Genomic DNA, 57,671 nt, shown 5'->3' with positions numbered 1-57,671 from the left:
CCTTTGCATGAGCATCCCTCCACAAGATTGAGCTCCCGTATGTCTCTCACGGCCAATACTTTCTTGTGCAGACTATCTGGACTAAGATCCGTGCTGGATATGACCCCTCTCATGGAACCCCTGCTTCTCAAGCGCTTGACTATCGCCCGTGTGTCCACGCCCTCCATTGAAACTACAGAGTGTTCCTTCAGGAAATGATTCAGATCGCTTCTACGGTCCGGCCAGACAGCCGGCGTGTATTCCTTCACCACGAAACCCTCAACATATGTGGATGAGGACTCTTGGTCTTCATCCCTCACTCCGTAGTTACCAATTTGGGGATACGACATTATGACTATCTGGCCTTTGTAGGAAGGATCTGTGAGAATCTCCTGGTAGCCCGCCATCGAGGTATTGAAGACTACCTCGCCTCCGGTCTCGCCACTTGCTCCAAGGGATCTCCCGAAATAGTGAGAACCGTCTTCGAGAACGAGAAGGGCAGGCTCAAAAAAATACCTCCCCGCCTTTTGCGGGAAGGTTTTTTCCTCTTCTACCACTCCACCCCCTTTCTAGCCTCACCGGACTAGTTTGAAGGGTCTAAGTTATCCCAACTCTCCAAGCCTTTGTATCAGACGGGCCGGCAGTTGTCAAGCGAATTCTTTCGAGAAGACAAAATACCAGGCCCGGTGCCAGGCGTGACACATTGACATCTTGGCCTGCAAGATAGGATTTCGTCATTTCGGGCGAAACCGGCCAACCTAGCCCTCCGGAGTAGGCAAAAGTTCATACGTGCCACCATACCGGCGGAGAAGGTGATAAAGGATTTCGAGAAATGGATAGGCAGAAGTATCAAGAAGATTGATACGTCCACGAGGGCCGGAACGAAACTGGAATAGAACTGTCATAGTGTCAAGCACCGAGCAAAGACCTTAAGTTTGTTTCTTATAAGCTTTGATCATCTCGGAAACAAGAATGCCATCAATTTTCATGCCCTCGATATTACATTCTTTGATTTCAACTCCAGACATATCAACCTTATTGAACTTGCTATCACAGAGCATCATTTCTTCGAATGTTATTGGGCGTTGTCTCTCTTGCTTACCATCTTCATCTGGTGCAGGACCAATATGTATGAATTTAACACCTCCCATATTAATACAATCAAGCGTTCCATCGCTCATATTTATGTTATGAAATGTCACTTTGCTCATATTGATGTCGTCAAAGTTTGTGTCGGAAAGATTGATATTGTGAAAATGAGAGTTCGACATATTCAGGTTATCAAATTTACATTCTGGTATCGTGCCATCTCTAACATCAAGAAAGTCTTTAGGCGACTGAATTTTCATTCAATTCACCTCCTTTCTAGTTGTCTTTGCAATTACCGGTAAAGAAAAAACTAAAGCTATTAATGAACTTAATCCTATGAATTTCTGTCAATTAATCTGGGATTCTTCTTCATTGATTATAACATTGTTTATGCCGATCCGCATAACACCCCAAACACTGTGTCGATTGCCGTATAAGACGCCTGCGAAAGTTGTGGAAGAATAGGATACCTCATCAACTATATCTATATAGCATATATCCCTATCCCTCCGCCACCCAAAAAAAGCGGTAAAAGAGTCGGATCCATGCATGCGGTGTCCAATTTGGGCTGGGGACGGTGCCACTTTACATTTAGGTAGCAACCATAAAGCGTAACTTTCTCATTTTCCGCCTAACCTGGTTCTAGTAGTTCTTGCTCTTTGAGAACCTGATTTCTGTGTCGGAACCGTCTGGTAAAAAGAACCCGGGCCATGTTTTCGGCTCCCTGTGTGCTCCACCGAGCTCCAACATCCATCCGGCGATTCAACTCTCGCATCTCTCTCTCCAGAGGCGACGTGGTGGTGAACTTAAAGCTCTCGTCTCCACTATATGCAAATATCTCCTTCCGAGCATTCTTAAGATATGTGGCAGACTTTCGGAACCCATGCTCCCCTAACATCCGAGTAAAGCGATCGTAAGCTAAGGAACCTTCTTGCCACAAGATCTCTCTCAGTTCCCTTGCAGCAGCAACAGTGTTGCGCCATCTGATACCATCCATAGACAAAATGATCCGAAGGTCATTGGGAAGATGCCAGCGACACCGTTGAACCTTCTGTGCACAGCCAGAGAGGTTCAGGAACCCATCGTGAACAAGACGCTGAGGATTCAACTGCTTCAACACCTTCTTCAATGGTTTAGGCCCTCCCAGAGAGAGAAAAAGAAGATCTTTCTTCAATGTGGGCCTACCATAGAGCAAAGGACCACGCTCAACAGAAATGGCCATATGGACTTCTTCCCCTCTGGTCCTCTTACCCGCTTTCACCTTAGTGTCGTCTACCATACAGTGCTCTACTGTCTCTGGCAAAGATCGAGCCTTCTCCTCGCTCCCCTTCCTGAAGATCCGTCGTCGGATCGTTTCACACGAGACCCGGACCCCGATAAGTCTTGAGAGGATTGCTCCAGAACGACCATACGGAAGCTGTGTTGCCAGATCAATCATCTTCTCCTCGACTTCTGGAAGAAAGCGAAGAGTTGAAGGGATCCCCAGTCTGAGTGCATAAGGACGAAACACCCTCTGGCATCTACGACAGGAGACCTGAGCTAAACGGATCTGATACGTCCCCCTGGAGGTCCTGATCTTACGACTTCGCCAGCCTCTCCGAATGAAGGACTTATGGCTACACCGAGGACAGACAAGAGGACCAGCCCTCGCCTCTTTATTCCACGGACGCCCCAGATCCTCTCTGAGCCAGTTCTTTTGAAGGATATAGATCAGATTCTCAAAGAGCGAAGCACAAATACTATCTGAAAGGCTTACACAGGTATCAAAGAGATCATTGACGTCAGCTACATTAGGTGCTACATTGTTTTCTGGACGAACTTCTGTTTGTCCGGGAAGCATCTGAACCTCCTGAGTTTGGTGTTCTCCTTTCTCAGGTTAGACAGATGCTTCTCTTACGTCAACACCAAAAGTTACGCATATTGTATACTACCTACATTTAAGATTGCTGATTTAAGATTGAAGATTGCCGGAATAGGGATTGAGTATAAGGTCTGGAGCGCAAACAGATTGCTCTCCCGGATGGGCAAAGTGGGCGCTTTGCGTGCGACAGGCAGGATCTTTGACTTGACATTTGACATCTTGGGCAGTGCGGCAACTGCCATAAGTCTGTAGGTGTCTTCCCCGCTTCGCGGGATTACCATGCTTGGAAACAATCTAATTGCACACTGCTCTGTGTTGGAGTAATATGGGCAAGAAAAGTCTTGCTAAGGAGAAAAACCATGGCCAAAACCGGGAGGAAGAAGACTGAAGAAAAAGAAGAAGACTGGTTTATCGAAAGAGATGCCAGGCAGACGTTGTTTGAGATGTTCAAGGAAATGAAGGAAAAAGTGGTACTCGAGGTTTTCACCAAGAAGGGGGAGAACGATCCGTACAATGATGTGACAGTGAAGTTTACCAGGGATCTGGCAAAACTGAGCAGCAAGATACAGGTAAATTTGAATTCAGTAGCCGACGCAAAATCAAAGAAGTACGACGTTGCAAGCTCGCCCACTGTGCTCATCAACCCCGAACAATACCGGATTCGATATACGGGCGCGCCGGCAGGTGAAGAGGGAAGGTCATTTATCGAGACAATTATGCTGGTGTCCCGTAGACAGAGCGGTCTTTCGAAAGCCTCAAAGGAAATTCTATCCAAGCTAAGTGAGAAAAGGAATGTGCAGGTTTTTGTAACCCTGGCATGCCCGTACTGCCCAGGCCAGGTTTTGAACGCCTTCAGGGCCGCCATTGAAAAACCGGACCTTGTATCTGGTGAGTGTGTTGATTCGAACGAAAATGTTGACCTCGCCAAGAAGTACAATGTGGGGTCGGTTCCACATACAGTAATAAATGGTAAGACTATGGGCCTTGGATTTGAGCCTGAAGAAAGATTCATTTCTGAGCTGGTCACACTGGAACCAGTAGAAGAGTGGGCACCTTCTGTTGACGAAGAAATGGTTGAAGCAGATGTGGTGATAGTCGGTGCCGGACCAGCAGGATTGACAGCCGGCATCTACGCAGAGAGAAGCGGGCTTAATGCAGTTGTCCTGGAGAAGGAAACCATCGGCGGACAGGTCCTGGTAACGCCATCAGTGGAGAACTATCCTGGTTTTGATAATATCGCGGGAAAGAAGCTGATGGAGATGATCAGCGCCCATGCCCAGAACTATGTGAATGTTCGAGAGGGTGAAGAGGTGAGGGAGATCAAAATCGGAAAGAACATAGAGGCGATCACTAACCGGGCCCGCTATGTGGCAAAAGCGCTCATTCTGGCGACCGGGGCCCGATATAGAAAACTGAAGGCACGCGGCGAGGATAGGTTTTTTGGACATGGCGTCAGTTACTGCGCCATGTGCGACGGCAACCTCTACAAAGGAAGGGACGTGATTGTGGTCGGTGGCGGCAATACCGCGCTGACCGACGCACTCTATCTCAAGAGCCTCCGTGCAAACGTCAGGATAGTCCACAGAAGAGACCAGTTCAGGGCGGAGAAATACCTTCAGGAATCTGTGAAGAAAGAGAACATCCCGGTTATCTGGGACTCCGCCGTCGAGGAGATCCTTGGCAAAGACAAACTCGATGGCGTGAAACTGAAAAACACGAAAGACAACACTACACAGGAGGCAAAGACTGACGGTCTCTTCGTGTCAATCGGTGAGGTCCCCAACATACAATTGGCTACGGAAGTGGGCATAGAGTTGTCGGATTCGGGCTTCATAAAAGTGGACCGAAAAGGCAAGACCAACATCCCTCGGATATATGCCGCAGGAGATGTGACTGGAGCAGTAAGGCAAATCGTCACTGCTGTGGGCGAAGGCGCAGCGGCAGCTATGTCAGCATTTGAGGGTATCTCCAGCCCCTACTGGACGCGGAAGGCCAACGACTAGCAAAACGAAACTAGGAAATTCCCGACCCCCATCCGCTCCCATTCGAAATTCCACACGACACGTCGGCATAACAAAAGTTCAGAAGTTCATACCTGCTTGCCCCGTTTCTCGCGAAGCGAGACACACGGGGCCTGCCCGCCTGGCTCGTTCCACGGGCGCTCGTCTCACGAGCCCTCGTTTCACGAGGTGTAAGGTGCTTGACATTGTTGGCCGAAGACCTAGAATTGTGGATGCCAGAGTGTAGCAACGAATGCAATAGGAAAAGGAGGTCAAAATATGCTGCGGATCTTGTTTGTTATTGCAGTGGTGGTCGCCGTAGCTTGCTGCCAGGCTGGTCAAGAGACTGAGCATCAGAAAGCGAAAGAGGAGGTTGGCAAGGTTATGTCAATCGAGATTAAGAGCAGTGCATTTGAAGAAGGTGGGATTATTCCCAGAAAGCACACCTGTGATGGAGAAGATGTTTCACCGGCTCTGTCCTGGTCAGGGGTGCCGGACGGCACCAGGGGTCTTGCTCTAATCTGCGATGACCCCGACGCACCAATGGGGATCTGGGTTCACTGGGTGATATATGGCATACCTGCAGATACGACTGACTTGCCAGAGGCTGTGCCGGCCGAAAGGACAGTTCTGGAGAGTGTGAAGCAGGGAATCACAGACTTCAGAAGAATTGGCTACGGCGGCCCATGTCCGCCCAAAGGCGCGCCACACAGGTACTTTTTCAAGCTCTATGCCCTTGATACAGACCTTGCTCTTGATTCAGGTATAACAAAAAAAGAGCTCCTCGCAGCCATGGAAGGGCACATCCTCGCTCAGGGACAGCTAATGGGAAGGTACGGGAGATAGACACTTAAACTACTGATTTCAAATTGCAGATTGCAAAAATCAAAGTCAAACGGAAAAGGGCCATGCCATCCTTAGATGGCACGAGTCATTTTTCGTCCTGAGACAAGTCTTGAGCAGTAGGCGAAGGACGGAGTCGAAGGATCTGCTGTCCCTCCGTACTAAGATGCGCAATGTAGGGGCCGGTCTGTCCTCCGAAGCCATGCGTTAGCTTGCACTCCGTAGTCAGGCAAGGCGAAGGAGGGTCTCCGCGCCCTCTTCGTTTGGGCAGGGAGACCCTGCCCCTACAAATGCGGGAGCTCTGGGTAACAGCTAGAAGATTCTTAGTATAAGATTAAGGATTCCGCCCACGGCAACAGCGGACGTGACCATGATCACAGCCGATTTGGCCATATCCTTTATGCCCAATTCTTTGATCAAGATGATGAATGTCGCCACACATGGGAAATACATGGTTAGAACCACGCTTGCCACGATGAGTTGACGCAAGTTAAGTCCCAGGGGCGAAAGCATTCCCACCGCAACATCTTTTCTCAGAAACCCTATGATAAGAGCCCCAACTGCCTCACGAGGAAGTCCCAGAACTCGTGTGATGACAGGAGCGGTTATTTTTCCGATAAAGTCAATTATATGAAGCGCGTAGAGGATGTTTACAATGAATACTCCAATAATGACCCACGGCACCGCCTCTTTGAGAAAATGTGTCGTCCGCATCCACAGTTTTTTCATTAGCCCGACAAGATAGGGGGGCCGGTACGGAGGGATCTCGACGAAAATCTCCGGACTCTCACCTTTAAGAAAACGGTTCATCACCAGACCGATGATTATCCAGACAGCAAAAAGGGTTCCAAAAACGACACCCAGCCCGGCGGCACCGTGTCTCCCAACAAGGCCTACAATCATTGCAATCTGTGCCATACAGGGAACACATATGGCCATCAACGTGGCTGCGATGAACCTTTCCCTTCGGGTCTCCAGTACCCTGGTGGCCATGGCTCCTGGAACATTGCACCCCAAACCCAGGAGCATGGGAATTACTGACAGCCCGTGAAGCCCCAACCTGTGCATAACCGTGTCAACCAGGACGCCCAATCTGGGCAGATAGCCGGAATCCTCCAGGAAGCTCAACACAAAATAGAACGCGAAAACATACGGAAGGACCATGGCAAAAGGGACAAACAGCCCTGTGGTCAACAGCCCCAGGGATTCCACAAAATCGATCTCGCCCTCAACCAACTTCCCGATCAATACGTCGTGGATAAAACCTCCTGAGCCAAGCAGCGCAGAGAGCCTCATTACAAGCGGAGCCCAAAGCTTTTCAAAAATGGGTTCAAAGACATATGCTATGAGACTCTCACCCACCCATCTTATGATTTGAAAGATTGCGAACATAACGATTAGTGCTATGGGAATCCCGGTGGCCGGCATTACCGAAGCATCTGCCAGCCTTTCAAGGAAAGTGTGGTGGCGATGGCTCACCTTCTGCACAAAATCCACAAGCCTCCCGATCTCAAACCACCTCTCCTCTTCCTTGTATTGGTAGGAGCCCGGATTTGCTTCTGCCACCCGGGACACCAGAGTCTTGATCCCCTCTCCGCTTATGGCGGAGGTTGGGACAACCGGCACACCAAGCGACTCTTCAAGGCTCCTAACATCAATAGAGATTCCTGTATGTTTCGATTCGTCCCATAGATTCAGGGCGATGATGAAGGGAATTCCTTTCTTGATGAGCTCAAGGGTGAGATTGAGATTGCGCTCAAGATTTGTGGCATCCACAACATTGATGACCACGTCAGCTTCCTCCAGCAATTCGGATGCAACCTCCTCAGCTCTTGAGGCCGGCTCTAGAGTGTAGGTTCCAGGAGCATCGATGACCACAGCCTTTTCTCCACCCAGCATCATGAAACCTTTAGTATACTCTACGGTCGTACCGGGGTAGTTCGAGGCGACTACATAGACTCCAGTGAGCCGTGAGAAGAGTACACTCTTCCCCACGTTCGGGTTCCCCATAAGGAGGACGGCCTTCATTCATCTACCTCAACAATGATTCTTCTCGCCATGCCGTAACCTATGGCAAGCTGAGTGCCTCCCACCTGGATTGAGACTGGCCCTCTCATCAACTGACTGGTGATCTTTGTGACCGTCACACCAACTCTTATCCCCATGACGCTCAGCTTACACGTCACGTTGCGACCACCCTCGATAAAGACGACTTCTCCGGACTGTCCGGACTCCAGCTGCGTAAGATTCATTGTTTCCATGTCATTGTCTCCTCCTCCGCTGGTGGCATTTGCTGCAGTAACCGTAGAGGACCAACCTGCGTTCTCTAATCTCGAAGTTCTTCTCCCTGGCAACCTCCTTCTGGAGATCCTCTATCTTTGCGTTCTCAAATTCAATAATCCTTCCGCATTTCTTGCATATCAAGTGGTCATGATGTTTCTCTTCTGTAGCAGGCTCGAAAAGGGTCTCATCAGGCCCAAATCTCCGTTCAGAGACAAGACCCGCGTCAACGGCAAGCTTCAGTGTTCTGTACACCGTGGAATATCCTACTCTCGGGTCCTTCTTCCTCACTTCATCATAGACCTCTTGGGCGCTGAGATGGGACCTTTTGCTGAGGAACAACGACCCTATCAGTTCCCTCTGTTGAGTCCATTTCAGGCCCTGAGAGCGAATGTACTTCTTGAACTGGAGCAACGCCACCCGTTCCGAACTATTTTTGACTTTGACTTTCATTTTCAACTAAATATACGCCGACTATCAAGTCTTGTCAAGCGGTATTCTGAGAAAACCGGGAGACTACTCCTGGAGGTTGGTGTACTATGTGCAGGATCTACCTGGAGAGGAACAAAAAGACGCCGACCCCAATAATAAGGATCCCTGCGCCCTTTTGCAGCCACATATTCGTTCTAGCAAATCTTTCAGAACTTACCACCTGTTTCACAAACCCGAAGGAAACTCCAGAGGCCAGGACAAGAACGGAGTGTCCCAGAGCGTAGCAGAAGAGAAGCAAGACCCCGAAAGGTACGCTGCTCTTGCTCGCTGCCAGATACGTTAGAAGTACTACAAGAATGGGAGCTGCACACGGGGTCGAGACTGTACCAAAAAGGAGACCCAAGATGAAAGCTCCGAGAAACCCCCCTTTTCTGACCTCGATTCGGCTCGAGAAGGAAGATCTGAACTTGAGGAACCCAAGTAGGTGGCCACCCATGGCAAGGCATACAATGAGGATTATGTATTTCCAGAATGGTCCGACATCACCCAGCAACCTCCCGGCCAGCGCAGCAATCACGCCCAAAATAGCAAATGTGAACGAAAGCCCCAAAACAAAAAAGAGTGAAAACAGCGCACCGCTTCGCCATGACTTGACTGACTCATTCCCACTGACAAAAGCGATAGCCAGAGGTATCATGGCCAAGACGCACGGATTTGAAGCTGTCAGCAGTCCTCCGAGGAAGACAAGCAAGGGAGCAAGCCACGGGGAGCTTCTTATGGCCTGCTCAGCGCCTGATATTAGAGACTGAATCATTGTGTATTCCCTAAGCTGGTCAGTAACTCCTCAAACGCAATGTGGTCGATGTCCCACTCATTCTTGAAGAGGACTTTTCCGTCTCCGTCAAGCACAAGAAAAGAAGGGATGAAGTGAACTCGGTATTCCTTGAAGAGCTGAACAGCCTTGTCTTCTTCTTTGGCATGATCAACAATGTCCAGATTGGAGCCAAGGCCAAGCCTGCGAAGTGTCTCCGCCAGATATTTCTCGTTCTCACGGCACTTCTCGAGAGCACACTGGCAAGTCTCACTAGATACAATCAGCACAAAGCGAACATTGTCAACACTAACTGCCGTTGACGCGACTTCTGCTGCAGCATCTTTGTGCTGCCCGTTACTAGCGGAACGGTCACTCGATTCAAGCGCGTTTGAATGCGCGTGTTCGCTATCACGCGAACACCCACACAGCACCCATATGGCGAGAACGACTGCCATCACGACTGACACAATAGTGCGTGTCTTTTCCATGGGAATCAACCTCTACCAGTTCGAATCAATCTGTGACTGCTGTCTACTTGCCGGTCAGCCACTCCTTTATCTCTTCCGGTCCAGGTACCTTTCCTTCCGACGCTTTCTTCCCATCCACAAACACCGCGGGCGTTCTCAAGACTCCTCGCGATGTCATCTCCTCTATATCCTTTACAAGAACAACCTCGGCATCAATCTCGAGGGACCTAAGAACCTCACGAACGTTCTCCTCGGTTTTCTTGCACCGCGGACATCCTGGCCCAAAAACTTCGACCTTCACGCTTCCCTCCTATTTAGTCGTTCGATTCTTCTTGATCATCTTCTTCAAGAACCTCTTGTAGGCCTCGCTGACTGACTCTTCCACATCCCGCTCCATCCCCTCGGGAATTGGATTGTATGCAGCCACTAGACTCATAATCTGCCCAAGGCCTTCATTTTCCTTGTACGACTCCTCAAATATGAGCGGAAGAGCGCGAACCTTCATTGGTTTGCCCCCGACTACAAGAGTCTGTACGGGAAGATCTATCCCGCAAGCACATTTCTCGTAGGAGACTCCCTCTTCATCCTCAGCCTCAGGCTCTGGCTCTATTTCGCCACGTTCTGCCAGTATGCTGTCAACAGCCGACGAAATCTCCTCCGCGACCTTCTGCACAAGAGTGTCAGAAGCCGCGGATGAGGGATCAAGGCCCAGTCTTTCGACAAAGTCTTCGATAGATATGCTGGTAACCACCTTTGCACTCATGGCGGACGTCACATTTTTCGCACACAACTTGCCACAACCGTCCACGGCAATCGTAGGATAAAAACGGGCAAACAATCTGTAGTCTTCATCCCCAGTAGAAAAAAGGGGCAAACACACGGTTGTTGTGGTCCCCCGCCTCAGGCGCCTGAGCACCATCAGTGTCGCCTTACGTGAGATTATCCCAAGGGGGCTTTCATCCCCGCCGCAACACACAATTCCCACTTTCTTCCCCAGGTAGGTCACCCTGCTTCTCCCCTGATTTTCCCGATCTCAGTCATGATGCGTTCGACTAGAATGTCTCTGAGCTTGATGCCGTCTTCACCCAGCTCCAGAATAGACTTCGGTCTCAGTTCGACATTCTTTGACCAGAGCTGAAGTACCTCCATGCGGGCCATAGCTGCTATCCCCTTACTGGCCAGGGTCTCTGACACACAGGACTCCTGGCAGCCCTCAACGACTACACAGTCACTTCTGCGCAGTCTTTCCAACGTTTCTTCATCATCCATGATCACGAGGGGCAAGCACACAGTCTGAAGACCCTTGGTATTCACAAGACTTCGAACCGATTCAGCAGCTATGGTGCCCATGATTTTTCCAATACCAGCACATCCCACGACAACTGTGGGTCTCTCCGCTTCCCCTCTCTTCTGGCCTACTTGACTTCCGCTTCTTTCAACCATTTCTCGAGTTCCTTACGGCTCGGAACCCTGCCCGCGGCCTTCAATTTGCCGTTTATCACCAATCCTGGCCCGCCAAAAACCTTGTACTTCTTCATCTTCTCCCTATCTCTCACATGTTCAACGTGTCCGCCTATGCCCAGGTCTGAAAGGACATTTTTGACCTCTAGCTCCATATGGTCACATTCCGGACAGCCTGGGCCCAACACTTCTACAAAAAGGACGCCAGGAGGCACTTCATCCACACTTTCGCCGCAATATCGCCGGTATTCTCGCATGAGGGCCTCGGCGTATTCGTCTTCGGCGGATTCCGGCACATAGTTTCTTTTTCTTGTCTCGTTGAGAAGAAATTGTTTGATAGCCTCTCCCGTCAGAGCTTTTGCCTTGGTTTGTTCAAGGACCTCGTCCAGACCGACGAGTCCCACCTGGCCATTTCCAACCCACAGCATCTTCACTTTGCTGGACACAACAGCTACCCCCTGCAGTCCCAGGTCGTACACAAAGATGCATTCATTGCTACTTCACCCCCTGTCGCTTCAACACTTCCACAAGGTCCCCCTTAGGAAAGAACCCTTCGTGCCTGAAGTATTCCTTCCCATCCTTGTCAAGAAAGACCTGCGTCGGAATCACTCTTATCCGATATTTGCTGGCGTAAGGCCGTCCCTCATTTGTCCACACATCACAAAAGATAACCCTCACCTGACCTCTATATTCTTCCTCGATTTCCTTCATGATAGGCTGCATTCGCTTGCAGGGGATACATCTGACCGAACCGAGCTCAATAAAAGTCACCTTTGCTTTTTCACTCTTGGCTCCCGTTTGTACTGGCTCTGTTTCGGTTCCTTCTGGATTACTACCCTGTTCACCCACTCTATCACAACTCAAAACACAGAAAAGCACGAGAGCCAGCCCCACAAGACACAAGACTATTGTTGCCAGTCTGGAGCGTCCCCCATTAGCCAGGGTACGTTCTTTGAATAGAAGAGATTTTCTCATTACACATTCGCCCGGGTGACTTGCACCTTATTCCCCGTTATTCTGCTGTCTTTCTTTGACTTCCAGTTTGCCCTGTGCAGTTAAATGCTTCTTGATCTTTTTCCAGATGCGCTCTCTTCTATAGATCTCCCGTATCCCTTCTATGTTCGGAAAAGAAATGGCCTCTCCCTGGCATAGATTTGCGCAGGTCGAGCATCCTACCACGCATTGGTATGGTCGCGCGACAACAGCCCCCTTATCGGTCCAGTCGTATACTTTCTTGCCGCAATTCATACACACCCCACATTGAACACACTTTTCTGAATCAATTGCGGGATACCAATCTATCTTGTCCCTGGGATAACCCACTAACCAGGCCATATTTTTGCCCCCCCTTCCATCATGGACCCAAAGATAAGACCCGTGATTGTGGCCATAATTACCACCAGTAGTATGTATACAAGCGTCTTTTTCGACCCAAGAACACTACGTATGACAAACATGTTGGGAAGGCTCAGTGCCGGTCCCGCGAGGAGAAGAGCCAGTGCCGGCCCATAACCCATCCCGCTGCCCAGCAGTCCCTGAAGGATCGGCACCTCAGTGAGAGTAGCGAAGTACATAAGGGCCCCGATCACTGAGGCTGTGAAATTCGACAACAACGAGTTTCCACCAACTAGGGTTGTGATGTAGCGTGAAGGGATAATACCTCTGTCAGAACCTGGCATTCCCATCAGGAAACCTGCTACAAGCACGCCAGCAAAAAGAAGAGGGAGTATCTGTTTAGAGAAACCCCATGTGGAATCCACCCACTGCCGGAGTTCAGCTTTCCTAAACCACCTCACAAGTTCAAAACCAAGAGCCACAAGCAGGGCCGCCACGAGATACCAGTGGATACGGTAGACCCCCCACCAGAGCCCGGCAGGCTCCTTCGGCCTGGCCCATGCGGCAAAGATGAGTATCAAGACCAGAGTCAGGAAATAGATCAGGCTCTGAATGGGACTCTGCCTTGTTTCCTCGTCCTGGTCAAAACCAGTCGCACTTCTTTCACGGTCTTCCTTTCTGAATATGAGCGCCATAAGTAACCCAATCACGACCGCGAAAAAAACAGCCCCTACCGCTCTGGCCAGGCCAAGCTGCCACCCGAGAACCCGTGCCGTCAAGATAATGGCAAGGACATTTATCGCAGGGCCGGAATACAGGAAGGCGGTAGCAGGTCCGATGCCTGCTCCCCTCTTGTATATCCCCGCAAAAAGAGGCAAGACGGTGCAAGAGCAGACCGCAAGAATCGCTCCAGACACAGACGCCACACTATAGGATAACCATTTCTTCGCTTTAGCGCCAAAGTACTTGATAACAGCCGCTTGCGAAACAAAAACCGCTATCGCGCCAGCTATGAAAAAGGCTGGGACAAGGCAGAAGAGCACATGCTCCCGAGCATACTCCTGAACCATCACCAACGCCTCATATATTGCACTGTGGAATCGGGAACTGGCCAGCGGCATGAGATAGGCCGCAAGAAATACAAGAACGATCAGGATAAATTTCCAGTATTCACGCATCCTCAGGTCACCTGCATCTTCCTACTGCCTTTGGACCGACTCGACATGAGGTTGCCAACCTCTTTCGGTCTTTCTTGAGCACGCCTGATTTATCGGCCCAGCCGGACAGAACCTTGAGCAGAGCTTTTGCATTTGCGCCCATCCCGTTTTTGTCCAAGTAATACTCAACCCACAAACCCGCTCTCCTGCTCGACACCAGGCCTGCCTCCTTCAATATGCCCAAATTCCTGGATGCCCTGGTCTGGGATATGTCGAGCGCCTGCATTATCTCACACACGCAGAGGTTGTCCCTGTGCTGAAGCAGCCTGACAACCCTCAAACGGGTCTCGCCCGAGAGGGCTTTGAAGAGTCTCAGAGTCTTTTCCACGCCTCCTCCTTTATGCTTATATGCGCATATCCGCATGTAACATACACGGGTCCCACGTTTTTGTCAAGGACGAAAGCAGGCCATCCGTGAAACTGAAGCTGTACTTTGGTCTTGACAAAACGAGAGGAACGCCTATATTCGTTTATGCGGATATACGGTAAAAGGGGAAAGTCATTGGAACAGACCCTCTCTATGTTCAAGGCCCTCTCAGACAGGACAAGGCTGAGGATAGTCAACCTTCTGCTCGAAGGAGAGTTATGCGTCTGTGAGGTGATGCAGATCCTGGGTGCGACTCAATCAAAGTCTTCAAGACACCTTACATATCTTAAGAATGCCGGCCTGGTGAAACACAAACGTAAGCGGCTCTGGATCTACTACTCCCTCACGAGTCCAAGGAATGCCGTCCACAGGCAATTGCTCAAGGCGGTGAGGCTTTCCCGAAACCAGAACAGTCTACTTAGAGCTGATCTCAAGAAACTCGTTAGAGCCTCTAAGACGCACGCGTGCTGAGAGGATAAACGATGGAAAAGAAACGTAAACTCGGTGTGTGGGAGAGATTTCTGACCGTATGGGTGTTGTTGTGCATCACCGCGGGCATCGCGATGGGCAGGCTGTTGCCTCAGATCTCGGATGTCCTGTCCAGAATGGAAGTTGCCCGTGTTTCCATCCCGGTTGCCTTCTGCCTTTTCTGGATGATATACCCCATAATGGTGCAGATAGATTTCAAGAGAGTGGTGAAGGCAGGAAGAACACCCAAACCGATTGCTGCCACTTTGATCTCGAACTGGGGCATAAAACCTTTCACCATGGCCTTCCTTGCCTGGTTATTCATGGCCGTCGTCTTCAAGAGGTTTATCCCATATGATGACGCCCTGCAATACCGGGCGGGCATGATTCTCCTCGGAGTGGCACCATGTACCGCAATGGTTCTCATGTGGTCCTATCTGGCAGAAGGGAATATGGGACACACTCTGGTGATGTGCGCCGTCAACTCGCTCACCATGATCTTCCTGTATGCGCCGCTCGCGGGTCTTCTGCTTGGACTTTCCGGCATTAGAATTCCGTGGGGCACAATCGCTTTCTCGGTGTTGATATACATCTGTCTGCCCCTGGCAGCAGGATATGTGACAAGGACTCTGGCCATAAAGAGAAAAGGCCTAACCTGGTTTGAAGGGAGACTCGTGGCACCTCTGAGGACAGTTGCCATCGTAGCACTTCTTGTGACTTTGGTAGTGCTCTTCAGCCTTCAGGGTTATGTCATAGTAAAGCTGCCGGCAATAATTGCCATGATAACAGTGGCAATTTTTGTGAACATACTTGTAGTATTTGCTCTCACTTACGGCGTTGCAAAGATAATCCGTCTGAGATATGAGGACGCGGCTCCCACTGCAATTATCGCAGGCAGCAATCACTTCGAGGTGGCAATTGCGGTAGCGATAACTCTGTTCGGCGCCAACTCAGGTGCCGCGCTGGCCACAGTAGTTGGGGTACTGACAGAAGTGCCAATCATGCTTTTCTTAGTGTGGCTGTGCAAGAAGACCAGATTCATCTTTCAAAATGAAGTACAAGGTGCAGAGTACGAAGTACGAAGTAAAACATAGGTGCTGTTTCGTACTTAGCAATTTGGACTTCGTACTTCGGAGCTAGTAGTTGGAGGTCTGCAGTCAGTAGTCGAGCAGAAGGCTGTGTCTATTTGCGCCTCAGAGCAAAATGTAGAAAAGTCAACCGTACCCATCCTCCTTCAATTTCTGATCATCAAGGCCAAAGAGGTGGCCAATCTCATGCAAGACAGTAGTACGCACTTTCTCCTTTATCTCCTCATCACTTGAGCAGACCTTCTCAATTGGACCCTTGTATATGACTATTCTATCAGGCATTCCTGGAAGAGACCATCCTCTCCGCTTTGTCAAAGGAACCCCATGATATAAGCCCAGAAGCAGGGCTCCTTTGCCATAGCCCAACCTCTCCAGCAGCTCAGGGTCAGGCCAATCTTCAACATCCACGTGAATGTACTTGAGCGCTTGCCTGAACTCATCCGGCAGCTCTTCCATTGCCTCTTGAACCAGCTTAAGAAATCTCGAAGTATCCATAAGCATTCCGCGATTATGATCTCAACGGATTCTAATCATCTCCAACCTGGAATGCAATCCTAAACCGTCTCCTCTTGCAGGGTTGAGAAATGATGAACCATGAGATTGCACGACACGAAAGACGAAATTACAAAATTGAAAACCTGAAACCACGAGATTACACGAGATTAACACAGATTCAAACTATATATTCATGGCTAAACGCAAACCAGAAGAATAATCTTGTGGTAATCTGTGAAATCTGTGGTTCCGAAATTACAAAATTGAAAACCTGAAACCACGAGATTACACGAGATTAACACAGATTCAAACACGTCTTCCAAGCTGAAACCGAACCAGAAAAATAATCTTGTGAAAATCCGTGCTAATCTGTGGTTACAGGGTTTAAGCCCGCAGGGGAAAAAAGAGAACCTGCGGTCACAGCCATTGTCTCGATCCGCAGGTTCCCAAGAGGTTAGAGGTTGTCAAGTGAAGCTTCTAGGCCAGTCCAGTCTCCATAGGCGATCCTCCTTTTCTGTCCGCTACCATAGTAAAGCAAATTCCGTGCCGCCAACCCGAATTAGCCACCTGTCTAAGTCTCTATTTTACAACAGCATAGGAAGGCACAAACTGTCACTGTCTGGTGTACATGGCTTAGCCTGCAACAAGGCATGACTTGGGGGCTACATTATGTTACCGCGACCCAAGTCGCGGGGAGATTCATCAAAGGACAAAGTCGAAGGATCTCCTCAGCGCAGATTCTGGAGTCAAAAAGGCCCGGCTTTTCCAGAGAAAAGACGAGCCCTGCCCCGTTTCTCGCGAAGCGAGGTACACGGGGCATTTTTGATCCTTCGTCGGCCCGAGCCGACGGAGGAGAAGTGTGGCGACGAAGAATCTGCTTTTTGAACGCTTATCGCTAATGGCTATACAGCCAAACCCCAAAAGCAGATCCTTCGCATTCGCTCCCCGTGGAACGGGACAGGCAGGATGACCCGACTACGCCCAAGTGGCTTCGTCGGGCTGCGCAAGCCCGTCGGAGCTAGGGACAGCGGAGGCGGGAAGCCGATTAGGCGAAGGGGGGAAGAATCTGCCTTTTGAGCGCTTATCGCTAATGGCTATACAGCCAAACCCCAAAAGCGGATCCTTCGCATTCGCCCAGGATGACAAATTAACAATTGTTATTCTGAAGGAACCGAAGGCGACGAAGAATCTGCTTCTCCCTAAATCCCATCACAAAAGAAAAGGAGTGTCATTGTGGGGGTTGCCGCCGAAGTCACGTAGGACGTAGGCGGGTCGATTTTCGAGTGGGTAGGCAAGGTCTTCAATTTCGTAATTTCGGGTGTAGTCCAAGGGAGCGCATTTCCTCGCGGAGTCCCACGCAAAGCCCGGCCGAATCAGCGAATTCTCTATCATCAACCAGGTCTGCAGCTCCCTAGATGTGGATGATCCTCTTATTGCCTATCGAGATGGTTGCAGAGCATCTCCTTGTTCGGGTCGGCTTCTGCGCAATGACAGAAATCTTGAGTTTCCAGGGATATTTCTTCTCCAGCCTGGTCATGAGCATCCTGGCAGTGTGCAGAGCGGCACTCACATGCCTCCGCTTGTTGCTCACTGCGGAAAGCAGCCCGCCAAGCACTCTCAATTGGTCGCAGGCATTAAGATTGTTTGCACACGCCATACAGTAGAGTGTTCTCACCCTCTGGTCGGGATCTTCATGGATCAGTTCCTCCGGACTGACAAACCTCTTTCTTCCGCAAATACCACACTTTGTTTCCAATAGAACTTTCATTTCGTACCTCCAGTCACTTCTGTCTACAGCAATTCTCATGCCCTCATCCACGAAAATCTGTGCCCGGAACTGATTGGTGTGCTTAGTCTTACACCTGTAACGAAATGAGCCCCGACCGATAACCGCAAGTCAGTGTGACACTCACACACAATAAAGTGACACACGCTATAAACCCCAAACTGAAAGCAAATCCCAGGCACCAAATTCCAATCTCCAAATAATGACCAATAACCGATGACCCAAATCCCAGACAACGGGCGATTCTAGTTTGGAGCTTGAGATTTGGTTATTGCGATTTGTTTGTGATTTGGTGCTTGGAATTTGTGATTTGATGCTAGGCTCAGGTCGCTATTCTTATATCTTCCATCACATGTTTTGCCGGAGTATCGAAGCCTGAGCCAATAGCCAGGACGCAGAAAGGGCACCCCGACCTGACCACTGAACTACCTGAGTGTGTGATTCTGTCCATCTTCCTCTCAAAGATGGTTCGGCCAAGGGCAGGCGAGACCAACTCAAGCGGCGCACCACAGCAGAGCTCGGCATCCAATTCAATTAAGGACTTGCCCAGATGCTTCCTCAAAAAGAGGATGTGAGTCATATCCTTGTCTTTTCCCCTTCCCATCCGGCACGGGTGGCTGTAAAGAGTCCGTGGGGCATTCCCTTCTAAGGTGAGCAGTCTGTCCAAATCTTTCTCCACAAGAAAACGAAGTACGTCCTTGACAACCTTGCCGAAGGCCCCTATTCCGAGCAAGGATGCGTACTCTCTGGACAGAGTGGTGATGCAGTGAGGACAACTTGCCAGCACAACATCAAAACCTTCAAAGGCCTTCTTGTTCCTGAGCGCGAGTTCCCTTGCTGAATCGAGTCTGCCCACAAGAATGTATGGCCAGCCACAGCATACCTGGTCTTCAGGAACTCCAACAGTTATCCCAAGGTTTTCCAGAATAGTCAGAGCATTTTCCGGGACCGCCCTGAGCCTGTTTGCCTCTACGCAGCCAACGAAGTAACCTACGCGAACTGAACCACGCTGTCTCCTTCTGTTCAATCCATCCAGGTTCTTCTGCGGATTTGAAAGAACGTGAACCAGAAGAGAAGAGACCGGGCCTGTAGGTTCGAGCAATGCGGGCTTCGCCCTCTTGTTTTCAAATCTGACAAGAGTTGCCAGGGCATAGGGGTCGGTTCCACTCGGACAGTTCAAACTGCATGCCTGGCAACCGGTACACATATCCAGAATGCCCAGAGTTGTTTTCGAGAATCCAATCCTACCAGCCTCCACTGCTTCACACAGGACCACCTTCGCCCTCGGACTCACTATTTCTACATTCTCAGCTTCCAACACTGGACACACAGCACGGCACATGCCACACTTGAAACACTTCTCTATTTCTTTTTGAACTGAGATCATGGGCAAAAATGGGGAGTATGGGTCCTCCCCGGAAGGATCGTTTTCTTCTCGAAAGCTACTAACGGACTATCGCGAGTTTTCTCGCGCTGGTAGTTGCGAAACCCTGCAAGGTGACGAGGTAAATCCCGCTTGCCACTTCGTTGCCGGCTTCGTTTTTCAGATTCCAGTCAATCTTATATCGCCCGGGCAAAATCGGAAAAGAAACATTAAGCAGGCCTTCCAGGTCCTCCTTTTCCCACTTCCTAACCAGCTCTCCGGACATAGTGTAGACGCGAATTCTCGGAATGGACTGGTTCCTGATATGAAAGGTTATGGTCACATATCCTCTGTCTCCCCTAACAGGGTTCGGAAAAGTCCTTCCAAGAGAGTCTGGTCTGAATGGTTCAGTCTCTTCAATGGCTTCACAATTGATAGCCTTGTAGGCGTCCACGATTCCCCATCCCATTGTGTCATTGGGTGAGCTATGCATGGTCGCAGTGTTCATCAAGCAATCGCGCAACTTCTCTGGACTACCGCGCCACGAGGGGTGTGCTTCAATAAGAAGCCCTGCCACACCTGCCACCAGAGCGGTTGCCCCAGAGGTACCGACGCCGTACCAGAAAGAATCCGAGTATGCCGGATTGACCATGTAGACTTCAATCGGCGCCACAACCTCAGGTTTTCTCCTTCCATCTGCAGAGGGACCCTTGGAGCTGTAGAAACTGTATCCCTCTTCATAAGGGCCAAGCCACCTTCTGTCCGGGAGTACGCCGCCCACAGAAACAATTGAATCTGCATCTGAAGGGGGATAGAGGGAACCAGCCTCAAGAGTATCATCCTTCGCGGCGTTACCTATGGCACTCACCACCAGAACTCCCAGCTTGTATGCTTTGTACGCAGCCTGGCTTACCAGAGCAGTCTTTCCATCTCTCTTGTAGTACTCGTAGAGATCGGGGTAGCCGAGGCTGCTGGAAACTATGTCCACACCCTGGGCCTCCAGCCACTCCAGACCCTCGATCCACGTGTCCTCCTCACAGGGCTTCTCATAGAAGTGAGGATACCCCTTGATGTTCACGTACTTCTCTGTTTTGGCCAAAAAGAAGTTCGCCCTGAAGGCGGGGCCGAACAACTGGGTTGGTTTGAAACCTCCCATTATGGAGAGCATCTCAGTCCCGTGCCAGTGCTGTCTGTCGCCATCCTGACCTGGCTCCCAATCAGTATTGTCATCTCCTCTTCTCTTGAAGGTAAGATAATCCCAAGGACCTGAAGAGTAAACCACGGGGTCGTAACTGAAAGAAAGGTCAACAGAGTCGGTCACTCCCCAGGTCTGGCCGTCATCTGTTGAACGCCTGACATATATAACTCTGTTGTTTTCCCATGCGCAGACGACTCTCGAGCCAGAGGCTGAGGCGCTCACCCGACCAAGAAATGGGGAAAGGTCTCCAGAGATTACAGAAGTGCCAGTCCAGTTCGCACCGTGGTCTGTGGAACGCATATAAACGACTTGACCGACGGCTGCGCTGGGGAAGTCACTGAAGAAAAGGTGAAGAATGGAATCTGAGACAACAAGAACCGGATCCTCCGAACCACTGGACGGGACGGTATTAGAGGAGAAATTGGACCCACCGTCTGTGGACCTTGCATGGATCAACTCCCCATCTGGCTCAGTTGACCAGACTATGTGAATATAACCTGAATCATCAACTCCAATTGATGCGGGTGACACCCGTCCAGTCGTCCCGGACACATTGGACGTATTAGACCAGTTGGACGAGTTCGCGTACATTATGGTCGAATCATTATCAACCCATGCGAGGTCAATCCTATCCGGGAAGCCTGGAACGATGAAGGCGGAAGGCCATGTAGACCATGTCAGGTCGTTCGATATGTTTCTCCGGTCAATAACAGAATTATTGAACCATTTCACCATGAATATGTCCTGGTCTCCATCTAGATTCAGCAGTGTGTCGAGCCCATCTTCCCAGAAAAGGTAAACTGTGTCAGATGCGACAACAGAGGGCCTTCTGGAGAGTCCCGCGCTCGCAGATATGTTGCCTACCGTACCCCATGTGACACCTCCATCGCTGCTTCTGGAGTACCAGATGTCGCGGGCACTTGCGTCTGTGAACCTTATCGTATCTCCCTCCCAGAATGCGTGTATCGTATCGCTAGCATCAACAGTCATCGCCAGGTTCTCCAGTAGCTTGACCCGCTGGCTAACCGTCCCAACGGAGCCCCAGCTGCCCAGCCCAGAAGATCTGTAGAATGGAATCTGGTCACCGCCAAGAAAGTCGTGCTCAGCCTGCACATTGACGTGCTCTATAGCCTTAATCGAAGTTCTGAACCCTGTGTCAAGAATGCCTATGTTAGCCCCTTCTCCAAAAAAACCCAATTCATCGTGAACCTTCGTCACGTTTATGATGTTCAGCTGCTCATAAGAAGGACCATAATCGACCAGCTTCACATTCCGCTTTTTCCCATCTCCAAGTGCATTCCTGGACACGGTTTTCCTGTACTCTCTACTCTTGAAAAGGGCAACCTCTCTGATGTCTTTCACATATTCCAGATTTGAGGCCTTCTCCACCTGCCCGGCCGGTATGACGAAACTTGCCGCATTGAGCCATCTCGACATCGCTCTGAGCCGACCGCCCCTGTCCTCTATTCCACGAATGTAATCTTCATACAGAGGAAGGTCATCATAGAGCACGACCCGACCGCGCTTGAGTGCCGCTCTTCTTCTTCTGTAGGTGTCTGGACTCAAGTAGCGCTCAGCAAGTTCAGTCGCCCTTGAAAGCGAGGCACCACCTTCACCCTTATCCTTGAACATCACCCAGACGAGCACAGTAGAATTCGGACCCATGCGTGCCAGTTTCTCTTTCAGGACGGGATCAATCTTACCCATATGGCCCGCCCTACTGACTCCCCAAACCGTACCTATTGACAGGAGAACAATAGAAACAAAAAATACCACCAGTAACTTGCTTTTCGACATTCTGACGCCTCCTTGAACGTGAAATCGCAACCCATTATATGACCACAACACGCCAAGTCAAGACAATTCACCATTACAAACAAATCACAAACTTAAAACAGATCCCAACCACCAAATTCCAAACCACAAACAAATTCCAATAACCAAATCTCAAGCTCCAAACTAGAACCGCCCGTTATTTGGGATTTAGGTTATTGTTTCGAGCTTGGAATTTGTGATTTGGAGTTTGGGGCTTTTCTGGTCCTGCGCGACTACAGCCTGGTCATCGTCCTTCCCCATATCTCATCCTTCTCCACCCTTATCTTTCCTTCATCCTCCAGTTTTTCTATTAGTCTGTCGAAATCATAGGGAACAAGAGGAGTGTGTATAGCAAGCTGAAACGCGGGTACCTCTTTTGTTATCTTCGAAAGCAAGAACTCCTCCATGCTCAGAGGCTTGAGCGCAGGCAGCGTTGGTGCCATATCCAGATACTTCTTGAATGCATCATGGTCCTTCTCGTAAACATTGGCAATGGCTCTAAGAAGCCTGTCAGGATTAGGGTCTGACTTCTGCAGGGCAATCAGGAAGTCAGCTTGAGTCTGCCTTTTTTTAAGCATCTTCCGGATGAGAATCAGGTCAGACTTTTTTGCGCCAAGAATTGACATCCCCTCTTCGGCGATGTCAATCATTGACCTTGCTATCTCTGAGACAGGCTTCTCTTGTCCATCCCACGTGAGTTTTGCCTGTAGTCCATACTTGGCCGCCTTCCACCTGTTTATCGCAGACCAGTAGAAGTCCTCACCATCGCATTCAATAGCTTCAACGTACAGGTTGTTTGAGAGCGCATGCATCACCCCTGCCGCAAGTACGGTCAGTTCGCACATCAAGTTCACATCAGATGCGCTGTCACAGCACCTCAATTCAATAGTGTTATTCCACCATGCCTTCACAGTTGTGTCCTCACCCCAGCTTCCTCTGCTAAACCTGGGATGGAACGCCTGTTGTGGTCTCGAACACCACTCGGCATTCGTGAATATTCTGTAGCTTTTATACTCACCAGATCTGAAACGATATACCGGACTGTTCGCCGCTATTGCCACGAAAACAGGTACAAAGCGGAACATCCTGTTCTTGAGCGCCATTGCCCTGGCAAACTCAGTGCACGTTCCAACATGTATGTGTGAGCCGATTGGCATCTCCTCAGTAGGACGAGCACCAATGGGAAGAACAATGTACTTCTTCTTAGCGGCAAGCCTTCGCGCAACTTCCATGTATTCGGTATTCTTCTCTACCAGCTCCTCCCACCTTTTGACTGTCCCCAGTCTGGCCTCAAGGAGGTCCAGGTCAACGCCAACCCTTGACCATGGAAGAGCATTTCTAATCCTGTCTGAGAGTCTTATTATCTCATCATCGCCAGCAGATTCCATCGCCTCCTTAAGGACGGCCATCTCCCAGTCGTAGCCCATTGTCAGTGGATCAAACAGTGGTCTCATTTTTCCTCCAGGATGCTCTAAGACGCTCTTTGCTTGTCTTGATCTCCACACTCACCATTCCCGGTTCGGCTTCCAAAAGAAGGGACGAGTAGTAGATGTTTCCCGCGCCTTTCATGCGCTCCTTCTTCAACTCGACAGTTTTTATTTCACCGTCAAACGTAAACACTGCTCTTCGCGGCCCAGCTTTAAACAGGCTCCTGTATATGACCGCGTAAGGTATTCCTCCTTTTACCTTCCTGCCTTTCGAAAGCATTAGCAAAGAGTTCTTGGTGACGTCATAACCGACACCCAAGGAAAAGGCTAACCCATAATCTACGCTCCTCTTCGCTTTCATCTTCCTTGGATGATGAGCAAGAAAAAGCCTGGGGGTCCACCTGTCATTCCCAACCCAGACGTAGCTCAACTCCTTTGGGTTTACAAAGACAGCCATACATTCGTTGGTCATTTCATTGCCCAGAAGAACAAAACCCGGCTTTACTGCGTGCCACATCTTCTTCCATAACCATATGCCTCCGCCCCATCTCGTCCACCAGGGAAAGGCGTTGTATCTCGACCTCACCAATCGCTCATCGGTCGGAATGAAGAAAAGGTTCGTGTGATCAGCCTTCCCACCGATTGCAAAGAAAATCCTGGGCACGTACTCCAATTCCGTCTCTGGAATCTTCCCCTTCTTCTTCTTCGGTTTCTTTGGCTTGTATTCAAAAGTCGAGAGTTGACAGAACACAGGGGCATCGGGCAAGACGAAGAAAGACTTCACCTCCTTCAGTCCCTCTTTCTTCTTCAGATTGTGTTCAAATCCCAGGTCAGAACCGGCAACATCCCTCTTCTTGTAGGAAGCATTCCAGAGATCCCCGGGGCTCCCAATCCGGGATAGACTCTCTTCCACGCCACCTATCTCTATGTAGCCTCCTGGCTCATAGCTGTTTCCGCCATAGAGTTCATTCTTGTCCGTACCCAGGTTCCACAGCTCCAGTATTCTTGCCCCATAGTCCGGGGATATGATGGAACGCAAGAATGCATTCTCGATGGCATACTCCTTCAATCCATCAGAGTTGAAGTCGCCAACAGTCACGTTCTTAGACCCAAACCCGACCTCAGCTCTCTTACCCACACTCGTTCTCACGTGCTTTTTGACAGCAGCTCGTGACTCGTTCGTATCAAGGACGATCAAGTCGCCAGGCTTTATCTCCCAGGGATGGATATAAGTCCTCAGGACTCGAACGGATTTTCCCTTGAGACCCTTGGGCAGCTTCATTGTGCTCCGGGCCGCTGATCTTATGGCCACATAGCAGTGCACTCTGGACCGGAGCAGACCATCCTCGCCCCTGAAGCTATCGAGTCTTCTCGTCTTTTTTACTTTGGCAAGAAGTTTGAGCATTGCAAAACCTCTTCCAATACAGGTTATGGTTGTTTTGGAACGGGAGCCGTCGGGAGTCAGAAAGCGTATGATGCAGCAGTTCCCCGTATTTGTCAATAGGGAATTGGGGTCAAAGCTTGAAAGTTGAATTCTGGAACCACAGATTACCACAAGATTCTTTATTTATGGCTTTGTCATAGGATCATCGCTGTCTGCGTTAATCTTGCCGTTATTGATTTCGTTTTCGATTTCCTATCTTCTATTTTCGGGTTCCAAGTAGGTGCCTAATACCACGGCCTAAAGGCCGGTGGCTTTGGCCCTCCGATGGAAATGACGAGCAATAGCAAGGAAGACACCAGAAAACCCTGCCAACATCAGGTAACTGAGCCATATTGGGAAGAAAGGCCCTTCCCCAAAACTGAACCGCACTACATCAGCACAATAAGAAAGTGGGGAAAGGGGAGAGAGCAACCGACTCCATGAGGGCATAGCCGAAAGGGGCACAAAGATCCCGCTGATGAAGATAAGAGGGATTCTGACAAGGCTAGAGAGCATCATAATCTTAGAGGGAGCCCTAGCCGAAGGAGAAGACAGCAGAGTACCAAGCGCTGCAAAGCAAAAAGAGGATAGCAGGAGCCCAGGCAGGAGGAGATTCCAGTGTGCGACCCGAGCACTTGTGAAAAAAATCACTATTATCAGGGGTACGGCAGTCAGAGTCAAACCAAAGGCAAACCCTGCTATAACATCGCCAAGAACAATAGAGAAAACTGACAGCGGACAGGAAAGAAGCCTCTCGTAAGTCTTCGCTGACCGCTCCCATGGTGTAACAAGCGGTCCAATCGCAGAGGCGGTGAAAAAGACAGCCATAGCTATCATGCTGGGAGCAATGGAACTCTGGCTCATCGGCCTGCCGATGGCAAAAGCAAGAAAGAAGAAAAGTGGGAACAGTATGCCAAAGATGACCACCGGTGCCTTGAAGTAGTATATGAGTGCGTCCTTCTTTGCCACCACCAATGCTACTCTCAGCGTGTGAGTGGGGCCAGCCTTTGACCGCTCAATCATGCATCACCACCACTTTTGGCATCCTTGGTATCTGAACCCGTCATCTGCACAAAGACCTCCTCCAGGTCAGGCCCCAAAGTGTTTATGCTCCTTATATGGAGGCCTTTCTCGGAGGCAAGACAACCCAGCCGCTGGGCTACTCTGCCCGGAGATCTCGTATAGATTAAATATCCTGATTCTGTCTTTCTAACCTCCCTGACCTGCTCCACTGCCTGGATCTCCTCTTCTCTCAAGCTGGAACCTTCGAATTTGAGCTCAACTGCACATGTTTCCGCGATCTTTGCCTTGAGAGCCTCAGGCGTATCAATGGCCACGATCCTTCCATTGTTGATTATGGCCACACGTGAGCAAAGCTGCTCTGCTTCAGCTATGTTGTGTGTGGTCAGGAATACCGTCAGCCCCTGCTTACTCATCTTGCGTATCTCTTCGCGAACCATCCTGGCGCTGACCACATCAAGTCCACCGGTGGGCTCATCCAGGAAGAGAATAGCAGGATTGCTCACGAGGGCCATACACAGCATCAGCCGTCGCTTCAGGCCCTTTGAGAGCTCATAGCCCTTCTCGTTCTTGCGCTCATAGAGGCCGAAGGCGCGCAGCAGCTCAGCGGCGTTTTCTTCGCCAGTCCGCCGGGGTATCCGATAGAACGCAGCTGTAAGCATGATGTTCTGCCAGACTGTGAGGTCAACATATATATTCGCATCCTCCGGCACGCTGGCCATTCTTTTTCTAGCAGTAACAGGATGACGGCGGACATCGTAACCATCAACCATGGCAGTGCCTGCCGTTGGTTCAAGCACACCGGTGAGCATGCGTACCGTCGTTGTTTTCCCCGCGCCATTTGGGCCGAGAAACCCGAAGACCTCCCCCCTGCGCACCCCGAAGTTGACCTCGTCAACCGCAACCAGGTCGTTAAATCGTCTCGTCAGTTGCCGCGCCTCAATCGGTACTTCCACCAAGCTACTCCCGCAAGGCTATTCTTTCTCCTCAACACAGGGATGTTTTGCCTCTTCCCCGTGGCATTCTTTTATCTGCTCAGGTGTGCACTCTTCCGGCTTACCTTTGAGCTTTTCTGGCTTCTTGCATTCAGACTTGCCTCCAGACATCTTTTCACCCTCCTTTCTACTTTCTGCACTTTGCTTTGCTGCTGCTCCGGCAGGACTTCTGGCCCCTCTGGGCTACCAGCTTCTCCACAGCCCTCCGCAACTCCTCGAGTTTCTTTCTTTTGAGCGAATAGTGCACCCAGTACCCTATCTTCTCAGCTTTCACCCACCCGGCCATCTTCAAGACACGGAGATGCTGTGAGACTGCTGATTGAGAGATCTGGAGCTGCTCAGTGATCGCGCTCACACAGAGTGGCGAAGACTTCAGAAGCAAAGTGACTATCTTCAGCCTCGCTTCTACACCTAGAATCCGGAATGTATCTGAAAGGTTTTTCATCGTCCTATAAGCATATTAGCATTTACTAATATAAACCACGGGGTGGGTTTTGTCAAGAGAAAAGTGGGCGCGGAGACCCTCCTTCGCCCTTCGTGGCTTCGTAGGACAGGCCGCGCCCCTACAACAAGTAGTGACAAGAAACGAAATGTCATTCTGAGGCCCAACGGGCCGAAGAATCTGCTTTTGACCGAGATTGCTTCGACTCGCTCCGCGAGTCTCGCAATGACATGTTTTCTCATGTAGGGGAAGGAAGTAATTTGACTTTTGCCCCTCGGCTTCGCTCGGGATCTCTGATACTTTGTGTTTTGCCCTTCGACGGAGTTTATCCTGCCTGCCCCGTTTCTCGCGAAGCGAGATACACGAGGCCTGCCCGCTTGTCCTGAGAGCAATCGAGCTGAGGTGGCCGAAGGGAGTATCGAGGTGCAACCACATCTTGAAGGTCCGATTCACAGCAGATCCATCTGCGGATTCTTCTCTTTCACGAACCCAATGAGCTTCTCCACAAACTCACGTGCTGTATGCAGGGCGTCCTTTGCCTCTTTCATTGTCACGGGGAACACCGGCTCATACGTGAACTCGTGCCTTTTTCTCCGCATTGCATCAAACCTCTTTATCAGTCTCCTGAATTCTTCCCCGAGTACAAACCCAGAGAACTCAACCACTGTTTTGTGCTGCTGCGTGCCTGCAGGCCGAAACCCCTGAAGAAACACAATGGCTCTACCTGCACGCAGCATTCCGAGATACGCAAAGGTGTATGCCGCCTCTTCATCAATGGTGAGATTTGCCTGCGCTGTCTCCAGGTCTTTCACAGCACGAACCAAGAACCTTGATATTCTGTCGAACTCAACCTTCTGGCTCTTGAGGAGCCCCTCCCTCAACATCCTTTGAACATAGGCCCTATAATCGTTCTTCATCGCCGACCAAGAATATCTTTGGCTTCTTAATTACATCCAAAATGAATGACTCTTTTGCTTTCTTCTTCTTCTCGAAGTCCTGCCTATCGTACACTGTATAGTTGATCTCCCTCTGCAGTCTTTTCTCAGCTTTGTCGACTATCTCAATGAGCTCATCTGTGTCGGGCTCGCCAACGATCAATACATCTATGTCGCTTGCCACCCCTTCTGTACCTGTTGCATAGGAACCATAGATTATCGCAAATTGTATGCCTCTGATTCTCCCAAAAGCTTCCCTCAGACTTCCCACGATGCCCACCGTTTTGAAAACGATGCTCTTCATTTCCTCGAAGAGAGGATAGCTTTTGTTTAGGTGATAGTAGACCAAATTTCCGACAGCCCTTCTTTCAAACAGGCCAGCTCTCTCCAATCTCAAGAGCTCCCGCCGAATATTGCCCACCGAAAAACCCAGAATGCGTTCTAATTCCCTGAGGTAGTATCCTTTCTCGGGATTGGTGAAGTAGAGGGCAAGAAGCTCTTTCCTCAGTCTTGATTCGACTATCTTGGTGATGTCCATACTGTAGTCTTCCCTGACTACAATTGTAGTCTATGCTGACTACAATGTCAATAGCGATCCCTGTTCCCATGCTCTAGTGAAGTATGGGGTCGGATCCTACATTTTCCGCCACTGGCAGCGCCCGCCAAACCACAGAACACGAAATTACGAAATTGAAGACCTCTCCGGAGATTCCTTCGCCGCGCTGGCTTCCCCTCCATCGGCTCACGCCGATGAAGGATGAAAAATGCCTCATCAAGTCCCGCATCAGCCGTCAAGCAGGTCCTTCGGCCTACCGGCCTCCCTTCGGGTACCCTCCCTTCGACTATCGCTCAGGGCAGCCAGGATTAGCTCTTTGTAACGAGTTCACTGCGCTTCGCTTGCGACTTCTAACAAAGACCAAACACGATGAAAAATACCCTACCCTGTCTATCGACAGGCTGGGTCTTTTTCAGCTGGGCCTTTTTCACTACTCCAGGTCGTCCCCGTACATACTCCTCGCTTCCTCGACCAGCCTAGATCTCTGCGCCTCGTTGTGTTCCCCCGCGAGCCTGGAAGCGGATGCTATGTTACTCACGTAGAATCTTGAAAATCCTGTATAGAAAGCTGCCGCGGCCTCAAAATATCTCTGATCCACTATCGATCGATAAAGCAAATATCCCATCAATCCGTGCAGGGCCATAGATATGAAACCCTGCCTGTACGCTCCTGCATAAATCTGTCCTGTGCCCGGAAGTACTGCCGACATCACGCTCGCAGCCCTGGGAGACTTCGTTCTCAGCTCCTCTCCCTTCACAGCTAACTCCGCAAGCGGAGAAGCATGAGCTGACAGGAAGCTGCTCCGCGCATTCTGAAAGTCACCCTCCAGAAAGTATGACCAGGCCTCCAGCACCATTATTGTCGAATCTTCTTCAGATTGGAGTGAATCGAGTATATGCCTGGCCATCTCGTATTGGCCCAGCTCCATCCATGATTTAGCCAGAGAGAATGAGCATGAATCTGTCAGGGCATCTGGCGGATTGAAGCGCGCTGCACCCAGAAGATACGGGATCCCCTTTTCAGGTCTGCCACTCTTTCTGTAGGATTCACCAATCCTGAAACTGGCCCGTCTCTTTTGCCCGCTTTCGTTGGAGAAGTAAGAGAACCTCTTGTATTCAGTTATTGCTCTGTAGTAATCCCTATTTTTGAACAGTCTGTCGGCAAAAGTAGAGGACTTCTCCCCGAAGGCGCAAAGGGGGAAGGTCTCAATCAAGGAGAATGCTGCCAAGATTATGCTTATTCTCAATCTTCTTGAGGAAATCTTCTTCAGAAACTGCATTGAATCTCCTAGCTGAAATGGCGGCTCCGTAGATATCACCAGTATGCAGAAAGAGGCCCGCAGCCAAGAAACCGAGCGCCGCAACATCCTGATCGTCGTCATAGTAATGGTATGCGGCTACATACGAAGCAGAAACGAGCAGGAAAGAGAAAATACCATCACCAAGCCTTCCGCAGTAGGTCCTTCCAGCGCCTGGGAGTGGTACAGAGAGAAAAGCTGCCAGCACAGGGCTATTCTTTAGTATCCCTTCCCCTTCCAGTGATTCTCTGGACAGTTTGCTGGAGAGCTCTGAAAGGTAACCACCTGGCCTTACATTCTGAGCCCTCTCAAAGTAGCCGGAGGCTTCAGCGTATCTTCCTCCTCTCAGCATCGACCAGCCCGCCATCACCAGGGACCTGTCAGTGTTGAGCTCCCCCAGAACCTGACCGGCCTTCTGGTAATCTCTGCCCAGAAAGTAGCACTTGCCAATCTCATACTTGACACTGCGGGCAGCTTCAGGAGAAGAGTCTCTTCTCAAAATCTCCCTGAAAGTGTGGATGGCATTCTCCAGATTCCCCGACTTCTGGTAGCAAAGGCCAATCCTGAAATTTGCCCGCCCTACCCGCGGCTCATTCGGAAAGAGATAGATGAACCTTTTGTATTCACTAATGCCCCGGAAATAATCGCGGGTCTCGTAAAGATGATCCGCAAAGGTGAGGATGTTGGAAGGCCCAGAGACCCACTTCATGTCATCTGCCTGAGAAGCGCACGTCTCTGCCAGGAGAGTGAGAGCTACAAGAAGCACAATCAAGCATGACTTCAGGGCAGGCCGCATCTTTGTTCGCTTCCACGTGGGGAGTTGTTGCTCACAGGGTCTGACAGCCGCAGCTTTTCATTTTCGAGTACTGGCCTGTAGTAACGCGGAGCATAGCTCCATGTAAACCAGTTGCACCTCTGTAGCCTGTCGGCAGTCATGATGGCTCCCAATATCAGACCGCAGGAATCAATAGCCTGTTGGGCATATTGAGAACAGGAAGGCGCAAAAGCACACACATCGCCCTGCTGATCTGAGAGAAAAAACTGGTACGCACTGATTGCGGTGTCAATGACAAAACCAAGCACCGTCGTCTCTTTTGGAACTTCACTCTTCTCGGGCTCAATCGATCTATCAACGGGCGGGGGCTCCCATGGTTCCTCACTAGCGTTGCTTACAGGCCATCCAGATGCAGATATAACTAAGAGAAAAACGATTACGACTTTCATGGATTCTCTTCTGGCCAGTCCCCAAAGACGCTCGGCCTGCAGTCCCTGAGAACCAGCCCACCGGTCTCATCTATGGAGTAAATAACGTCCAGTTCAACCAAATCTCCGGATAGGTTAACCCAGTCACCAACAGGGCTCCCTTTCTTTATGAACAGTTTGCCGTTGTCAGATTTGAAAACGTAGCCACCATCGGTCTTTTCAAGCATCACCTTCCTCGAGATGATTAAGGGCTGGGGATTTCCTTCCCCAAAAGGAGCAAGCGCGGAGATTTCATTGGCCAGCTCCGTGCTCATTTCGGAAAGCGGAAAGCTACAATCTATCCATAGTACCGGCTGCATCGCATCATCCATAAAATTGGATGCAGCGTATGCCTCAAGAGCCCTCTGAAGCTGACCTATTCTCTCGGGCAAGACAGAGAACCCAGCTGCCTGTTTGTGCCCACCATAATCGATGAAGAGATCGCCGCAGCTCTTCAAGCAGTCTACGAAATCAAACCCCTTCGGACCCCTGCATTCTCCTATGGCTATATCACCCCTATGGCCTATTGCTACCACGGGTCTAGTGTAATCCTCCTTCAGCCTCGATGCGCAGTACCCCAGAAGGTTGCATGGAGCCTCCTTGTCAACGACCACCAGCATCTTCATTGATGGGGATATGTTTACACTTCTTGAGGCCTTCATATACGTTTTCTTGGCTTCATCCTGCCACTTCCGGCTGCTACTCAAAAGCCCAAGAACCAGGCGCTCTGCTTTCTCCGTGTCCTTTGTTAGAAGTAGTTCACAACTTTGATTCGTGCCTTTCTCAGATCTGCCAGAAGAGAGTATCTGAATGATGAGCCTGACTATCTCCATGGAGGTAGGAACCTTATCCTGATACTTGGGAGCATTGTTTATTATCGCGTTGATGCCGAGTCTTCTTGAGCCAATCAGACCTCCAAGGCCGAATTTCACCAGAATTCTGTTCTCGTCTATCAGAGGAACTTTGTCCGAAATGGTCCCGAGAACAGAAAGACCAAGGATATCCTCTTTTACATCAATCCACTGCTTCACATCAAGCCCCAGTCTCTTTTCTACCAGAGCCTGTGCCAGCTTGAAGGCGACTCCGCAACCAGAAAGTTCCTTAAAGGGATACTTGCAGTCGGGCCTTTTCGGATCCACAACAGCAAGAGCTCCAGGAAGCGAACCCAGAATCTCATGATGATCAGTGATAACCAGTCCCACTCCCATTTCCCGAGCTACAGCGGCCGGATCAACATTCGAGATTCCGCAGTCAACAGTTATGATCAAGTCAATGCCTCTCCGCTTGGCTTCACGGATCCCACCCTCGCTCAGACCATGCCCCTCTCTCAGTCGGTTAGGAACATAATAGGAGACACTGCCGCGAAGGTCCCGTATCGTCTCGTGAAGAATAATTATGCTCGCAATTCCATCTGCATCCTCGTGACCCCAAATGAGTATCTTCTTCCCTCTGGCTACGACATCATCAATTAAGGCGACAGCCTGCCTCATCCCCTCCATCGTATTTGGATCGTGTATCCCTGCCAGCGAAGGGTTGAGGAATGCAGTCGCCTCTTCTGCCGTCTCTATTCCTCGCGCTACCAGAAGCGAAGCGAGAAGATGCGAAATTGAGAGTTGTTCTTTTGACTTCTCGACTTTCTCCGGATCGAGATCTCTAATCTTCCAGATTCTCTCGGCTTTCATCTCAATTGTCTTTGTGCGCTCCCGGGCTTTTCGAGCTTCACCCCTTCCTTGCACAGGGGACACTCATGGGGAGAGAAATTTTTCGCGCGGCTCCTGTACACACTGTACAACTTGAAGGGGAATTCTGTATCTTCTTCCCTCCGGTCCACGAGGACCGCCACACCCACCACCTTCCCCTTTCTCCGTTCCACTGCAGCGGTCGTATCCAGAGCAGAGGTCCCAGTAGTCAGAATGTCGTCGACAACCAGGATGTTCTCCCCTTCTTCAACATCGAAACCGCGCCTGAAATCTCTGCCCTCTTCTACTCGTTCTGCAACGAGCCACTTCTTCCCAAGCTGCCTTGCCACCTCGTACGCCACCACCACACCTCCCAATGTGGGCCCGGCAATTTTACTTATGTTCGACCTGGAAAACTCCTTTGCGATTTCCTGGCAAATCTGAATGGTAAGATTAGGATTCTCAAGCAACCTGAACTTCTCAAAGTATATTCCACTGTGGAGTCCGGAACTGAGAAGAAAGTGGCCTCCTCTTATCACTCCAGCTTCTTCAAACGTTTTTTCCAGCTCTTCTTTTTTCACCTCAGGGCCTCCTCCATTTCTTTCAATATGGCCAGCGCTGCGACCCTAGGATCTTTAGCCCGTATTATCGGGCGTCCCACGACTATATAGTCAGCACCGGCAGCCACTGCTTCTCCAGGAGTTCTCACCCTGGCTTGATCGCCCCTGTCTTCTCCCTTTGGCCTCACTCCCGGAGTCACTACTACGAACTCCGCGCCGCACTGTTCCTTCACAGCCTCAATCTCATGTGGAGAGGCCACAACTCCTTCAAGCCCTGCCGATTGCGCAAGTCTGGCAAGAAGCAGAACCTCTTCTTGAATCGTTCTTTCGGACGCTCCAATAATATCTTGCAGTGCTGCCTCATTCAGACTGGTGAGCACTGTTACGCCTAGCAGGAGGGGCCTAATAGCCTCTTCTCTACTCCACATGAGTTTCACTGCCGACTCCATCATGTCAAAGCCGCCGAACGTGTGAAGAGTGAGCATTTCTACGCCTATCTCGGCGGCAGCCTCACATGCCTCCGCAACAGTCTTAGGGATATCATGAAACTTCAAATCCAGAAACACCTTGGCCCCTTTGTCCTTGACCAGCTTCACGGCATCTGGACCCGCGCTGGTGAAGAGCCTGGAGCCCACTTTGAAGGTCTTTGCGCTTCCTTCCAGCCTGTCAATCAGCTTCCTGGCCTCATCCAGCGTGCCGAAATCGAGAGCTACTATCAATTTTTCAGTCACATCCACTCGCATGCTTCCTCCCAATACAGTTAATTGAGAATCACCAATTTGACCTTTGCAATGCCGGTCATACCGATGCGCCTGGCCGCTTCGTATGAAAGGTCTATTATCCTTCCCTTCACAAAGGGACCTCTATCATTTATCTTGACCACCACTGACCTGTCATTCTCCAGGCTAGTTACCAGTACGCGGGTTCCAAAGGGGAGCGTCTTGTGTGCGGCAGTCAGTTTGTACATGTCAAAAATCTCACCGCTCGCAGTCCTCTTCCCATGAAACTTCTTCCCATAATAGGAGGCAATTCCAGTGACAGCTCTTCCCCTGTGCGGCCGCGGGCTGGAGGTACAACACCCACATTGAAACAGCGACAGAAGAAGCAAAATGACGACCGCTGTCATCTTCCTACTTGTCATAGTCATTCCGCTCTCCTCCGATTTTGTTCGCGATTTGGTGCTTGAGCATTCGGGTTTGTTTGTGATTTGCGTCTTATGTTTGGAATTTGGGTCATTGGTGATTATTTGTAATTTGGTGCATGGTCATTGGAATTTGTTTGTAGTGAGGCAGTCATTCCAACTCCAGTTTGCCAACCAGGTCAGCAATTCTGTCTATCCCATGCTTCTCGCAGTAGACCTTTAGGCCGTTGACTATTGCTGCAGGCGCCCTGGGATTTGTGAATACCGCTGTGCCCACCTGGACCGCGGACGCTCCCGCCAGGATGAACTCCAGAGCATCGCGCCAGTTCATTATCCCCCCCATACCTATGACAGGGACCTTCACGTTTTGGCTAACCACATGTACATAGTAAACTGCGACAGGCCTGATGGCAGGACCTGACAGGCCACCGGTCACATTGCCAAGAAGTGGCTTCCTTTGCTCGACATCTATCGCCATGCCGTAGAGCGTGTTTATCAGGGACAGACCGTCGGCGCCAGCTTCCACAGCACTGGAGGCAACTTGCAGAATCCTATCTGTATTTGGATTCAACTTCACAAACAGAGGCAAGTCCGTCTCATCCCTTGATTCTGAGACGAGTCTATGTATCAAGTCTGGATCGGAACCAAACATGACGCCATCCTTAACGTTGGGGCAGGAGACGTTCAACTCAAATGCGTCAATCCCCTCTTTCCCATCCAGTCCGGAAACAACTGCGACATACTCATCCACGCTGGAGCCCGCAACGTTTACAATCACCTTTGTATTGAGGTTCTTCATCGCCTCTAGTTTCTCCGAGATGAAATGGTCAAGCCCTACATTCTCCAGACCCACCGAGTTCAACATCCCGCAAGGCGTTTCTGCAATCCGGGGCGGAGTGTTCCCTTCTCTCTTTTCCAGGGTTAAACCTTTACTCACGAATCCACCAACCTCTGTCACATCAAGGAGACCAGAGTACTCTGTGCCATATCCGAATGTCCCTGATGCAAGAATCACAGGGTTTGCAAGATCCAGTCCTCCAAGCGTTACTGTTAGATCGACACTCAAATCTTCACCTTCCCTGCGTCAAATACTGGTCCGTCTTCGCACACGGTCAGGTAGCCCCCATCAGTCCGCGTGATTGAGCACCCCTTACATGCACCCACCCCGCAGGCCATGCGCTCCTCCACAGACATCTGACAGGAGATATCGTGGCCTTTGCAGAGCTTTGCTACCTCCCTCAGCATGGCAGCGGGACCGCAGGCATAAACAGCCTCAACAGCCGAGCTTCCCAGAAGCGGCTCCAGCAACCCCACACACGTACCCTTGAACCCTGCACTGCCATCCTCGGTGGCCAGTTTGACTGAAACACCCAGAGAATCGAATCTCTCTCTGCACACCAGAGATGAAGCTGTCTTCGCACCATAGACCAGGACCGTCTTCATCTTTTGTCCGGTCAGTGACCTCGCAAGAAGAAAAAGTGGTGCTATGCCAATCCCGCCTGCTACTAGAATAGCCTCTCCCTGTGCAGACTCGAAACCATTTCCCAGTGGGCCTATTGAGTCCATCACATCACCAATAGACTTCTTGGAAAGGATTGAAGTTCCCCTCCCAACAACCTGATAAACCAGCTCATAACTTTCCGATTGAACATCGTGAAAACTGAACGGCCTCAGCAGGAGTGGGTCAAACCCTTCAGTAATCCTGAGCATAACAAACTGTCCTGCCTTCACCTCTTTTGAAATCCTGGGAGATCTGATTCTTATCCTATACACATCCTCACAAAGCCGCTCATTTTCCAACACCTTTCCTTTTTCCTGATTCATTTTCTCTACCGGTAAGAATAACTACTGGCTGGAACTCTCCCTCTCGATCCTTTTTGCCGCTTTCTCTGAAGCGTCGCTGTATGTGGTATTTGGGTACCTGGTTACCACCTTCAGATACGCCTCCCTTGCTTCGTTGTAGTCCTTCTTCACGTGGTCAAGTATCCACGCAATGGCAAATGCCGCTTTCGGTCCATATTCGCTTCCGGGATAGTCGTCGACGACTTTTCTGTACTCGGGAAGAGCCTCGTCTACCCTGTTGAACTCAAGGTAGTAGAGTTCTGCTAGAAGAAATTGAGTCTCGGCCAACTCGCTCTCTTCCCCGCTTTTCACCTTCTCCCTATACTCTCCCAGCTTTGCTATTGATGTGGATCTCATGAGGGCTTCATTGGAGAATTCTGAGTAAGGAGCCTCAGTCCTGGCCTTGTCATAGTATTCCCGAGCTTTTTCAAGATCTCGAAGATCCTGTTCACAAATCTCACCCATTGTATAGTATGCCTCTGCTGATGCTTCGGTTCTTGGGTAGAGAACAGTCACCTCCTCTAACTGCTCGAGGGCTTGCTCTGTGTCACCCAACGATCGGCTGCTCTCTGCTATCCTGATAGCAAGCCTGGCATCTTCCAGAGGTCCAAGAACCTCTTTTCTCAAAGCGAGGAAAACATCCAAAGCCTCTTGTGTCCTCCCCAATTTGAGATACGCCTCACCGATCTTCAGGCGGGCCTGGAAACGAGACTCCTTCTTTGCCTTCAGATCTATGAACTTCCCAAAAGCGGTTATCGACTCTTCATACTTCTCCAGTTCAAAGAGGGACTGCGCTCTTATGAAGATGACTTCACGTCTATACTTGCTTTTCGCGTGTGCTGAAAGGAAATCATCACTCGAACGGAGAGCATCACCGTATTCCTCACCAAGATAGTGAGTGTTCACGACCTGATAAGCGGCAGCATCTGCGAACTTCGCTTTCGGATCGTCTGCTGCCGAGTTCCTGAAACTCTCGATTGCATCATCTCTGTTCTGGAGAGCCTGATTGGCCAGCCCCTGGTAGTAGTAGGCTTCTGCAAGCAGTCCACTTTTCGGGTAGTATGTCTCGAGCTCCTCGAACTTTCTGAGAGCCTTTCTGTGCTCCGCCATATAATAGAAGCACTTTCCCATCAGGAGGACGGCATCATCTGCCCATTTGGAATGCGGGTGGTACTTGACAACCTTCTCACATCTGGTTACGCACTTCTCGAGAAGGTCCTTGTTCGCTCTGCCCGGTTCAACGTCTGTTCCCCTGACAGCACCGGCGAAGTTCTTCTTCGCGTTGTAGAAGGTATTGTAATATATGCAGCCTGTCAGAAGAACAAGAATGAGTACTGCAATTGGCCGTAGAAGCAGCCTCATATGCCTACCCTGACATTTCTGAATCTTGCCGGTGCGGTTCCGTGCCCCACATGAGCAGTCTGGCCGGGCTGCCCTTTACCGCAGTTGGGAACACCCCAAAGCTTCCAGTATTCTTCGCTGCAGATGGCATCACAGGAAGCCCAGAACTCAGGGGTTATGCCTGTGTAGACCGCGTTCTTATAGAGCTCACCAAGTTTGCCTTTCTTTATCCTGTAGGCAGCTTCTGTGCCAAACTGGAAGTTCAACCTCTTGTCGTCTATTGACCAGGACTTGTTGGTGGCAAGAAACAAACCATCGTCTGTATCAGCTATGAGGTCCTCGAGTTTCCACTCACCAGGCTCGAGATTTATGTTCGTCATTCTAATCAAAGGAATCCTATCCCAACCGTCCGCTCTCATCGCACTCGAGCTTTTTCTACCTATGATCGGTGCAGTCTCCCTCGAAGAAAGGTATCCACTGAATATCCCGCCTTTGATTATTGGTATTCTCTGGCCGGGCACGCCTTCATCATCAAATCCAAAAGTACCCAGGCCGCCCTCCACTGTAGCATCTGCATACACGTTCACAAGATCAGAGCCATACCGGAACTTGTCCAGCTTCTCTGTGGTCACGAAACTCGTTCCGGCATAGCTGGCCTCAGTGCCCAGCACTCTATCCAGTTCAACAGGGTGCCCTATCGACTCATGTATCTGCAAGGCAAGCTGGCTCGACTCAAGTATGATAGTCGTCACTTTTTCCGGGCACTTTTTGGCATTCAAAAGCTTGACTGCCTCTTCAGCTATTTTGGGCGCATTGCCGACAAGGTCCATTCCCAGTATAAACTCATAGCCGCTGTTCGCATAATTGCCGCCGAAGCTCGAGGGGTACGACCTCTCCTGCACATCTCCCTCCTTAACGGCAAGTGCGCTTATCCCGCAGCCAGACTCAAGAAATCTCTGTTCAATCAATGCACCCTCAGTTGATGCAAACACCTTGTCAGTTCTTTCGAAACCCATGCGCGCCCTGGATACCTTTATCCCCTTCTCTTTTCTGATTTCGGAATCGACTTCTAGAAGGAGTTCTATCTTCTCAGCAATGGGAACTTCGAACGGATCCTTCTCATATTTCGAGCTATACTTCCCAACCGCTGGCTTTGTCGCATCCAGCTTCACCTTTTCACCTGCAACTATGCTGCTGGCTTTCGCTATTCCTATCGCCTGCTTAACGACCCTTTCGGCCTCATCTTTGCTGATCGTTGAGCTGGCAGAGAATCCCCAGCATCCATCTACCAGGACTCTGACACCAAAACCAATGTCAGTTGAGGAACTGACCGATTCGACCCTGCCGTTCTTTACCACCAGGGATTCGTCGCCCGATTCGACAACCCGGGCATCGCCGTAGTCAACTTTTCCCCCAAGCATTTCAGCCAGCATCTTGGCAAAATCTTTCATTACTACCCCCAATTTTTGATGAATGATTCAGGAAACCGGCAAAACCATTGCAAAACGGCCATCGTATGTTATTCGATAAATTTGGCACAGTCAACCCAAATTATCTCTTCCGATACCAGGGCCGAAGTACAAAGGACGAAGGGAGCTGGGAACCGTGAGACGGGCGGCCGCCGAAGGGCCCGGTGCATCTTGCTTCGCGAGAAACGGGGGCCCGTGAAACGCCCGGCCGTCGAACGGCCCGGGCAGGCAGGCATAAACTTATGGCTCTTCTCCAATTCAGTTGGCGGTAGTGCTTGACAATGGGGTGCTATGTTTTCCTGGAAATGGGCGCTAACCTAGCGCGCCGCAAGCGGCGCTACTCCATACATTCAGGAGTAGCCGAGCTTGCCTGCCCTGTCCGACGGGGCTCGGCGCTACAAGCAAGGATTCTCCGTACGTTCCCCAACTCCTCCCTGTCATCAACTTTTTCGGAGAAGAGCCAAACTTATGGACTTTTGGCCCAGAATGTAAAAACGTCAAGATCCTTCGCACTCGGCTTCGCCAAGCATAAACTCCGTCGGAGGATAAGGTCCGGCCCCGGGTGAAAAAGCGCTCAGTCGCTGGGGATTGATTCTGAGGGCGGCGTGGTAAGGAAGGAGTCGCTGCTGTCGGATAGCTCGGCAGAGTCCTGCACGCCCGGGCCGTTCCACGACCTCCCGAGGTTATCGAGGGGAGCTGGCCGAAGGGATCGGGGTATGCCCGCAGAGTGGGCGTTCAGTATTCTCAGTGAATCTGAGAAGAGTGAATTCATCCTCTCGAGTCTCTCTACCTCGATCCTGGTTCCAATTCCAGATACCACTGCGAAGAGGGCTATCGCCGCAACGGCAACATAGGCTGAAGCTGGCTTCAACAATAGTGAAAGCCCTGACCATCTCCCTTGAAGAACTGCCTGTACTTGTCTCTTGAGCGTTCTGTGGATCTCCTCCGGAGGATCCACATCTTCATACTGGAGAGCCGCGGAGAGCACTGTTTTGATTTCCTGCAGATCCTGCCTGCAACTCGCGCAGTCGGTAATATGTGACTCCACCACACTAGCAGCCTTATCCGACAAATCGCCGTATGCGTACTCGGTCAGCCTTTCTTTGATTTTATTGCATCTCATTTGTGAACACCTCCTTCAACTCCCCGCTCAGAACTTTTCTCAATGCATTTACCGCAGAACTCAGTCTGGATTTGACCGTGCCCAGTGGGCATCTCAGCACGCGGGCAATCTCCTGGTATGAAAGCCCCTGATAATGCCTCAGAGTGAAAACTGCCCGCTGTATGTCGGTCAACCCCTCAAGGGCCGTCTTTATCTTCTCGGCGAGTTCCTGGCTGTTTGCGTAATCCTCAGGTGAGATTGTCCTCGCCTCAAATCCTGCGCCCATCTTCAGTTTAGCATCTAAGGACACTGGTTTCTTCCTCTTCAAGTCGTTTATGCAGAGATTAGTTGCGATTCTGTAGAGCCATGTTGAAAACTTAGCGCGCGGCTGATAGTTCTTGGCTGTCAGAACCCTGATGAAGGTATCCTGGTACAGATCTCGAGCTCTATCATGATCGCCAACCATTCTGTAAATGTAATTGAAGAGACTCTTGCTGTACTTCTTGTAGAGGATTTCAAAGGCCTCAGTATCCCCTTTCCTACACTTTACTGCCAACTCTGCATCAGTGGTTGCAGGCGGGGCCACACTGAATCCTGGATAGGAAAGACATATGCCTTTTGCTGTAATCATTGGGCCTTACGGTTTCCCCTGCCTTTCTGAGCGATAAGACGTTATTTCCTTCTTTTCGTTCCCGGATTCGAGCTGTGATCCAACGGCCCTCCGGAACAGTACAAACAGATGAGCACATGATTTGTTCGGCCTCTCCCATCAGACTGTTGACAGGCTCTGATGTAACTGCTAGATTCCATTGAGGCCAAAGTGATTACACAACTATCTCTTCTGGTTTGCCTTCTTGCGTCTGCCCCTAATCCGGCAGGCCAGACGTACGCCATTTCCCCTGTCAGAGTGAGGAAACCACCCAATATAGACGGGTATCTGACTGATCCGTGCTGGAAACTGGCCAGGCCTGTCGGGAATTTCACCCAATTCTCTCCAGAGGAGGGTGTTCCATCACAGGAGAAGACATTTGTGTATTGCGTGTATGATGCAAACAACATCTACTTTGGATTTGCCTGTCTCGATTCCAGATATAAGGAAATGAGCGCGAAGTTGACACCGAGGGAGTCATACGAGATGGGAGACTGCGTGGCGCTCTTTCTGGATACCTTCCATGACCGACAGAATGCATTTCTATTTCAGACAAACGCTCTTGGGATACAGCTGGATGCACGCGTCTTTGAGGACGGTTCCAGGACGGATGAGTCATGGGATGGTATCTGGCGCGCAGAAGGGAGGCTGACCACCAGAGGCTGGTTCGTTGAGATAGAGATTCCATTCAAGACACTGAGGTTCCCGCCCGAACTTATTCAGATATGGGGTGTCCAGTTCTGGAGATACATTGAAAGGCTTGATGAAACCTCGTACTGGGTACCCGTAAGTAGGGCTGAAGGCGTGAGGATTTCAAGATTTGGGAGGCTTGGAAAGATGAAAGATATCCGGCCCGGTCTCCATCTGGAGATTATATCTTATGCTTTGGGCAGAGGAGAAATGTCGCAGTATGACAGCATTGTAACTGATACGGCTGGGTATGTGGACACACCGCTGGTCGAAACGAAGGAAGCCTTTGCGGACGGAGGTGTGGATATTAAGTGGCAAATCACTCCGAATGTAACCGCAGACGCTACTTTCAATCCCGACTTCGGGCAGGTGGAAGCTGATCCGGAGTTCGTAAATCTCTCCAGGTACGAGTACTACCTCAAGGAGAGGCGGCCGTTCTTCCTGGAAGGAAAGGAACTGCTCGCCAATCCCTATACTATCTTCTATTCGAGAAGGGTGGGCAAGAAGCTCGACGACGGCACAGAAGTTCCCATACTGGGTGGAACCAGACTCAGTGGGAAAATATGGAACACATCATTCCTCCTCTCTGCCGCCGCAACAGAGGGTGTCCGGTCCGCTGACTATCGTGAGCCCCCTGCTCTCTATTCAGTGGGCAGAATCAAATGGGACATCCTTGAATCATCAAACTTCGGTATCCTGGTCGCTGGTAAAGATACACTCAATGGATATTCAAGATGCACCTCCTTTGATACGAATCTGAGACTTCTCTCCAGATTTGACATGACCGCGCAGGCCGCGAAGTCATGGAACGTGTCTCCTGACCTGGATGGATATCTGGGCAGCATAAGCGCGCACTTTAACTCGGCAGACTGGAGCTTTGGAGGCAGCTACACGGACATAGATAGGAACTTCTATATTGAGGAATTCGGTTACGTTCCACAGTATGGTTCAAAGTCTCATCGCTCAGAGGTTTCATTCCATCCAAGGCTGAACAGAATGGGCATCAGGTCTCTCAGTGCCTCTCTCAAATATCTCGCAGACAAGAGGTATGAACACCCTTCATACAGTCAGTACATAGGTCCTCTCATTTCTATCAATTTCATGGAGCAATGGAGTGCCTGGGCCGGGGGCTACCTTGGAAACAAGTATGAAGTAGGTGAAGAAAAACCCTATTCGAACATCTATGGTGGAGTCGCTTCAGACTACAGGCTTCCCGTATCAGCGACTGTCCATTTCAGGCAATTGAGCACCTACAACTACAGCAAGCAATATTTTGGGCATCACAGGAAGGGTTATGCAACAATAGAAATAAGGCCTTCAACCAACATCCACCTTAGTGGAGATTTTGAATATCTAAGAGAGTACACTGAGGACTGGTCTTTGGATGAATCAACATTGACAGCCAGCCAGCATCTCAGAATATCTCTCACCAGAGATCTCCACTTGAGAGTATATGCCCTGGAGAACACCTACACAAAGCGCTATACAGGTAATGGCCTTGTTGAATGGGAGTTCGCGCCGCAAAGCAGGATATACCTGGCATATACTGAGGTTAGAAACGATTCGCTGGGAGACATGAGGTTTAAAGACCGAATAGGCTTTATGAAACTGACTTACCTGCTAAACTTGTAAGCCCGGGGTCGGATCTTATATTTTTGCATTTTCTGCCCAAGACGTAAGATGTAAGACAGCTATACGCTGTATGCTAGAAACAAAAGCGGGAGTCCAAAGAGGACTCACGCTTTCTAGAATTCGACCTTCATTGTTAGTCGGTCTCATTAAGAAAGAGTAAACCCTCCGTCGGCTTACGCCGCCGAAGGATTAGCTCTTTGTAACGAGTTCACTGCGCTTCGCTTGCGACCCTCACAGGAAGTAAACCCTTCGACAGCCTGCGGCTGCTCCCTTCGGCGCTACCTCAGGACTAATTCTCTCTAAGCTTCGACTCCGTCTCAGCAAGAGAGACTAAGCAGGATTAACTCTTTGTAAGGAGCTCACTGCGCTTCGCTTGTGACCTCTAACAAAGACTAAACACGACGAAAAATACCTCATCCCGCCAAGCGACGGCATGGCTCTTTTTTCCTAGTGTCAGGGAAGAGGCACGGGTGGTTGCTTTTCGTACTTTGTGCTCCGTACTCTGTACTTTTGGTTTTAAGTGCTCAGTGCTCGGTAGCCCTGCGGAGCTCATGAATGGTCTCTATGGCCTGATCGTAGTAGCCAGACTCAAGTAGAGCCACCACCAACTTCAGGAATTTGACTTTGGCACTGTCCTGTGTTTTCAGTACTATCTCGTTATCATTCTGGTCAGCGTCCCGCACTGGCTGTGCCGCTTTCTCCAGGTGGGTGGGATCTCCGCGGTCAGCCTCAGGATGTTGAACCCTAAGGTCGCCAATAGACAGTTCACGTACTCCATCTCCCCCCAGGGTGTCAACCGGAGCGACAGGTTCTTTTTCAAAATCAACTCTCCGGAGACCTTTTCCTTTTGTCACTATTTCTTCCCGAACCTTCGTGTCGTGGTGGGTGATCTCCATCTCGTCCTCAGGCTTTTCTTCTGGCTCATCCTTCACGACCTCGCCAAAAATATTACCCAGAGGTGATGAGCTTTTGTCGCGTTTCTTCTTTTGTCTCAGTTTCTTAAGAATATCGTCCATGGTTCAAGCGTCCAAAGTCCATCACAGTCCACTTATCTCTCCCATTGCCTCTTTAGCCTTCACGTTTCCAGGGTCGAGCTCCAGAGTACGCTCCCAAGCGTCTATTGCTTTCGCATGCATATCCATTTCTTCGAATGCACTACCCAGATTGAAGTAGGCGTTGGGATAGTCTTCCCTCTTCTTCACAGCCTCTTCAAACATGCCTACTGCCTCTTCGTATTTCTTCTTCTTGAAATGGAGCAACCCAAGATTGTTGTAGGCCTCGGCCATGTCCGGATCAATCTCCAGGGCGCGCTTGAAACTCGACGCTGCCTCATCATTCTTTCCAAGACTTGTGAGACACAGCGCCATATTGCTATGAGCTTCTGCCATGGTGGGGTCAAGCTCTATCGCTTTCTCCAGCTCCTCCAGGGCACCTGCATATGTTTTTCTGAAGTAAAGTGCTACTCCTCTGTCGTTGTGGGCTCGAGCTTTATCGAGAGTCACTCTCCGTTTTTCTTCTTCCCTCTCGTCCTTCACTCTCTGGACGAACTCCTTCATGTCTCTGCTTGCCTCAACCACTCTTTCTGATATCGACTCCATCCGCTCAGAAAGGGCACCAAGAGTAGCGTAGAGCGCTTCCGTGAGTGAATTCGTCCGTTTCTGTTCTTCCAGGTGAGCTTCGCCACGCACCCCAATTTCAGCCCTCATCTGCTCCAGCCCGGTCGTTAGCTCAGAAAACAAATCCTTTGACATATCGACCCACCGGGAAGTGCTTTCCGAAATAGAAGACAGAAGCTTTCCGTTCTCCTCTGTTGCTGCTTCTGTCGCCCTTTTCTGCTCCTCCACCTTATCGGCGTAGTCCCCCATCTTTTCAATGAGCCTATCCGTTGACTCTTTCGCTGCATCTATGGTCCTGCCGCTGTAAAAGTCGAGCCCCTCCCGCAGCTTCTTAGCCAAATCGTTAGTAACGTCTGTGAGATTATTGCTGTAGTCCGCCAGCTTCCCGCCGAGCTTCTCAATCGACTCGCTTGATGTGCTCTCTATCTTATCATGGTAGCCTTCAAGCTTTTCCGCCAGTCCTTCCATGCTTTGGCTCATGTTGGCGACACTCTGTGCTATCTCTTTGAAATTCTCATCTAACTTGCTGGCAAACGACAGCGTGGAAACTCCGCTTTCCCGCTGGGCCTTGCTCAGGGACTCAAGCATCCTGCTCTGTCCTTCCACGCTCTTCTCCGTCGATTCCTTCATGCCGCTGAACGCATCGCTCATCTTACGCACAGACTCAAGAAGAGCATCCACAGCTTCCGAACCTTTCGCAAGAGCCACAAGCGAGCAGTTGGAGAGGCCTTCATCATACAGGTAGCAGTCAGCCTTCCGGCATTCCACCAATTCTCTTTCAGGAATCTCCTTCGCCTCCACGATCTTGCCATCCACGTCATACTTTACTTCTCTTGTCGTACGTTCGACACTCAGAAATGGGCATATCATTTGGCAATCACTCCATCTATTAGATTTGGTCTGTCCCCTAGGATATGGACAACCATGTTGTTACTCGCTCTACTCAGTCTCTGCTGTGCACCCTTGAAGTTTGGATCTTGAGACACCAGCAAATTGAGAGTAGAAACGACGGAAATAAACTGTTGGGTCTTCTCGTAAAGGTATGCCAGGGTGCTCAAAACCTCTTTGCCTGTGTCGCTTTCTAACATGTCAGAGAGATCCAGTCCTTTCAGTACCTCTATACTGACAGCCGGCTCTTCCAGAACATCCAGGCATATTGCCAGCTCAATTCTCCTCTTTGCCTCCGTATCCGGGTTCTCCGACGTAAAACTGAGAAGATTGGCCGCCGCGCTCACATCGCCCATCCGACGCTTGAGTACCGCAGCCTGAATCCTCAGGAGTTCATCATCAGGGTTACGTTTCAGTTCCGTAAGTACCCTGGCCAGTTCCCTAGATTTTTCAGATTCGATCATCTCTGTAAGCTTGGTGTAAACCTCTTTCGGATCTTCAACAGTCGAAAGCGCAAGCTCAATCTCTGACTTCGCCCTGTCGACCTGTCCGCTGTACTTGAGGGCCCTTGAGAGAAGGAGCATACTCTCCAGAGTTACTTCTTTCTCATCTGAATTGTCCAGAGCTGATGCAAGAACAACTGTCGCTCTCCTATAGTCTTCTGTTTCAATAAGGAGTCTGCCCAGCAGCATGGATGCAGACGATATGCTGGAATCCGACGTCTGAATCCGTTCGAGAAGGGATACCGCATAGGAGACCGTGTTAACATCCTTCAGGGTCATACGCGATATCACATCTGTTGCTTCTTCGTACCACTTGTTGTTCACGAGTGCAGTGGCAAGACCAACGAGTGCCCTCGGATGCCCCCCTCTAGCCGCTTCTCTCAGTTTCTCTACCACATGCTCCGTCTCCAGGGGATGCTCAGCCATAATCTTCTCATACTCTCTCACGCCGATCTGCAATGCACCTTTCTTCATCAGTAAGTCGCCGAGCAGGTACCTGAGCGAGAGGTCTTCTCTGTGTTGTTCAATCATTCTCCGCAATCTCTCAGACACGGCATCAACCTGGGTCGGGGCCAGTTCCGCTATCTCTCTGAGTATGTCCACTGACCTTTCAGTGTCTCCGTCATCCCGGTAGATGTCAGACAGAGCGAACCTGACTGTAATATCTCTGGAGTCCTTCTCAAGTATTTCATTTAGGTCGTGGAGAACGGGTCCACGCAGTGAAGGACCTGCCCTTAGAGCTGCTACGAGATTTTGGGTAGCCAAGGGATAGGAACCCTTCTTCATGTAGGCTCTGCCCAGCGAAAGGGAGACAGAAGCATAGGCTCCTTTCGCAGATATTATCTGTTCGTATTTCTCAATCGCCCTATCGGCAAAGGACGCATCCCTCTGGAAAGCAATCTCGAACTCGCCCGAGGATTCTTCGAAGTTCCCAGCTTCAAGAAGGAGCTCACCGAGAGCAAAATGGAGATGGGGATCGGCCGTGTTCTCTGCCAAGACTTTTCTAACTTCTGCAATGACCTTCTCAGTATGATCGGGATGCATCTTTTGTATGACCAGAAACTGTGAAGACGCAGACTCGAAGTCGCCCAGCCGGGAGGCTATTCTCGCTCTGGAGTACCCCCCGGCCGTACTCTTCGGATCCAGCCTCACTATCTTCTCAACAAGACCACGACCTTCTTCAAGAAGTTCAGTATCAAGGGAAACTCCCTTATCCACTAACGTAACGGCCTCGCTGAAAAGTCCTTTTTCGAGAAACGACTGCCCCTTCTTAAGGTAGAAATAACCAGATTGTTCTGCCGGCACGACCTTCAGTGCTTTCGTGCACTCGTCTCTTACCTGATCCCACATGCGCCTTTCTACAAGAGCATCCACTATTGCCACTCTCACCGCCGTGCTCTTGGGATTTTCTCTGACCATCTCATAGTACTTGTCAACAATCTCATCGAACTTCTCCTGATCCAGAGAGAGTACTCTTGAGAATTCCTGAGCTGCTCCATCAAGGTCACCTGCCTTGAGGAGACAGTTCGCGAGACCCATATGCGCCGATAGAAGTTGATCGTTCTTCTCCAGTAACCTTTCGAAGGCTCCGGCTACATCTGATCCTCGTTCAGGCTTAACCCCGAGACTTTCTTTGAACTTTGCCGCAGCTCCCTCCAGGTCCCCGGATAGAGCAAGGAGTTCACCAAGCACCATTGACAGAGTGAACACGTCCGTGTCCTTTGTCGCAAACGAAGTAAGAATCTTGGAAGCATCTGCTGCCAGCTCAGGTCTCTTCCTGCACATTTCGAATGCTCTTTCCATTATCCTCGGGGCACGCTCTGGAAGGTCGGGAAGACCGTGGAAGACCTCTGCGGCTTCATCAACGAGGCCGATGGCCAGAAGGCCTGCACCTAATATTGTCGCGGCTTCAAGGTTGTCCTCATCACTCTTCACAATTAGCCGAAGCAGCTCAACCGCTCCCTTTGCGCCATCAGCTCCCAAGGATATGAGAGTGTCCAGCACCACAACTGCTTCTCTGTCTTTGCCCGCACTGGAACAGGCCTTGGCAAGGAGTAGGAGCGCAGTGGAGTTCTCAATATCCTTCTCAAGAACCTTTTTCACGCTGGGGACGAGTTCATCAGCCATCGCCTCATCAGCTTCATACGCCTCTCTCAGCGTCTCAACAGCACTTGACACGTCGTCTTGATACATGTATATGTCTGCCAGCAGAGCGATCGCCATTGGGCTTCTGGGCTTTGCGTCAATTATCTTCTTGAGCCTTTCTACAACCGTGTCGGCTAAGCTCGAATTGAGCTGAAAAACCTCCTTATATTGTGATATCGCCTGATCAATCGAATCAGTGTCCCTGTAGGCATCTCCCAGGCTCAGGTGCACATCAGGATTCTCCGGCTCTAGCCGCGCCACTTCATGCAGCTTCTTGACAGCCTCACCAAGCTCAATGGTCCCGGCCGATATACCCTCTTTTACCACATTCATAGCTTCTTCAACCTGGTTATGTGCCACGTACAACCTGGCCAGGTAATCCTCTACTTCAGAATCGCGCGTCTCGGCTTTGATCTTCTCGAGTCTCTCTGTGACCTGGTTGGCTATCGTCTCGTCAAATTCTATCGCCGATTTGTACTGCTTCATCGCCCTCTTGATGTCGCCAGACTTGACCAGGAAATCCCCGAAGGCAATCCTTGGCCGAGGATCACCATACGTTGCTGCTGTCAGGCGTTCGTACTCGGAAATCAACTTTGGTTTGTCTGCCGGGATGATATCGACGGCTCTGTTGAACAGTGCATCAGCTTCGTCAAATCTGTTGGCCCTGGCGAAAAGAAGAGCTGCCTTGTAGAAGAAAGAAACATCCTTTTTGTCCATATCCTTTTCGGATTTGTACTTGGTGATGGTGTCTAGACGCTGCTCATACCTTTCAGTAAGTACTTTGAGATCATCTTCCTCGAGTCCGTCAAGGTATTTGTTGGCTTGATCAAAGTCTCTTCTCTCAAGTGAGAGCTCATAAAGAAATGCGCCAGTCTCAAGCGGCCTCTCCGATTCATAGTGCAGGGTCTCGGCCTCGGTTATCAGTTCATCTGACCGCTCGGGGTCTGAAGCATAAGCACGTTTCAGATATCCAACTGCCTCCTTTGGGGAGCCCTGTTTGAGGTTCAGCTTGCCCAATTCCACCAGCAGGATGAAGTCCTCCTTGTCTCCCAGGAGGCCTTTCTCCAGCGTGCGAACAGCGCGGTCGGCCTTGCCTTGCTCGATCAGCTTTCTTGCCTTCTCTAGGATCCTCTCAGGACCCGATGAGCCAAAAAACTCCAGCATTTGACACTCCCGTAAGTATATATTTTATCCCACTCTATGCGAATGGTCAAGTGAAAAGTGTCCTCACGCTGCAAAGGTCAACGTGCAAGGTCTCATCCCAAAATACTGGAACCACGAGATTGCACAAGATTCCAAAACCCGAAGATCACAAATCGAAAACGAAACAGGCCCAATCCGTCCTTGGACGGAGTGAGGCCTGCCTGCGGCGTCTCACGGTGCCGCGTTCCGCGGGGCAGGATGGCTCGCGCTCACTCAGCTCTGCGCATTCCCAGGGAAAAGCGGATGGCGTTTTCGATATTCTGGATTACTCCTTCGGGCAGCAAACAGATCCGCTCAGCCAGGAGCCGCTTCGGAATTGTAGTTATCGTATCGAGGTTGACCACGCACTTCTTTGGCAGCCCTTCCGCCTTTCCCAATTGCACCTCCGAAGGAATACTGCGTATACGTGTAGTAACAGGTGCAACTGTCACCAGCTCTCTAACCTGGTAGGCCTCGTCACGTGACAGCAAAACCACGGGACGACGCCTGGCCGGCGCAGGTAGTTCGGTCCACCAAACCTCACCGCGCCTCATTACCAGGGCTCCTCCGTCAGGATTTCCGTCGCGGCCTGTTCTGCCGCTTCGATCTCCTCTTCTGTTTCAGGAAACCGCTGGTAACCCTCGACATAGTGGCGGACCGCGTCCTTTTCCCTGCGGGTCTCGAGATATCGCCTGATCGTTCTCTGGATGAAGGCGCTACGGCTCTCCCCTATCTCTCTTCTGGCTTTCTCAGCCTCTTTGAATAGGTTCTTCGGGATGGTTATGGCTATTTTCTGCGACTTTCCCACTGATTCCTTTCTGGTCATACTACAGTCATACCATAGTATGACCAATATGGAGAGAGTTGTCAAGACCAATCGGCACCAAAATCCTCCCCCGATGCACTCCCCTCGGCGGAGTTTATGCAGAGCGGAGCGAAATGCCCAGGAGGCCGTGAAACGGCCGCTCGTAAAACGAGCCGGGCGGGCACGGGGGACTTTGCTTTTCCGCTTTCCATTTTCGAAGGTTGCGTGGCGGGTTGGGAGGAATTTCGAAGGTGTTGGGCGGCAGTGAAGGGAGTTTCGTAATTTCGAAGGTGTGGCGCGTGGTAGGGAGGAATTTCGATTTTCGATCTTCTATTTTCGAAGGTTGCGTGGCGGGATGAGTGGAATTTCCTAATTTCGAAGGCTCGGGGAAGGGTCAAGGGCGAAGCCCGTCGAAGCCGTCTACGCCTCCTCCCTCCCCGATCCCCAGCCTCTGGCTACGACGGCCGTGGCTGACAAAAGCATAGCCAGCCGAAGTCAACGAAGATGTAGGCTGGCGAAGACGGGGAATTTCGTCATTCCCGGCCTTGGGGATTAGGCAATTGCCTTGACTTTAGGCCGACCTTGTGATATGTTGCGCGAAATGGCTGTACCGTTCCAATTGGTGAATCTGCTTTTGATCATATGCTTCGGTCTGACATCTGCAGTCAGGCCGGCTACTGCAGACTCAATCGACGAAAGTTTGTACAGGACGATACACGAAGATTGGCAATCCCCCTTCATGAACCGTTTGATGAACGGGGTGAGCCATATGGGCGATGGCGAGGTGGGCATAGTTTTCTGCTCTACTCTATTGGCCTTTGGGGAACAAAGGGCTCACGAAACTGGCAAATTGGCACTCGTCTCAATGCTGGGGGCCAGTGCTGTCACAGCCAGCCTGAAGTTTGCAATGAACAGGACAAGGCCAGACGGCGATTCAGATAACAGGTTCAACTCTTCCTTTCCTTCAGGACACGTATCTGGTGCTTTTGCTGTGGCATCTGTCGTTGGAGCCAGATACAAAAGTTGGAGAATTCCACTATATGTGCTTGCATCCGGCATAGGTATCGCCAGAGTGTATCGGGGAAGGCACTACCCATCTGACGTGCTGGGAGGAGCTGGAGTTGGCATCTGCGTAGGATGGCTGGTAACTAGAAATGAGTCTGCAATATTGAGCTTCAACTTTTGAGGAGGTGACCCCCGATGGCACAAGTTCCTCGGTCTTCCTTTAGACCAAAAGCTTCTGACACCAAGATGCTTGCCAAGACGCTGAAAGATTCAAAGTGGGTGGTCAAGGAGTGGGACCGTCTGAAGGATAAGTATGCAAACAGTTTTGTAGCAGTACTCGATTGCAGGGTTATTGCGCATCACAAGAGCATGAAAAGACTCATGGAAATCGTGGACAAGGAGTTCCCACACAGGAAAGACTTCGTAACCACCGAGTTCATCAGTCTAAAAGACGTAAGGTGGATCAGGTGAGGATAAGGGGATACCTCCATAGAGACAAGTCTCCCTACATGGATGCTTTGATCTCTCTTGAGAATGAGGGCATCAAGCGCAAAGTATCATTTCTTATCGACACCGGAACACCTAAGACGATAATCAGTGAAAGAGATGCTCTCAAGTTGGGGCTCAATCTTGAGAGGTTGGAGAGATTGGAAGAAGAACTACTTAGCCTGGGAGGCTTCAGCGAAACCTTCAGGCTGCGTGACGTCGTTTTTCAGTTTGCCTCCGGCGACGGCGGACATATTGAGAATCTTGACGAAGTGCTGGTGAACCGTGAGAAGGGGCTCCCTGATGAGATCAAGAAACAGATACCAAGCCTGATGGGCAGAGACCTTATAGGCAAGTTCGTCCTGGTTCTCGATGAAGGTCAGAGCATGGTCTTCATGACCGACGAACACCCCCATCCATTGTGATGCATCTCTGCAGTCACCCTCGAGAATTCCCATTGGAATAAAGCCACGTCTCCGTGTGCCAAGATCCAATAGGAGGGCCGATTGGACATATCTGCCATTCAAACATCCATAAAGGAAGAACTGGCCATTGTTGCCAGTGCCGTACGTGAGACTCTGGTCCCAGACATTCTGAGCGCTCGCGTGGCAAAAAGACTTACCCTCTCTGCTAGCCGTGACTCGATTCTGCCGTCAGTCTGTCTGCTTACCGCACTTGCAGGTGAAGGGGTTGATGAGGCAGCGATATCCATGGCTGCTGGCTGTCAACTCTTTTATCTTGCAGTCTGGACCCATGATGCTGTGATCGACGGCGTTACCGTTACTGGATGGCCGCAGGACTGGATGATAATCAACGGAGACCATATATTCTCTACAGCCCTCACCCTGCTCTCATCAGGCCCTGGACGGGCGGGGGATGTTGCCTCGAAGATGATGAGCAGTATGGCTCGCGGGGAGATTCAATACGTCCGCGAGACCCCTGGGGGTTCACCCAAAGACCACATAGACATGATTGCCAATAAGTACGGTTCATTGTTCGAAGCCTGCGCAGAACTGGGTGGGCTCTCCGGGAATCTAGACGACAAAACGCTTGAGTATGTGCGGGAGTACGGCACCAGTCTGGGAATGGCATATCAGATTGGTGATGAAATACTAAGACTTGAAGAGCTAGCAAGTAGAAGAAGGGTGACTCTACCTGTCCTATATGCGAAAGAGAATGATGGCGGAACGAACTCGATATCCAAAGAAAAGGACGCGAAAAGGCTCACGCGTTGGTGCGAGACAGCCAATGGCCCCAAAAGAGCAACGGAGGATGTGGTGGAGTTTGGCAGGAAGGCGCTGTCGGCGCTCTCCTCATCCGGCCTGAGATCAAAACCGATGGAAGACCTGTGTCTCTGGGTTGGCCAAAGAATAGCCCGATGAGGATCTACCTGAAGCTTTTCTACTTCCTATGCCTCTTCTGCACCCTTGCGGGTTGCACCAGAACAACTCCCATTACAAAAAGGACACGCATTCTTCTGGGCACAGCCGTCACGGTGAAGGCACATGCAGACAGCAAACGCGATGCCCTCACCTGTGTGAATGCAGCCTTCCAGGAGATGGACCTGATAGACAGCATCTGCGGCTACCAGAGCGGAAGCGAAGTTGACAGAATCAACTCCAACACTGGAAGATTCGTTTCTGTACCATCCGAGGTTGCGGAGATCGTGCAGAAATCGGTCAAGTACTCTCGACTTTCGAATGGTGCGCTTGATGTAACCATAGACCCTATTTTCAGGCTCTGGCACAGATTCGAAGGCGAAAGCCTCTCTGTGCCATCCCGGCAGTCAATTGCCTCTGCTCTTTCTTTTGTAGATTATAGAAGCATAGCTGTCGATGGCTCATCAGTGAGAATTTCCACTGAAGGTGGCTCCATAGACCTTGGGGCTGTGGCAAAAGGATATGCTGTGGATAGAGGCATTGCCGTTTTGGAAAACCTTGGCGCGAGCGGAGGACTGATAGACGCTGGTGGGGATATAAGAGTTTTCGGTAGGAGGCCCGACGGTGGTCTCTGGAGAATCGGCTTAAGAGATCCCAGGATGCTAGATTCTCTAGTAACCGTGTTTGAAGTCGAGGACAGAGCAATAGCGACATCAGGTGACTATGAGCGCTATTTTCTAAAAGATGGAGTGAGATACCATCACATACTCGATCCTGCCACTGGATTTCCGGCAAGAGGCTGCTGCAGTGTGACCATCATAACAGATGAGGCATGCGATGCAGATGCCATCGCCACGGCAGTCTTTGTCCTCGGCCCAGAAAAAGGAATGGAACTGATCGAGAGGCTACCTGACGTCGAAGGACTGATCATAATCTTCACCGATCACAGCGCGAAGCGAATACTTCGGTCAACCGGTCTATCGAAGTACGAAGTACAAATTGCAGAGTACTAAGTCCCCACCTCGTACTTGCATTTAGAAATGCGGTTTCCACACCCATTGTCGCTTATTGTCATTCTGGAGGAGGCCGTCAGGCCGACGAAGAATCTGCTTCTGACGCTACTTTTGTCAAATGTCAAGCACCGTCCCTGAGCTGAACGCGTAAGCGCATAAAACACAAGTACATCGAAAGGGCTGTCAATCTGAGAAGAGGACAAAATGTCAAATGTCAAGTTGAAAATCCTTCGAGTATTCGGAGGGTCAAGCACCGTCCCCAACATACTCCCCGCACTGCTATCAAAACAGATGGGGATTTATTTTGATAAGCAAGAATCTAATCTAAGGCAACTTACATAAGTTCGTCCCTTATCAAAAAATACTTGACATTCCTTTGATAACAATGCAAAATGTCGCCAAATGGACGTGGAAAGACTCAAGAGGAGTCCAACAGGGCGGCTTATCAGGACTTCGAAGGATCACTGGGCCTTTGTCCCTAATCCCTTACCTCCATCGGGTCTGGATAGGTTCTCAGCAGATTTCATTGGAATCCTGTCTGAGGCAGACCGAGGGATCGGGGCACTCAAGGCTTTAAGCAGACTTGTTCCAAATCCCAATTTGCTGGTGGCTCCTTACGTGAGAAAGGAGGCAGTCCAAAGCTCAAGAATCGAAGGTACTCAAGCTTCACTTTCCGACATTTTCTATTACGAAGCCTCTAAAGAGAAACCAAAACATGCAGACACTTTGGAAGTCCTGAACTATGTGAGGGCAATGAATCATGGGCTTTCCAGACTGAAGGAATTGCCGCTCAGTTTGAGATTAGTCAAGGAGATTCATCTGAAACTGATGGAGAATGTCAGGGGAGAGAAGATGAGGCCCGGCGAATTCCGGACCACTCAGAACTGGATTGGACCTCCCGGATGCTCTCTTGCTGATGCGACATTTGTACCGCCGCCCGTCTCAGAAATGACAGAAGCACTCGCCCAGTGGGAAGGGTTTCTGCACAGTGATGATTCCATTGTACCTCTCATCAAGTGTGCTTTAATGCACTACCAATTTGAAGCAATCCATCCATTTCTCGACGGTAATGGGAGGGTGGGGCGGCTTTTGATTACTCTTTACCTTTGTGAAAAGGGTTATCTTGAGTACCCGATCTTTTACCTCAGTGATTTCTTTGAAAGATACAGAAATGAGTATTACGACCTTCTATTCGAAGTCAGTCGAGATGGCAACTGGGACGGATGGCTAAGGTATTTCATTCGCGGAGTTGCCGAGCAGTCAAGAGTTGCTGAAGAAACTGGACATAAGATTTTGAATCTGCAGAAGAAATACCGTCAGCAACTTCAGACAGAGTCAGTTTCTCGATCAGCCTTCCAGTTATTAGACATGCTGTTTTTGAATCCGTTCGTCAGTTTGCCAGGAGTAAGTGACTACCTGAAGATAACCTGGCCCACGGCCAAAGCATCGGTTGAGCGCCTTGTCAAACTGGGAATACTCAAAGAAGTATCCGGCCGCAAACGCAGCCGAATCTACTGTGCTCAAGAACTTCTTGATATCCTCGGTGGACGATAGTTGTGTGTGCCCGGGACGGCGTCTCCAAACAACATCATTTCCACGAGCTCCCCACCCCCTGAAATCAGATGGTGCTTGATTGTGGAAGGTGAACAAAGTACTATGGATCGCGAGTGAAAAGGGACGCGAACCACTAACACAAGGAAGGCGCGATGAGACAGTTTCCCACTACAGTCCTGGTGTTCTCCTGTCTGATTGCGTTCTGTGGTTGCACGCAAGAGATGACGGAAGAGGAAAAGGCTGCGGAAACCGGCAGGATTATGGCACGGGCGTTCGTAGAGGAGCTGGCAAAACTAGCAAGGGAGAGCCTCAAGAAGGCGGACGCTGAAGAGGCTGGCAGGGCGCTGGCCAGGGCCTTTGCTGACGAGCTTCAGAAGCTGGCAGAGGACAGTTTCAAAGAAAAAGAACTCAGATCCAACATGCATAGGACACAGCTTGCTCTTGAAGATTTCTCCACGATGGCAGAGGGCGCTTATCCAGTTGAACGCCACCAAACGGTCCGCGATGTTCTTGTCGCCCTGGGATTTCCGAGGATGGAAAAGGCTAATAAGTCTATAGACACACTATTGCCTTCGAGTTTTCAGAATCCCTTTAGCGAAAAGCTTCCGGCTCTCTCTGTCAGCCACAAAGATCCTCCCGATTGGTCCCTTGAACTACTCGGCCAGGTGATCTGGGTACCTGTGAAGGTCTATGTGCCCAAACAGGGTACACCGGGGAGGGTGGCACGTGGCTACAAAATCTATGGCGCTGGCCCGCTCGGATTGCTGGACTTCGTGCTGGAATATTCTCAGTAGCATAAAGGGAGATGCGATTGGGCCGGGTGACAGGTATAATCTCCGGGTCTCCATTTCACATGTTTTTCGATCTAAGTTCTACGATCTATGTTCTAAGTTGTGAAGTGTGACCGTCCCCAAAGCCAAAATGCCCACCACAAAAGAAAAAATGTCATTGCGAGTCAAAAAGGCCCGGCCTTTCCATAGAAAGGACGAGGCATTTTTGATCCTTCGTCGGCATAAGCCGACGGAGGAAGCCTGTCCTGAGAGTGTCGAAGGGAGTGTATCGAAGGAAAGCGTTAGCGACGCGGCAATCTAAGTGTGAGAGGTATTTCCGCGCCCATTGTCGCTTACTGTCATTCTGGAGGAGCCCAGCTGTCCTTCAGAGCCGTACAAGACGCAAGCCCGACTAAGGGAATACCTCTGAGTCGGGCGAAGTCCCCCGAAGCCGATTAGGCAAAGGGGGGAAGAATCTGCTTTTCACAGGATTCCGGGGATTCCACCCCAAAATTGTAAAATTGG

General features: G+C 50.4%; 58 protein-coding genes (1 of these 58 running past the window's edge). 13 read left to right on the top strand and 45 right to left on the bottom strand.

Annotated features, from left to right (window positions below):
• From carA to E3J62_05675, 3 genes are all read right to left on the bottom strand, one after another.
• Positions 1-536 carry the 5' end (the start) of a glutamine-hydrolyzing carbamoyl-phosphate synthase small subunit gene (carA, locus tag E3J62_05685; GenBank protein ID TET46028.1) on the bottom strand. Its footprint begins 619 nt before the window's first position, so only the first 536 of its 1,155 coding nucleotides appear in the window; it begins with the start codon at positions 534-536; its stop codon lies off the left edge, out of view.
• Between the two features lie 372 nt (positions 537-908).
• Positions 909-1,328 carry a pentapeptide repeat-containing protein gene (locus E3J62_05680; GenBank protein TET46027.1) on the bottom strand — a complete coding sequence of 140 codons (420 nt, stop codon included), beginning with the start codon at positions 1,326-1,328 and terminating at the stop codon, positions 909-911.
• 371 nt (positions 1,329-1,699) lie between these two features.
• Entirely contained in the window at positions 1,700-2,506 is an 807-nt protein-coding gene (locus tag E3J62_05675) for a hypothetical protein (protein TET46026.1), read from the bottom strand.
• Positions 2,507-2,893: 387 nt separating this feature from the next.
• Between E3J62_05675 and E3J62_05670 the strand changes: the two genes are divergently transcribed.
• The 3 genes from E3J62_05670 (at position 2,894) to E3J62_05660 (ending at position 5,775) form a co-directional block, all read left to right on the top strand.
• The gene (locus tag E3J62_05670) at positions 2,894-3,181 is read left to right on the top strand and encodes a hypothetical protein (protein ID TET46025.1); all 288 of its coding nucleotides are present in this window, start codon (positions 2,894-2,896) and stop codon (positions 3,179-3,181) included.
• A 107-nt stretch (positions 3,182-3,288) separates the two neighbouring features.
• A complete protein-coding gene (locus tag E3J62_05665) occupies positions 3,289-4,932 on the top strand; it encodes an FAD-binding protein (GenBank protein ID TET46024.1) in 1,644 nt (547 codons plus the stop codon).
• A 381-nt stretch (positions 4,933-5,313) separates the two neighbouring features.
• On the top strand, positions 5,314-5,775 hold the full coding sequence (locus tag E3J62_05660; GenBank protein TET46050.1) for a YbhB/YbcL family Raf kinase inhibitor-like protein: 462 nt from the start codon (positions 5,314-5,316) through the stop codon (positions 5,773-5,775).
• A gap of 309 nt (positions 5,776-6,084) precedes the next feature.
• Here the strand turns inward: E3J62_05660 and E3J62_05655 are convergent, their stop codons facing one another.
• From E3J62_05655 to E3J62_05595, 13 genes are all read right to left on the bottom strand, one after another.
• Positions 6,085-7,800, bottom strand: a complete 1,716-nt coding sequence (locus tag E3J62_05655) for a ferrous iron transporter B (protein TET46023.1) — start codon at positions 7,798-7,800, stop codon at positions 6,085-6,087.
• A complete protein-coding gene (locus tag E3J62_05650; protein ID TET46022.1) occupies positions 7,797-8,033 on the bottom strand; it encodes a ferrous iron transport protein A in 237 nt (78 codons plus the stop codon). The genes E3J62_05655 and E3J62_05650 overlap by 4 nt, the downstream gene beginning before the upstream one ends.
• A gap of 1 nt (position 8,034) precedes the next feature.
• A complete protein-coding gene (locus tag E3J62_05645) occupies positions 8,035-8,505 on the bottom strand; it encodes a transcriptional repressor (protein ID TET46021.1) in 471 nt (156 codons plus the stop codon).
• 97 nt (positions 8,506-8,602) lie between these two features.
• Positions 8,603-9,298: a cytochrome c biogenesis protein CcdA gene (locus E3J62_05640; GenBank protein ID TET46020.1), complete on the bottom strand. Its 696-nt coding sequence runs from the start codon at positions 9,296-9,298 to the stop codon at positions 8,603-8,605.
• The gene (locus E3J62_05635) at positions 9,295-9,786 is read right to left on the bottom strand and encodes a hypothetical protein (protein TET46019.1); all 492 of its coding nucleotides are present in this window, start codon (positions 9,784-9,786) and stop codon (positions 9,295-9,297) included. The genes E3J62_05640 and E3J62_05635 overlap by 4 nt, the downstream gene beginning before the upstream one ends.
• A gap of 43 nt (positions 9,787-9,829) precedes the next feature.
• Positions 9,830-10,066 carry a thioredoxin family protein gene (locus E3J62_05630; GenBank protein TET46018.1) on the bottom strand — a complete coding sequence of 79 codons (237 nt, stop codon included), beginning with the start codon at positions 10,064-10,066 and terminating at the stop codon, positions 9,830-9,832.
• 9 nt (positions 10,067-10,075) lie between these two features.
• A complete protein-coding gene (locus E3J62_05625; protein TET46017.1) occupies positions 10,076-10,771 on the bottom strand; it encodes a hypothetical protein in 696 nt (231 codons plus the stop codon).
• Positions 10,768-11,208 carry a hypothetical protein gene (locus E3J62_05620; GenBank protein TET46016.1) on the bottom strand — a complete coding sequence of 147 codons (441 nt, stop codon included), beginning with the start codon at positions 11,206-11,208 and terminating at the stop codon, positions 10,768-10,770. The genes E3J62_05625 and E3J62_05620 overlap by 4 nt, the downstream gene beginning before the upstream one ends.
• On the bottom strand, positions 11,181-11,672 hold the full coding sequence (locus E3J62_05615) for a thioredoxin family protein (GenBank protein TET46015.1): 492 nt from the start codon (positions 11,670-11,672) through the stop codon (positions 11,181-11,183). The genes E3J62_05620 and E3J62_05615 overlap by 28 nt, the downstream gene beginning before the upstream one ends.
• Before the next feature lie 49 nt (positions 11,673-11,721).
• Positions 11,722-12,201 (bottom strand): thioredoxin, encoded by a 480-nt coding sequence (locus tag E3J62_05610; protein TET46014.1) that lies wholly within the window; start codon positions 12,199-12,201, stop codon positions 11,722-11,724.
• A gap of 27 nt (positions 12,202-12,228) precedes the next feature.
• Entirely contained in the window at positions 12,229-12,561 is a 333-nt protein-coding gene (locus tag E3J62_05605) for a ferredoxin family protein (GenBank protein ID TET46013.1), read from the bottom strand.
• Positions 12,549-13,739, bottom strand: coding sequence for a permease (locus E3J62_05600; protein ID TET46012.1), 1,191 nt, complete (start codon positions 13,737-13,739; stop codon positions 12,549-12,551). Before E3J62_05600 ends, E3J62_05605 begins: the two co-directional genes overlap by 13 nt.
• Before the next feature lie 7 nt (positions 13,740-13,746).
• On the bottom strand, positions 13,747-14,142 hold the full coding sequence (locus tag E3J62_05595; GenBank protein TET46011.1) for a metalloregulator ArsR/SmtB family transcription factor: 396 nt from the start codon (positions 14,140-14,142) through the stop codon (positions 13,747-13,749).
• A gap of 138 nt (positions 14,143-14,280) precedes the next feature.
• Between E3J62_05595 and E3J62_05590 the strand changes: the two genes are divergently transcribed.
• Together E3J62_05590 and arsB are read left to right on the top strand one after the other, a co-directional pair.
• Complete coding sequence (locus E3J62_05590; protein ID TET46010.1) at positions 14,281-14,616, top strand: ArsR family transcriptional regulator; 336 nt, start codon at positions 14,281-14,283, stop codon at positions 14,614-14,616.
• Between the two features lie 11 nt (positions 14,617-14,627).
• A complete protein-coding gene (gene arsB, locus E3J62_05585; GenBank protein ID TET46009.1) occupies positions 14,628-15,707 on the top strand; it encodes an ACR3 family arsenite efflux transporter in 1,080 nt (359 codons plus the stop codon).
• 120 nt (positions 15,708-15,827) lie between these two features.
• Here arsB and E3J62_05580 read toward each other — a convergent pair whose 3' ends face one another.
• The 24 genes from E3J62_05580 to E3J62_05465 all read right to left on the bottom strand — a co-directional run bounded on the left by E3J62_05580 (position 15,828) and on the right by E3J62_05465 (position 41,460).
• Positions 15,828-16,202, bottom strand: coding sequence for a metallopeptidase family protein (locus tag E3J62_05580; protein ID TET46008.1), 375 nt, complete (start codon positions 16,200-16,202; stop codon positions 15,828-15,830).
• 1,405 nt (positions 16,203-17,607) lie between these two features.
• Positions 17,608-17,964, bottom strand: coding sequence for a hypothetical protein (locus E3J62_05575; GenBank protein TET46007.1), 357 nt, complete (start codon positions 17,962-17,964; stop codon positions 17,608-17,610).
• A 340-nt stretch (positions 17,965-18,304) separates the two neighbouring features.
• Positions 18,305-19,375 (bottom strand): (Fe-S)-binding protein, encoded by a 1,071-nt coding sequence (locus E3J62_05570; protein TET46006.1) that lies wholly within the window; start codon positions 19,373-19,375, stop codon positions 18,305-18,307.
• 52 nt (positions 19,376-19,427) lie between these two features.
• Positions 19,428-22,340, bottom strand: coding sequence for a hypothetical protein (locus E3J62_05565; GenBank protein ID TET46005.1), 2,913 nt, complete (start codon positions 22,338-22,340; stop codon positions 19,428-19,430).
• 251 nt (positions 22,341-22,591) lie between these two features.
• Entirely contained in the window at positions 22,592-23,812 is a 1,221-nt protein-coding gene (locus E3J62_05560) for a hypothetical protein (protein ID TET46004.1), read from the bottom strand.
• The gene (locus E3J62_05555; GenBank protein ID TET46003.1) at positions 23,796-25,190 is read right to left on the bottom strand and encodes a hypothetical protein; all 1,395 of its coding nucleotides are present in this window, start codon (positions 25,188-25,190) and stop codon (positions 23,796-23,798) included. The genes E3J62_05560 and E3J62_05555 overlap by 17 nt, the downstream gene beginning before the upstream one ends.
• A 276-nt stretch (positions 25,191-25,466) precedes the next feature.
• Positions 25,467-26,231, bottom strand: a complete 765-nt coding sequence (locus E3J62_05550) for an ABC transporter permease (protein TET46002.1) — start codon at positions 26,229-26,231, stop codon at positions 25,467-25,469.
• Positions 26,228-27,184 carry an ATP-binding cassette domain-containing protein gene (locus E3J62_05545; protein ID TET46001.1) on the bottom strand — a complete coding sequence of 319 codons (957 nt, stop codon included), beginning with the start codon at positions 27,182-27,184 and terminating at the stop codon, positions 26,228-26,230. The genes E3J62_05550 and E3J62_05545 overlap by 4 nt, the downstream gene beginning before the upstream one ends.
• Before the next feature lie 166 nt (positions 27,185-27,350).
• Positions 27,351-27,668 carry an ArsR family transcriptional regulator gene (locus tag E3J62_05540; protein TET46000.1) on the bottom strand — a complete coding sequence of 106 codons (318 nt, stop codon included), beginning with the start codon at positions 27,666-27,668 and terminating at the stop codon, positions 27,351-27,353.
• Between the two features lie 446 nt (positions 27,669-28,114).
• Positions 28,115-28,582 (bottom strand): HEPN domain-containing protein, encoded by a 468-nt coding sequence (locus tag E3J62_05535; GenBank protein TET45999.1) that lies wholly within the window; start codon positions 28,580-28,582, stop codon positions 28,115-28,117.
• Positions 28,566-29,138: an ArsR family transcriptional regulator gene (locus E3J62_05530; GenBank protein TET45998.1), complete on the bottom strand. Its 573-nt coding sequence runs from the start codon at positions 29,136-29,138 to the stop codon at positions 28,566-28,568. Before E3J62_05530 ends, E3J62_05535 begins: the two co-directional genes overlap by 17 nt.
• A gap of 448 nt (positions 29,139-29,586) precedes the next feature.
• Positions 29,587-30,435: a hypothetical protein gene (locus tag E3J62_05525; protein TET45997.1), complete on the bottom strand. Its 849-nt coding sequence runs from the start codon at positions 30,433-30,435 to the stop codon at positions 29,587-29,589.
• Positions 30,362-31,249, bottom strand: a complete 888-nt coding sequence (locus E3J62_05520) for a tetratricopeptide repeat protein (GenBank protein TET45996.1) — start codon at positions 31,247-31,249, stop codon at positions 30,362-30,364. The genes E3J62_05525 and E3J62_05520 overlap by 74 nt, the downstream gene beginning before the upstream one ends.
• A complete protein-coding gene (locus E3J62_05515; GenBank protein TET45995.1) occupies positions 31,234-31,677 on the bottom strand; it encodes a membrane protein insertion efficiency factor YidD in 444 nt (147 codons plus the stop codon). The genes E3J62_05520 and E3J62_05515 overlap by 16 nt, the downstream gene beginning before the upstream one ends.
• Positions 31,674-33,377 (bottom strand): hypothetical protein, encoded by a 1,704-nt coding sequence (locus tag E3J62_05510; GenBank protein ID TET45994.1) that lies wholly within the window; start codon positions 33,375-33,377, stop codon positions 31,674-31,676. The genes E3J62_05515 and E3J62_05510 overlap by 4 nt, the downstream gene beginning before the upstream one ends.
• Entirely contained in the window at positions 33,374-33,982 is a 609-nt protein-coding gene (locus tag E3J62_05505) for an orotate phosphoribosyltransferase (GenBank protein TET45993.1), read from the bottom strand. Before E3J62_05505 ends, E3J62_05510 begins: the two co-directional genes overlap by 4 nt.
• Entirely contained in the window at positions 33,952-34,677 is a 726-nt protein-coding gene (gene pyrF, locus E3J62_05500; protein TET45992.1) for an orotidine-5'-phosphate decarboxylase, read from the bottom strand. Before pyrF ends, E3J62_05505 begins: the two co-directional genes overlap by 31 nt.
• A gap of 17 nt (positions 34,678-34,694) precedes the next feature.
• Positions 34,695-35,060 (bottom strand): septal ring lytic transglycosylase RlpA family protein, encoded by a 366-nt coding sequence (locus tag E3J62_05495; GenBank protein TET46049.1) that lies wholly within the window; start codon positions 35,058-35,060, stop codon positions 34,695-34,697.
• 166 nt (positions 35,061-35,226) lie between these two features.
• On the bottom strand, positions 35,227-36,141 hold the full coding sequence (locus E3J62_05490; GenBank protein TET45991.1) for a dihydroorotate dehydrogenase: 915 nt from the start codon (positions 36,139-36,141) through the stop codon (positions 35,227-35,229).
• Positions 36,138-36,899, bottom strand: coding sequence for a dihydroorotate dehydrogenase electron transfer subunit (locus tag E3J62_05485; protein TET45990.1), 762 nt, complete (start codon positions 36,897-36,899; stop codon positions 36,138-36,140). Before E3J62_05485 ends, E3J62_05490 begins: the two co-directional genes overlap by 4 nt.
• Positions 36,900-36,920: 21 nt before the next feature.
• Positions 36,921-38,279, bottom strand: coding sequence for a tetratricopeptide repeat protein (locus E3J62_05480; protein ID TET45989.1), 1,359 nt, complete (start codon positions 38,277-38,279; stop codon positions 36,921-36,923).
• Positions 38,276-39,709 carry a TldD/PmbA family protein gene (locus tag E3J62_05475; protein TET45988.1) on the bottom strand — a complete coding sequence of 478 codons (1,434 nt, stop codon included), beginning with the start codon at positions 39,707-39,709 and terminating at the stop codon, positions 38,276-38,278. The genes E3J62_05480 and E3J62_05475 overlap by 4 nt, the downstream gene beginning before the upstream one ends.
• 592 nt (positions 39,710-40,301) lie before the next feature.
• A complete protein-coding gene (locus tag E3J62_05470) occupies positions 40,302-40,850 on the bottom strand; it encodes a hypothetical protein (protein ID TET45987.1) in 549 nt (182 codons plus the stop codon).
• Entirely contained in the window at positions 40,837-41,460 is a 624-nt protein-coding gene (locus E3J62_05465; protein TET45986.1) for a sigma-70 family RNA polymerase sigma factor, read from the bottom strand. The genes E3J62_05470 and E3J62_05465 overlap by 14 nt, the downstream gene beginning before the upstream one ends.
• A 189-nt stretch (positions 41,461-41,649) precedes the next feature.
• Here E3J62_05465 and E3J62_05460 point away from each other — a divergent pair, with 189 nt between their 5' ends.
• Positions 41,650-43,800: a hypothetical protein gene (locus tag E3J62_05460; protein TET45985.1), complete on the top strand. Its 2,151-nt coding sequence runs from the start codon at positions 41,650-41,652 to the stop codon at positions 43,798-43,800.
• A 524-nt stretch (positions 43,801-44,324) separates the two neighbouring features.
• Here the strand turns inward: E3J62_05460 and E3J62_05455 are convergent.
• The 5 genes from E3J62_05455 to E3J62_05435 form a co-directional block, all read right to left on the bottom strand.
• Complete coding sequence (locus E3J62_05455) at positions 44,325-44,816, bottom strand: hypothetical protein (GenBank protein TET45984.1); 492 nt, start codon at positions 44,814-44,816, stop codon at positions 44,325-44,327.
• Between the two features lie 21 nt (positions 44,817-44,837).
• On the bottom strand, positions 44,838-46,286 hold the full coding sequence (locus tag E3J62_05450; GenBank protein TET45983.1) for a tetratricopeptide repeat protein: 1,449 nt from the start codon (positions 46,284-46,286) through the stop codon (positions 44,838-44,840).
• Entirely contained in the window at positions 46,283-50,116 is a 3,834-nt protein-coding gene (locus tag E3J62_05445) for a tetratricopeptide repeat protein (GenBank protein TET45982.1), read from the bottom strand. The genes E3J62_05450 and E3J62_05445 overlap by 4 nt, the downstream gene beginning before the upstream one ends.
• A gap of 248 nt (positions 50,117-50,364) precedes the next feature.
• On the bottom strand, positions 50,365-50,688 hold the full coding sequence (locus E3J62_05440) for a type II toxin-antitoxin system PemK/MazF family toxin (GenBank protein TET45981.1): 324 nt from the start codon (positions 50,686-50,688) through the stop codon (positions 50,365-50,367).
• Entirely contained in the window at positions 50,688-51,011 is a 324-nt protein-coding gene (locus E3J62_05435) for a hypothetical protein (GenBank protein ID TET45980.1), read from the bottom strand. Before E3J62_05435 ends, E3J62_05440 begins: the two co-directional genes overlap by 1 nt.
• Positions 51,012-51,528: 517 nt before the next feature.
• Here E3J62_05435 and E3J62_05430 point away from each other — a divergent pair.
• From E3J62_05430 to E3J62_05400, 7 genes are all read left to right on the top strand, one after another.
• On the top strand, positions 51,529-52,125 hold the full coding sequence (locus E3J62_05430; GenBank protein ID TET45979.1) for a phosphatase PAP2 family protein: 597 nt from the start codon (positions 51,529-51,531) through the stop codon (positions 52,123-52,125).
• A gap of 14 nt (positions 52,126-52,139) precedes the next feature.
• Positions 52,140-52,415, top strand: a complete 276-nt coding sequence (locus E3J62_05425; protein ID TET45978.1) for a hypothetical protein — start codon at positions 52,140-52,142, stop codon at positions 52,413-52,415.
• Positions 52,412-52,855, top strand: a complete 444-nt coding sequence (locus E3J62_05420) for a hypothetical protein (protein TET45977.1) — start codon at positions 52,412-52,414, stop codon at positions 52,853-52,855. Before E3J62_05425 ends, E3J62_05420 begins: the two co-directional genes overlap by 4 nt.
• 81 nt (positions 52,856-52,936) lie before the next feature.
• Positions 52,937-53,812, top strand: a complete 876-nt coding sequence (locus E3J62_05415) for a hypothetical protein (GenBank protein ID TET45976.1) — start codon at positions 52,937-52,939, stop codon at positions 53,810-53,812.
• Entirely contained in the window at positions 53,809-54,822 is a 1,014-nt protein-coding gene (locus E3J62_05410) for an FAD:protein FMN transferase (protein TET45975.1), read from the top strand. Before E3J62_05415 ends, E3J62_05410 begins: the two co-directional genes overlap by 4 nt.
• Positions 54,823-55,224: 402 nt before the next feature.
• Entirely contained in the window at positions 55,225-56,376 is a 1,152-nt protein-coding gene (locus E3J62_05405; protein ID TET45974.1) for a Fic family protein, read from the top strand.
• Positions 56,377-56,528: 152 nt separating this feature from the next.
• Positions 56,529-57,170, top strand: coding sequence for a hypothetical protein (locus E3J62_05400; GenBank protein ID TET45973.1), 642 nt, complete (start codon positions 56,529-56,531; stop codon positions 57,168-57,170).
• The last annotated feature ends 501 nt before the right edge of the window (positions 57,171-57,671 follow it).

The organism is candidate division TA06 bacterium (genome assembly GCA_004376575.1).
Taxonomy (GTDB): Bacteria; Hydrothermota; DG-26; order E44-bin18; family E44-bin18; genus E44-bin18.
The sequence above is the reverse complement of the archived record's forward strand: the minus strand, read 5'-3'. Positions and strand labels throughout refer to the sequence as shown.

Excerpts from the sequence above, each read along its gene's own strand:
- E3J62_05645 (TET46021.1), bottom strand. The coding sequence starts at position 8,505 with ATGAAAGTCAAAGTCAAAAATAGTTCGGAACGGGTGGCGTTGCTCCAG.
- E3J62_05450 (TET45983.1), bottom strand. The coding sequence starts at position 46,286 with ATGATATGCCCATTTCTGAGTGTCGAACGTACGACAAGAGAAGTAAAG.
- E3J62_05445 (TET45982.1), bottom strand. The coding sequence starts at position 50,116 with ATGCTGGAGTTTTTTGGCTCATCGGGTCCTGAGAGGATCCTAGAGAAG.
- E3J62_05535 (TET45999.1), bottom strand. The coding sequence starts at position 28,582 with ATGAAGAACGATTATAGGGCCTATGTTCAAAGGATGTTGAGGGAGGGG.
- arsB (TET46009.1), top strand. The coding sequence starts at position 14,628 with ATGGAAAAGAAACGTAAACTCGGTGTGTGGGAGAGATTTCTGACCGTA.
- E3J62_05410 (TET45975.1), top strand. The coding sequence starts at position 53,809 with ATGAGGATCTACCTGAAGCTTTTCTACTTCCTATGCCTCTTCTGCACC.
- E3J62_05405 (TET45974.1), top strand. The coding sequence starts at position 55,225 with ATGGACGTGGAAAGACTCAAGAGGAGTCCAACAGGGCGGCTTATCAGG.
- E3J62_05640 (TET46020.1), bottom strand. The coding sequence starts at position 9,298 with ATGATTCAGTCTCTAATATCAGGCGCTGAGCAGGCCATAAGAAGCTCC.
- E3J62_05635 (TET46019.1), bottom strand. The coding sequence starts at position 9,786 with ATGGAAAAGACACGCACTATTGTGTCAGTCGTGATGGCAGTCGTTCTC.
- pyrF (TET45992.1), bottom strand. The coding sequence starts at position 34,677 with ATGCGAGTGGATGTGACTGAAAAATTGATAGTAGCTCTCGATTTCGGC.
- E3J62_05495 (TET46049.1), bottom strand. The coding sequence starts at position 35,060 with ATGACAGCGGTCGTCATTTTGCTTCTTCTGTCGCTGTTTCAATGTGGG.
- E3J62_05555 (TET46003.1), bottom strand. The coding sequence starts at position 25,190 with ATGCTCAAACTTCTTGCCAAAGTAAAAAAGACGAGAAGACTCGATAGC.
- E3J62_05560 (TET46004.1), bottom strand. The coding sequence starts at position 23,812 with ATGAGACCACTGTTTGATCCACTGACAATGGGCTACGACTGGGAGATG.
- E3J62_05575 (TET46007.1), bottom strand. The coding sequence starts at position 17,964 with ATGAAAGTTCTATTGGAAACAAAGTGTGGTATTTGCGGAAGAAAGAGG.
- E3J62_05550 (TET46002.1), bottom strand. The coding sequence starts at position 26,231 with ATGATTGAGCGGTCAAAGGCTGGCCCCACTCACACGCTGAGAGTAGCA.
- E3J62_05540 (TET46000.1), bottom strand. The coding sequence starts at position 27,668 with ATGAAAAACCTTTCAGATACATTCCGGATTCTAGGTGTAGAAGCGAGG.
- E3J62_05520 (TET45996.1), bottom strand. The coding sequence starts at position 31,249 with ATGCGGCCTGCCCTGAAGTCATGCTTGATTGTGCTTCTTGTAGCTCTC.
- E3J62_05565 (TET46005.1), bottom strand. The coding sequence starts at position 22,340 with ATGTCGAAAAGCAAGTTACTGGTGGTATTTTTTGTTTCTATTGTTCTC.
- E3J62_05580 (TET46008.1), bottom strand. The coding sequence starts at position 16,202 with ATGCTTATGGATACTTCGAGATTTCTTAAGCTGGTTCAAGAGGCAATG.
- E3J62_05675 (TET46026.1), bottom strand. The coding sequence starts at position 2,506 with ATGATTGATCTGGCAACACAGCTTCCGTATGGTCGTTCTGGAGCAATC.
- E3J62_05600 (TET46012.1), bottom strand. The coding sequence starts at position 13,739 with ATGCGTGAATACTGGAAATTTATCCTGATCGTTCTTGTATTTCTTGCG.
- E3J62_05610 (TET46014.1), bottom strand. The coding sequence starts at position 12,201 with ATGAGAAAATCTCTTCTATTCAAAGAACGTACCCTGGCTAATGGGGGA.
- E3J62_05655 (TET46023.1), bottom strand. The coding sequence starts at position 7,800 with ATGAAGGCCGTCCTCCTTATGGGGAACCCGAACGTGGGGAAGAGTGTA.
- E3J62_05650 (TET46022.1), bottom strand. The coding sequence starts at position 8,033 with ATGGAAACAATGAATCTTACGCAGCTGGAGTCCGGACAGTCCGGAGAA.
- E3J62_05660 (TET46050.1), top strand. The coding sequence starts at position 5,314 with ATGTCAATCGAGATTAAGAGCAGTGCATTTGAAGAAGGTGGGATTATT.
- E3J62_05425 (TET45978.1), top strand. The coding sequence starts at position 52,140 with ATGGCACAAGTTCCTCGGTCTTCCTTTAGACCAAAAGCTTCTGACACC.
- E3J62_05400 (TET45973.1), top strand. The coding sequence starts at position 56,529 with ATGAGACAGTTTCCCACTACAGTCCTGGTGTTCTCCTGTCTGATTGCG.
- E3J62_05525 (TET45997.1), bottom strand. The coding sequence starts at position 30,435 with ATGCAGTTTCTGAAGAAGATTTCCTCAAGAAGATTGAGAATAAGCATA.
- E3J62_05530 (TET45998.1), bottom strand. The coding sequence starts at position 29,138 with ATGGACATCACCAAGATAGTCGAATCAAGACTGAGGAAAGAGCTTCTT.
- E3J62_05510 (TET45994.1), bottom strand. The coding sequence starts at position 33,377 with ATGAAAGCCGAGAGAATCTGGAAGATTAGAGATCTCGATCCGGAGAAA.
- E3J62_05605 (TET46013.1), bottom strand. The coding sequence starts at position 12,561 with ATGGCCTGGTTAGTGGGTTATCCCAGGGACAAGATAGATTGGTATCCC.
- E3J62_05480 (TET45989.1), bottom strand. The coding sequence starts at position 38,279 with ATGAGGCTGCTTCTACGGCCAATTGCAGTACTCATTCTTGTTCTTCTG.
- E3J62_05620 (TET46016.1), bottom strand. The coding sequence starts at position 11,208 with ATGGTTGAAAGAAGCGGAAGTCAAGTAGGCCAGAAGAGAGGGGAAGCG.
- E3J62_05470 (TET45987.1), bottom strand. The coding sequence starts at position 40,850 with ATGAGATGCAATAAAATCAAAGAAAGGCTGACCGAGTACGCATACGGC.
- E3J62_05430 (TET45979.1), top strand. The coding sequence starts at position 51,529 with ATGTTGCGCGAAATGGCTGTACCGTTCCAATTGGTGAATCTGCTTTTG.
- E3J62_05680 (TET46027.1), bottom strand. The coding sequence starts at position 1,328 with ATGAAAATTCAGTCGCCTAAAGACTTTCTTGATGTTAGAGATGGCACG.
- E3J62_05595 (TET46011.1), bottom strand. The coding sequence starts at position 14,142 with ATGCGGATATGCGCATATAAGCATAAAGGAGGAGGCGTGGAAAAGACT.
- E3J62_05665 (TET46024.1), top strand. The coding sequence starts at position 3,289 with ATGGCCAAAACCGGGAGGAAGAAGACTGAAGAAAAAGAAGAAGACTGG.
- E3J62_05485 (TET45990.1), bottom strand. The coding sequence starts at position 36,899 with ATGAATCAGGAAAAAGGAAAGGTGTTGGAAAATGAGCGGCTTTGTGAG.
- E3J62_05475 (TET45988.1), bottom strand. The coding sequence starts at position 39,709 with ATGAAAGATTTTGCCAAGATGCTGGCTGAAATGCTTGGGGGAAAAGTT.
- E3J62_05465 (TET45986.1), bottom strand. The coding sequence starts at position 41,460 with ATGATTACAGCAAAAGGCATATGTCTTTCCTATCCAGGATTCAGTGTG.
- E3J62_05515 (TET45995.1), bottom strand. The coding sequence starts at position 31,677 with ATGAAAGTCGTAATCGTTTTTCTCTTAGTTATATCTGCATCTGGATGG.
- E3J62_05455 (TET45984.1), bottom strand. The coding sequence starts at position 44,816 with ATGGACGATATTCTTAAGAAACTGAGACAAAAGAAGAAACGCGACAAA.
- E3J62_05440 (TET45981.1), bottom strand. The coding sequence starts at position 50,688 with ATGAGGCGCGGTGAGGTTTGGTGGACCGAACTACCTGCGCCGGCCAGG.